The sequence below is a fragment of the Azospirillum formosense genome (genome assembly GCF_040500525.1).
GTDB lineage: Bacteria > Pseudomonadota > Alphaproteobacteria > Azospirillales > Azospirillaceae > Azospirillum > Azospirillum formosense_A.
On record NZ_CP159406.1, the window covers coordinates 57,672 to 115,342 of the forward strand.

The 57,671-nt window shown below is 67.0% G+C and carries 36 protein-coding genes and 1 pseudogene (2 of these 37 cut by a window edge); 22 read left to right on the forward strand and 15 right to left on the reverse strand.

Going from position 1 to position 57,671, the window contains the following annotated elements; all coding sequences use genetic code 11:
- On the reverse strand, nucleotides 1-2,460 hold the 5' portion of the coding sequence (locus tag ABVN73_RS27360) for a glycosyltransferase (protein ID WP_353862026.1). Its footprint begins 1,317 nt before the window's first position; only the first 2,460 of its 3,777 coding nucleotides appear in the window; its start codon is at nucleotides 2,458-2,460; its stop codon lies beyond the left edge, outside the window.
- A 15-nt stretch (nucleotides 2,461-2,475) separates the two neighbouring features.
- On the opposite strand from ABVN73_RS27360, the gene ABVN73_RS27365 reads away from it, so the two are divergent.
- Nucleotides 2,476-2,628, forward strand: a complete 153-nt coding sequence (locus tag ABVN73_RS27365) for a hypothetical protein (protein WP_353862027.1) — start codon at nucleotides 2,476-2,478, stop codon at nucleotides 2,626-2,628.
- An 85-nt stretch (nucleotides 2,629-2,713) separates the two neighbouring features.
- On the opposite strand, the gene ABVN73_RS27370 is transcribed toward ABVN73_RS27365, so the two are convergent.
- From ABVN73_RS27370 to ABVN73_RS27390, 5 genes and pseudogenes are all read right to left on the reverse strand, one after another.
- Complete coding sequence (locus ABVN73_RS27370) at nucleotides 2,714-3,706, reverse strand: kinase (RefSeq protein WP_353862028.1); 993 nt, start codon at nucleotides 3,704-3,706, stop codon at nucleotides 2,714-2,716.
- 49 nt (nucleotides 3,707-3,755) lie between these two features.
- On the reverse strand, nucleotides 3,756-4,703 hold the full coding sequence (locus ABVN73_RS27375; protein ID WP_353862029.1) for an NAD-dependent epimerase/dehydratase family protein: 948 nt from the start codon (nucleotides 4,701-4,703) through the stop codon (nucleotides 3,756-3,758).
- 4 nt (nucleotides 4,704-4,707) lie between these two features.
- On the reverse strand, nucleotides 4,708-5,661 hold the full coding sequence (locus ABVN73_RS27380; RefSeq protein WP_353862030.1) for an NAD(P)-dependent oxidoreductase: 954 nt from the start codon (nucleotides 5,659-5,661) through the stop codon (nucleotides 4,708-4,710).
- Between the two features lie 73 nt (nucleotides 5,662-5,734).
- Nucleotides 5,735-6,796: a class I SAM-dependent methyltransferase gene (locus ABVN73_RS27385; protein WP_353862048.1), complete on the reverse strand. Its 1,062-nt coding sequence runs from the start codon at nucleotides 6,794-6,796 to the stop codon at nucleotides 5,735-5,737.
- An 18-nt stretch (nucleotides 6,797-6,814) separates the two neighbouring features.
- Nucleotides 6,815-7,198, reverse strand: a pseudogene (locus tag ABVN73_RS27390) (hypothetical protein); the annotation flags it as partial.
- 813 nt (nucleotides 7,199-8,011) lie between these two features.
- On the opposite strand from ABVN73_RS27390, the gene ABVN73_RS27395 reads away from it, so the two are divergent.
- Entirely contained in the window at nucleotides 8,012-9,697 is a 1,686-nt protein-coding gene (locus ABVN73_RS27395; RefSeq protein ID WP_353862031.1) for a M10 family metallopeptidase C-terminal domain-containing protein, read from the forward strand.
- A 74-nt stretch (nucleotides 9,698-9,771) separates the two neighbouring features.
- Here the strand turns inward: ABVN73_RS27395 and ABVN73_RS27400 are convergent, their stop codons facing one another.
- The 4 genes from ABVN73_RS27400 to ABVN73_RS27415 all read right to left on the reverse strand — a co-directional run bounded on the left by ABVN73_RS27400 (nucleotide 9,772) and on the right by ABVN73_RS27415 (nucleotide 14,916).
- The gene (locus tag ABVN73_RS27400; protein ID WP_353862032.1) at nucleotides 9,772-11,451 is read right to left on the reverse strand and encodes a glycosyltransferase 61 family protein; all 1,680 of its coding nucleotides are present in this window, start codon (nucleotides 11,449-11,451) and stop codon (nucleotides 9,772-9,774) included.
- A gap of 150 nt (nucleotides 11,452-11,601) precedes the next feature.
- On the reverse strand, nucleotides 11,602-12,633 hold the full coding sequence (locus tag ABVN73_RS27405) for a discoidin domain-containing protein (RefSeq protein ID WP_353862033.1): 1,032 nt from the start codon (nucleotides 12,631-12,633) through the stop codon (nucleotides 11,602-11,604).
- 108 nt (nucleotides 12,634-12,741) lie between these two features.
- Nucleotides 12,742-14,049, reverse strand: coding sequence for a hypothetical protein (locus tag ABVN73_RS27410; RefSeq protein ID WP_353862034.1), 1,308 nt, complete (start codon nucleotides 14,047-14,049; stop codon nucleotides 12,742-12,744).
- A gap of 45 nt (nucleotides 14,050-14,094) precedes the next feature.
- A complete protein-coding gene (locus ABVN73_RS27415; protein WP_353862035.1) occupies nucleotides 14,095-14,916 on the reverse strand; it encodes a hypothetical protein in 822 nt (273 codons plus the stop codon).
- A 589-nt stretch (nucleotides 14,917-15,505) separates the two neighbouring features.
- Between ABVN73_RS27415 and ABVN73_RS27420 the strand changes: the two genes are divergently transcribed.
- The 6 genes from ABVN73_RS27420 (at nucleotide 15,506) to ABVN73_RS27445 (ending at nucleotide 25,872) form a co-directional block, all read left to right on the forward strand.
- A complete protein-coding gene (locus ABVN73_RS27420) occupies nucleotides 15,506-15,859 on the forward strand; it encodes a hypothetical protein (protein ID WP_353862036.1) in 354 nt (117 codons plus the stop codon).
- 108 nt (nucleotides 15,860-15,967) lie between these two features.
- Complete coding sequence (locus ABVN73_RS27425) at nucleotides 15,968-18,895, forward strand: FG-GAP-like repeat-containing protein (RefSeq protein ID WP_353862037.1); 2,928 nt, start codon at nucleotides 15,968-15,970, stop codon at nucleotides 18,893-18,895.
- 390 nt (nucleotides 18,896-19,285) lie between these two features.
- A complete protein-coding gene (locus ABVN73_RS27430; protein ID WP_353862038.1) occupies nucleotides 19,286-21,424 on the forward strand; it encodes a peptidase domain-containing ABC transporter in 2,139 nt (712 codons plus the stop codon).
- Nucleotides 21,425-21,439: 15 nt separating this feature from the next.
- On the forward strand, nucleotides 21,440-22,786 hold the full coding sequence (locus ABVN73_RS27435) for an HlyD family type I secretion periplasmic adaptor subunit (RefSeq protein ID WP_353862039.1): 1,347 nt from the start codon (nucleotides 21,440-21,442) through the stop codon (nucleotides 22,784-22,786).
- Between the two features lie 202 nt (nucleotides 22,787-22,988).
- Nucleotides 22,989-24,296 (forward strand): discoidin domain-containing protein, encoded by a 1,308-nt coding sequence (locus ABVN73_RS27440; RefSeq protein ID WP_353862040.1) that lies wholly within the window; start codon nucleotides 22,989-22,991, stop codon nucleotides 24,294-24,296.
- Between the two features lie 130 nt (nucleotides 24,297-24,426).
- Nucleotides 24,427-25,872: a hypothetical protein gene (locus tag ABVN73_RS27445; protein ID WP_353862041.1), complete on the forward strand. Its 1,446-nt coding sequence runs from the start codon at nucleotides 24,427-24,429 to the stop codon at nucleotides 25,870-25,872.
- Nucleotides 25,873-25,972: 100 nt separating this feature from the next.
- Here the strand turns inward: ABVN73_RS27445 and ABVN73_RS27450 are convergent, their stop codons facing one another.
- Together ABVN73_RS27450 and ABVN73_RS27455 are read right to left on the reverse strand one after the other, a co-directional pair.
- Nucleotides 25,973-26,878 (reverse strand): GDP-L-fucose synthase, encoded by a 906-nt coding sequence (locus tag ABVN73_RS27450; RefSeq protein ID WP_353862042.1) that lies wholly within the window; start codon nucleotides 26,876-26,878, stop codon nucleotides 25,973-25,975.
- A 202-nt stretch (nucleotides 26,879-27,080) separates the two neighbouring features.
- Nucleotides 27,081-29,381 carry a glycosyltransferase family 1 protein gene (locus ABVN73_RS27455; protein WP_353862043.1) on the reverse strand — a complete coding sequence of 767 codons (2,301 nt, stop codon included), beginning with the start codon at nucleotides 29,379-29,381 and terminating at the stop codon, nucleotides 27,081-27,083.
- A gap of 436 nt (nucleotides 29,382-29,817) precedes the next feature.
- Between ABVN73_RS27455 and ABVN73_RS27460 the strand changes: the two genes are divergently transcribed.
- Nucleotides 29,818-35,454: an FG-GAP-like repeat-containing protein gene (locus tag ABVN73_RS27460; RefSeq protein ID WP_353862044.1), complete on the forward strand. Its 5,637-nt coding sequence runs from the start codon at nucleotides 29,818-29,820 to the stop codon at nucleotides 35,452-35,454.
- 57 nt (nucleotides 35,455-35,511) lie between these two features.
- On the opposite strand, the gene galE is transcribed toward ABVN73_RS27460, so the two are convergent.
- Both galE and ABVN73_RS27470 read right to left on the reverse strand, forming a co-directional pair.
- Entirely contained in the window at nucleotides 35,512-36,507 is a 996-nt protein-coding gene (gene galE, locus ABVN73_RS27465; protein WP_353862045.1) for a UDP-glucose 4-epimerase GalE, read from the reverse strand.
- Between the two features lie 134 nt (nucleotides 36,508-36,641).
- Nucleotides 36,642-37,799, reverse strand: coding sequence for a glycosyltransferase family 4 protein (locus ABVN73_RS27470; RefSeq protein ID WP_353862046.1), 1,158 nt, complete (start codon nucleotides 37,797-37,799; stop codon nucleotides 36,642-36,644).
- A 466-nt stretch (nucleotides 37,800-38,265) separates the two neighbouring features.
- Here ABVN73_RS27470 and ABVN73_RS27475 point away from each other — a divergent pair, with 466 nt between their 5' ends.
- The 11 genes from ABVN73_RS27475 (at nucleotide 38,266) to ABVN73_RS27525 (ending at nucleotide 55,170) form a co-directional block, all read left to right on the forward strand.
- Complete coding sequence (locus ABVN73_RS27475) at nucleotides 38,266-39,279, forward strand: calcium-binding protein (RefSeq protein WP_353861929.1); 1,014 nt, start codon at nucleotides 38,266-38,268, stop codon at nucleotides 39,277-39,279.
- A gap of 207 nt (nucleotides 39,280-39,486) precedes the next feature.
- Nucleotides 39,487-43,557, forward strand: a complete 4,071-nt coding sequence (locus ABVN73_RS27480) for a glycosyltransferase (protein WP_353861930.1) — start codon at nucleotides 39,487-39,489, stop codon at nucleotides 43,555-43,557.
- 118 nt (nucleotides 43,558-43,675) lie between these two features.
- Nucleotides 43,676-44,317 (forward strand): class I SAM-dependent methyltransferase, encoded by a 642-nt coding sequence (locus ABVN73_RS27485; protein WP_353861931.1) that lies wholly within the window; start codon nucleotides 43,676-43,678, stop codon nucleotides 44,315-44,317.
- 102 nt (nucleotides 44,318-44,419) lie between these two features.
- Nucleotides 44,420-45,655: a glycosyltransferase family 4 protein gene (locus ABVN73_RS27490; RefSeq protein WP_353861932.1), complete on the forward strand. Its 1,236-nt coding sequence runs from the start codon at nucleotides 44,420-44,422 to the stop codon at nucleotides 45,653-45,655.
- Entirely contained in the window at nucleotides 45,652-47,208 is a 1,557-nt protein-coding gene (locus ABVN73_RS27495; RefSeq protein WP_353861933.1) for a class I SAM-dependent methyltransferase, read from the forward strand. Before ABVN73_RS27490 ends, ABVN73_RS27495 begins: the two co-directional genes overlap by 4 nt.
- 288 nt (nucleotides 47,209-47,496) lie before the next feature.
- Entirely contained in the window at nucleotides 47,497-48,060 is a 564-nt protein-coding gene (locus ABVN73_RS27500; RefSeq protein WP_353861934.1) for an SIS domain-containing protein, read from the forward strand.
- Between the two features lie 107 nt (nucleotides 48,061-48,167).
- Nucleotides 48,168-48,863 carry a sugar phosphate nucleotidyltransferase gene (locus ABVN73_RS27505; protein ID WP_353861935.1) on the forward strand — a complete coding sequence of 232 codons (696 nt, stop codon included), beginning with the start codon at nucleotides 48,168-48,170 and terminating at the stop codon, nucleotides 48,861-48,863.
- A gap of 51 nt (nucleotides 48,864-48,914) precedes the next feature.
- Nucleotides 48,915-49,847 carry an NAD(P)-dependent oxidoreductase gene (locus ABVN73_RS27510; RefSeq protein WP_353861936.1) on the forward strand — a complete coding sequence of 311 codons (933 nt, stop codon included), beginning with the start codon at nucleotides 48,915-48,917 and terminating at the stop codon, nucleotides 49,845-49,847.
- A gap of 126 nt (nucleotides 49,848-49,973) precedes the next feature.
- Entirely contained in the window at nucleotides 49,974-53,597 is a 3,624-nt protein-coding gene (locus ABVN73_RS27515; protein WP_353861937.1) for a glycosyltransferase, read from the forward strand.
- 33 nt (nucleotides 53,598-53,630) lie between these two features.
- Complete coding sequence (locus tag ABVN73_RS27520; protein ID WP_353861938.1) at nucleotides 53,631-54,509, forward strand: hypothetical protein; 879 nt, start codon at nucleotides 53,631-53,633, stop codon at nucleotides 54,507-54,509.
- A 118-nt stretch (nucleotides 54,510-54,627) separates the two neighbouring features.
- Complete coding sequence (locus ABVN73_RS27525) at nucleotides 54,628-55,170, forward strand: HAD family hydrolase (RefSeq protein WP_353861939.1); 543 nt, start codon at nucleotides 54,628-54,630, stop codon at nucleotides 55,168-55,170.
- Nucleotides 55,171-55,183: 13 nt separating this feature from the next.
- Here the strand turns inward: ABVN73_RS27525 and ABVN73_RS27530 are convergent, their stop codons facing one another.
- On the reverse strand, nucleotides 55,184-55,780 hold the full coding sequence (locus ABVN73_RS27530) for an NUDIX hydrolase (protein ID WP_353861940.1): 597 nt from the start codon (nucleotides 55,778-55,780) through the stop codon (nucleotides 55,184-55,186).
- A 473-nt stretch (nucleotides 55,781-56,253) separates the two neighbouring features.
- Here ABVN73_RS27530 and ABVN73_RS27535 point away from each other — a divergent pair, with 473 nt between their 5' ends.
- Together ABVN73_RS27535 and ABVN73_RS27540 are read left to right on the forward strand one after the other, a co-directional pair.
- Nucleotides 56,254-56,700 carry a tripartite tricarboxylate transporter TctB family protein gene (locus ABVN73_RS27535; RefSeq protein WP_353861941.1) on the forward strand — a complete coding sequence of 149 codons (447 nt, stop codon included), beginning with the start codon at nucleotides 56,254-56,256 and terminating at the stop codon, nucleotides 56,698-56,700.
- Nucleotides 56,697-57,671 carry the 5' portion of a tripartite tricarboxylate transporter permease gene (locus tag ABVN73_RS27540; protein ID WP_353861942.1) on the forward strand. 531 nt of this gene lie beyond the right edge of the window, so only the first 975 of its 1,506 coding nucleotides appear in the window; it begins with the start codon at nucleotides 56,697-56,699; its stop codon lies off the right edge, out of view. Before ABVN73_RS27535 ends, ABVN73_RS27540 begins: the two co-directional genes overlap by 4 nt.

The following is a 57,671-nucleotide window of genomic DNA, read 5'->3' on the forward strand; positions in this document are numbered from 1 at the left end:
GGACTTCCGATAGGACAGCGTCTTGTGGAACAGCTTGATGGCATCCATCACGTCCCGCTCGCCGTAGGCGTAACGGACACCGCCCAGGCTGCGGTGCAGGTACCATGCGGACAGATCCTCCAACTCCGCGATCGGGCTTTCGGTGGCCCGTTCCTCGGGGTAGTTGAGGAAGACACCCAGGTTGCGGTTGAGCGTCTTCACGCGGACCCAGGGCAGAACGCGGTTCTTGAACTCGACGTCGCCGGCGCCGCGGAAGCTGTCGTCGTAATACCCCAGACGGTCATGGATCGACCGGCGGTACATGGCCCCGACATAGCCGATGTAGCAGCAGTCGAGATAATGCATGTCCTGCGAATAGAAGACGCGCCGGTACGGCATGATGTCGCGCACGAAGGCACCGGCCTCGTCCACTTCGGTCACGACCGTGTTGCCCTGCACCCAATCGACCGCGGTGTTGCGGTCCAGATAGTCCATCATGATGTCGAAGGCGTCGGGCGTGTTCATCTCGTCGACGCCGAGGAAAGACAGATACTCGCCGCGAGCCTGGGTGATGCCGCGGTTCCAGGCCCGCTGGATGGTTTCCCGCTTGCGGGAGCGGACATACAGGGTGCTCAGCCCCCAGCCTTCCTGCTGGGAACGGCGGACTTCCTGGAGGATCACGTTGCGCGTGTCATCGACCGACGCGCTGTCCACGAAGACCAGTTCGACGCTCGCCTTGGTGGCCGCGGTCAGACGTCCAAGGCCCCGCAGGAAATTGCGGATCTTCCCGGCGCCGTTGTAGACGGACACGATGATGCTGGCCTTCGGCCGCTCGATCCGCCGGAAGTCGTGCACCTCCTCCAGATCGTTCGGCGGCGGAGTCATGAAGGACCCCTTGACCGACATCAGATGGGCCAGGATCTCGTCGCTGCTGGCGCCGCCGTACAGCAGGCGGGCGGCCTTGGCCTCCTTGACCAAGCCGTTCCGCTCGAGGATCTCGACGACATTGCCGAGTTCCACCGGATGCTGCCGCCCGGTAAGGCGCATGACGCGGATCCAATAGGTCGCGTACAGCAGATCGTTGCCGCGCTCGCGCTCGATGGCGGCGAGCAGACGATAGGCGGCCACACGGTCGCCGCTGTGGATGAAGGGACGCAGCCGCTGGATCATCTCGCTGCCCGCCTGCGCCGGCAGACGGCCATTCTGCTGGATCAGCGTCTCGTAGTCCTTCTCCAGGCCGGCCTGAACATTGGAGAGCTGGAAAATGTTCAGCAACGCCCCGGCGTGGACCTGACCGGCGAAGTCCTTCACCATGTTGTTCAGGTTGGTGTTCAGGTTCGCGCTCAGCGTATCGATGGTGGCCTGCTTGACCGTGCGGTCGAGCATCCGCACCATCTCATCGAACAGGGCCTGAACCTGCCCGGCGGCGGCGTTGTCACGGCTCGGCGCGACCGCGTAGATCTCGTCCAGCGACTGACCGTAGGAGCGCGGCTGGTGGGTGGCCAGGAAATCGCGCAAGGCGTCGCGGTGCGCGTCGTGGTTGGCGAGCAGATCCTGAAGGGCGTTGAAGACCCCGTCTATGTCGCGGAGATCGAGCTTGATGTAGGGCAGCCCGGGCAGCGCGTTGTCGAGGTAATCGATGATGCCGCAAGCCGTGCTGATCACCGTGGGGCAACCGCTCAGGATCGCCTCCAGAGCGGCAAGGTTGAAGGTGTCCAGGCGCGACGGGAACATCGCGATCATGCGCGACGTCTCGAAACGCGGCAGCAGCTTGTCGCGCGGCAGTGTCTCGTAGGTGAGGGCGAGATCACGCAGCGAGGCCATCCGGTTCAGGTAATCGGTCGACCGGTGCCCGCCGATGTTCACCTCCGGACCGATCAGGGAAATGTCGCTGTAGGACTTCCGCGACAGCCGCGAACAGATGTCGACGAAGATGTCGGGGCCTTTGCATTTCTCGTGACGGCCGATGAAGGAGATGTTCGGCCGCTCCGGCTGCGCCGTGGCACCGTCGAAGGTGGTTCCAAGGCTGAACTCCCTCAGATCGAAGATCCCCTTGACGTCGGCCATCTGCGCCGGCAGGGAGGTCCGGTCCATCCACTCCTGCGTGTAGGGGCGGCTGATGCCGTAGCGGATGTCAGCGGTCCTATAGAGGAGATTTTCGAATTCAATGAGCGTCGACAGATCGCCGACGCCGCTGCCGGACCAGTTGTCGCGCAGAACGTTCGACAGGGTGCCGTGCATCGACAGCACGACGCGTTCGTAATGGACGTTGTGGTAGCGCAGCGCGGTCGGGAGAAAGGCGGCGAAGGGCAGATAGTCGGGAATCTCGATGATGTCGAAGGACTGGCCGGCGACGGAAGCCGCCATGTCCATCATGTTCAGGAAATCATGCTCCTTGCCGGCCAGACGCTTCAGATTGGTTTGGGAGTCGGACTCTGCGAAACGGAAGGAGCCATGCTTGGACCGGTACAGGTCCGTCATGGGCACGGGATGCACATGAGGGAATGGCTGCTCGACTGGCCGGGTGGTGTAATAATAGAAGTGGTCGCTGCCCTGCTCGATCCTCTTCTTGAAGAACGTCTGCCCGCCGCCGACCGCATCGAAAATATCATTCGAAACGAAAAGGATCTTCACCGAAAATCTCCTTGATTTGATCGCTGCCCACGGAGTTCCGGCCGGCGACCCATATTCGTGATTAATGATTAAGGACAGGCGGATTTTGTTCGGTGCACGCTCAGTTGTGCATGATCTTGGCGCCCAGCGTGTCGATGCGGATCGGCATGCAGACGTGGGGCTGCATGGCCGCGATGAAGCTTGCCTGCCGCTCCGGCGGCACCAGAACCAGCAGGAAGCCGCCGGCGCCCGCCCCGTTCAGCTTGCCGCCGGTGGCGCCTTGGGCCAGGGCCTTGGCGTACAGCTCGTCGATCGGGCCGGAAGAGACCTTGTTGGACAGGCGCTTCTTGACCTGCCAGCCTTCGTGCAGCAGGGCACCGAACGTGCTGACGATCTTGTCGGAACGGCATCCCTCGAGCACGTTCACCGATTCCTCGGCGAGCGTCAGCATGGTCTCCAGCTCGCTGTCGACGATCTGCGACCTGGTCTTCTGGATCTGTTCGTCGAGCGTCGCCGAGGCGTGGCGGCGGATGCCCGTGTAAACCAGCATCATGCTGTCGCACAGCGCCTGCAGGGACGGCCCGCTGATCTGCACCGGTGAAATGCTCACGCGGTTCTTGGAGAAGTCGAAGCGGTTGATGCCGCCAAAGGCGGCGTGATGCTGGTCCTGCACGCCGACGACCTCGCCCAGCCGTTCGCGCTCCACATGGACCGCGGTGCGCGCCAGATCGCTCTTGGTCACGGTCTGGCTCAGCATCTCCGCCATCAGCTTCAGGAACCCGACGGTGAAGGCCGAGGAGGAGCCGAGCCCGGTGTTGGCCGGAACATCCGAGCTGATGCTGATATCCAGCGGCTCCCGGTAATTGTACATGTCCAGGACCGTACGGATCACCGGATGCTCGATCTCCTCCAGGGCGTCCACCTTCTCCAGCTTCGAGTAGGCGACGCGGTAGCGGTATTCCAGGATCGAGGAGAGGCGCAGGGCGCTGATGTAGATGTATTTGTTGATCGCCATGCCGACGACCGTGCTGTGCCGGCGCTCGAAGAACTCCGGATAGTCGGTTCCGCCACCGAAGAAGCTGATGCGCAGAGGCGAGCGGACCGTGGTGAGCATGACAATCTCCTTGGGATGACGGTCCCCTTGGGCGGGGCCGGCCGATGGATCAGGCGCGGGCGGGTGCGGCGAGGGTGGAGCGGATGCCCTCGATCAGACCGATGCGGGGGCGCCATCCGGTGCGCTCGAGGAAACGGGAGGAGTCGAGAACCTTGCGGGACGCCCCGCGGAAGCTGTCGGGCGGGTAGACGATCTCCGCCGGCCAGTCGAGCGCCGCCAGAATGCCCCGCGCCGCCTCGTCGATGGTGATCGGGGCGTCCGCCGCGCAGTTCAGCAGTTCGTTGGCGAACGCGGCGTCGGCTGCGAGGATCGCCTCGATCTGGTCCTCCACATACAGCAGCTCGCGCACCGTGTCCGGCGCGCCCCAGACGGTGAAGCTGGACGCCCCCGCCGCCTTCTCGCGCGCCGCGCGGTCGATCATGCCGCCCATGAAATGGCTGCGGTCGGGCGCCAGATGGTCGTGCGGCCCGTACATGGTCGCCAGAATGCAATGCAGATGGGACAGCCCGTACTGTTCCGCGTAAGCCTGCGCCCCCACCGCCAGGACCTGCTTGGCCAGGCCGTAGCCGCGCACCGACGGATGCAGGGGGCCCGCCTGATAGGCGCTCTCGCGGATCGGCTCGTCCAGTTCGGGGTAGGCGCAGGAGCTGCCCGTGGAGATCAGCTTGGCCTGCGGCTGATAGAGGCGCCACGCCTCCAGAACGTTCAGGTGAACGCGGGCGTTGATGGCCAGCAGTTCGCCCTGGATGCCGTATTGCACCTGCCCGGTGCGCTGCCGGGTGACGGCGTGGAAGATGCGCTCGACCTTCGGCGCCGCCTCGAACAGGCGGGCGACGGTCGGCCAGTCCGACAGATCGCCCGCGGCACGCCCGATGTCGGCGTGGCGCCAGCCGCGGGCGTCCATATAGAGGGCCAGGTTGCGGCCGAGAAAGCCGTCGGCCCCGATGATCAGGCTCGTCGTCCCGGACAGGTCAACCGGTGCGGGCGCGGTCGACATCGGGTCAACCGGCATGGGCGTTGCGGGCGAGGGCATGGCGGTACCAGTCGATGGTGGGTTTCAGTCCGTCGGCCAGCGGGGTGGGAACGACGCCGAAGGCCTCGCGCAGACGTTCGCCGGTCAGGCGCCGGACCGACACGCCGGCTCCGGCGTTCCCGCCGGTGGAAACGATGGGCTTGTCGACGCCGGCCACCGCCAGGACGGTTTCGGCCAGGGTCAACAGGCTGACGGTGGCGCCGGTGCACAGGTTGAAGGCGTCGCTGCGGCCCGACCAGTCGAGCGAGCGGACGAACACCTCGGCCACGTCGCCGGCGTAGATAAAGTCCCGTTCGACGGCGGCCGGGTTGCCCAGGACCTCGAAGGTCGGCGAGTCCGACAGCACCTTGATGACGAAGGCCGGCGCCACATGGGCGGCGGACAGCTCGGTCGCGTCATAGGCGCCGTAGGGATTGGACAGGCGGAAGGCCACCGTGCTGATGCCGAAACGCTCGGCGTGCAGGCGCGCCACCGTCTCGCTCCAGCGCTTGGACCAGGCGTAGAAAGCTTCGCCCGCGTGGGGCGGCGCGTTCAGGTCCACCGGCTGGCTGTCATCCATGACCGGCACGTTCGCCGGGTAGACCGCGCTGCTGCTGGCGAGCCGCACCTCGCGGATGCCGCGCTCCACGCAGAAGGCATAGACCCGGTTGGCCAAGGCGCTGTTGACCGCCAGAATGTCCGACTGGGCGGTCTGGAAGGCCTGGGCGTCGTAGCGATAGGCCGCCACATGGAAAAGCGCGGTGTCTCCGGGCAGGGACGGGAGATCGCTCAGCCGGTCGAAGGCGACGGTCCGTTCACAGCCGGGCACCGGAGCGCCCGACCGGTTGACGCCGATGGCGCGATGGCCGCGCGCCACCAGCGCGTCCACGAGATGACGCCCGACGAAGCCGCTGGCGCCGACGACGATCACCGTTCTGCTCATGGGAAGACGCTCCTAGCGACCGCGCAAAGGGTGCCGCCGCCGGACAGCGCGGGTCCGGGGCGGCGGTCACAAATCAGACGATGTGAGGCTCGGGAACCGGGATCAGCACCTTGCCGCCCTTCGCACGGAAATCGGCAAGCTTCGCCAGGATCTCGTCCTTGAAGTTCCAGGACAGCATGAAATAGAGATCCGGCGCCTCGACCGCGTTCTGGTGCAGCACCGGAATGCGCGTGCCGGGGAACCACGTCCCGCATTTCAGATCATTGATCTCGACCGCGCATTCGAACTGCGTTTCGTCGAAACCGCAATAATTCATGATGGTCGAGCCCTTGACCGGGGCGCCGAGCGCCTGGATGCGCAGCCCCTTGGCGTGCGCATCGCCGATCAGCGCGCGCACGGTGTCGCGCAGCGCCTCGGTCCGGCGGGCAAAGGCGCGGTAGGCGTCGATCGTGTCGAAACCGCCGGCCACCTCGTCCGCGATGATGGCTTCCAGGGCGTCGGTCTTGGCCCGGGCTCCGGCATGCGTGATGTAGGCGATGCAGCTGCCGCCGTGGATCGGCACCAGTTCCGCGTCGGTGATTTCCAGACCATGCCGGCGCAGCAGCCCGTTGAAGGACTGCACCGTGTAATACACCAGATGCTCATGGTAGATCTGGTCGAAGGCGCAGGAACGGACCATGCCCGGCAGATAGATGAACTCCGCGACGACCACGCCGTCCTCGGCCAGCAGCTTCTTGATGCCGGCGAAGGCGGAGTGCAGCTCCTCCAGATGGAAGAAGACGCCGGAGCCGTGGATGACCCGGGCGGGACCGCGCTCCTCCAGAACCTTGAGCGCGGTCTCCTCGTTGAAGAAATCGTTGAGGCAGGCCACGCCCGCCTTTTCCGACAGCTGCGCCTGCAGCCGACCGGAATCAACGTTCAGCACCTTCACGCCCTTGGGCAGGAAGGTGGACAGGAAGGTGCCGTCGTTGCCGCCGACATCCAGGACGTAATCGTCAGCGCCGAAATCCACCCGGGCGAGGATGCGATCGCGCACTTCCTCGAAATGGCGGGTCAAGGACTTGGTGGTGCCGGAAACGTAACGGTGATCGACGAACATCTTCTCCTTCGGCACGGTGTAGCCGATCTGAACCATGGTGCAGTCATGGCAGAAGAAGAGTTCAAGAGGATAAGCTTCCGACCGGACATCTTCAGTCTGGGGAATGAAATCGTTCCCCCAAGGCTGCCGGTGAAGATCGAGCACCAGTTCAAGACGATCGCCCCCACAACAACGGCAGTTCACTGTGCAAGCTCCTCGGTCGTATGGCCGACACAGGCCATTCAGGTTACCCATAAAGTGAGGGAGAATAAGCACAACCGAGGGGGGACACGCAAGCGGTATCCGATGAAATAGGGGAGACATTCCAGAGTCAAACATTGTCCGAGCCAGCGAGCAGCGCTGCAATTCTGTGCTCGTCGGTTGAGGTCGGCGTTTTGACGCACCGGCACACCGCTCTATACGCAACCCTGCCGAACACGCCGCGATAATCGAAACCATCAAGTAAAATCCAAGGGCGTTGTCTGCGATAAATGAATTCCCCACAAAAGACGGCGTTGATGCCGGGTGTTTGCCGAAACCACTGCCGCAGCCCCTTCTTAAAGCTGTCTTTTTAGATAATTTATAATACGAAAAGTTGCAAGCAGGGATGAGGGCTCGGGGGGAAACGGACGGATGTCAGACCATCCATTCCGAAACGAAGAAGCCGGGACGGGCCCAGAAGTGAGGCCGGCCGACCTCAAGGACGGGGGAACCTGAAAAGCAAGCCCGCTTGCAAGCAGGGATCGACCGTCTTTTCCCCACCCGCCCCCGATTGGGCTGTCGCCCCGTCCGGAGCGACCCTCCATCGGAGGCTCCCTGCCCCGACCGATGCCGACGAGGTGGTGGGCGGCACACCCCCATCCGCCCTTTTTGCAAAAGAAACGGGAATGTCCGGCTAGCTTCAAACGGATGACTGCGGGTTCGAGATAATCATCCGGGCATCCCCGACGCCAGCCGCCCTACCGAAACCCATCCGCAACAACGTCATCAAGATAGCCCTTACACCGTTCGCCATTTCTCTTAATGAACGCGGAACATTCCATTGAATGGTTCCACAAGGCACGGCAATCCAAAGAAATTAACAATCCCATTTTTTAAATTAGCCCTTTGAAATCAATCTAATTCCTAATCGTGAATTGTTGTCGGTGATGTTTTTCCCGAAATTTTAGGGAGCGATTTCAATATTATTGGTCAAAGACCATGAGCGCTCCAGGATTGGCACTTCCCACATCCAAGGTCTTCTCAAGCGGAAATCTTACGATTGATTCTTTGATGACGGGATACCGGTGGGGCGCAAACGCGAAACCCGGTGACGGCATCACGCTGACCTATTCCTTCGGGTCGCCGGAAACATCGGTGTACCGGGACGGCTACGCCACCTCGGACCCATCGCAGGCCTGGTCGCTCTCCGGCACGGCTCAGGCGGCCATCCGGCAAGCCCTCCACGCCTGGTCCGCCGTGGCGAACATCACCTTTGTCGAAGTCGCCGACAACGCGGAAAGCTGCGGCGATCTCCGCTTTTGCGGCAGCAATCTGCCGGCGTCCGCCTATACGCTCCTGCCCTCGGTCGATCTTCCCGAGGCCGGCGACATCTGGTTCGGCAATTTCTTCTCGAACCAGAGCCTGACATGGGCTCCCGGTACGTACGAATACATGACGGCGCTGCACGAGATCGGGCACGCGCTCGGCCTGAAGCATTCGCACGAGTCCTTCGGGGACTTTCCCGTCATGCCCTCCGCCACGGATTGGCAGCTCTACACCGTGATGAGCTATCGGTCAGGGCCGGGAAGCTCCTTGCAGGGATACTGGCAAAGCCTCTTTCCCGACACGCCGATGATGAACGACATCACGGCCATCCAGCATCTGTACGGCGCCAACACGACCGCGAACGCCGGGGACACGCGCTATTCCTGGGGGGTGGGGGAACCGATCCTCGGCACGATCTGGGACGCGGGCGGCCGGGACACCATCGACTGGTCGAACCAGACCAGCGCGGCCAGGATCGACCTGCGCCCCGGTTCCTACAGCGACCTGGGTCCCGCCTGGACGACGGGCTTCACCGTCCAGAGGCAGACCCTTGGCATCGCCGAGGGGAGTTGGATCGAGAACGCGCTGGGCGGCGCGGGAAACGACACGCTGATCGGCAACGATCTGGACAATCTTCTGGTGGGCGGCGCGGGCGACGATATCCTGATCGGCGGAGCCGGGAACGACACGCTCGACGGCGGCGAAGGGATCGACACCGCCGTCTTCACCGGCACGCCGGCCGACTACCAGATACGCTACACCGGTCCGGACTCGGTCACCGTCATCGGCAGCGACGGCACGAGGCTGCTGCACAGCATCGAGCATCTGGTGTTCGGCGACCTGACCCTTGGGCTGAATCTGAACGCCCGGCCGGGCACCATGGTCGACACCTTCTTCGCCGTCACGAACACCGTGTCCGGCCAGCAGATCCTGCAGGAGGCGGCTCCCTATGCCGGTCCGGCGCAGAATCTGCAATGGCAATGGATCGGCACCGACGATTCCGAAGCCGTCAACGGCGGCGCCGGCAACGATTTCTTCAGCGGACACGGCGGAAACGACGCGATCGATGGCGGAGCCGGAAACGACGTGATCGACGGCGGCACCGGCTCCAACTTCCTCACCGGCGGTGCCGGCAACGACATTTTCTTCCTGGATGGCCGCAGCGGCGAACCGGTGTGGTCCACCGTGACGGATCTGGAGGCCGGAGAGCAGGTCACCATCTGGGGCTGGAAGGCCGGCGTCTCAACGCTGAGCTGGTCGGAGATGGAAGGCGCTGCAGGCTTCCAGGGGGCGACCGCGCACATCGACCTGAACGGGGACGGCGCGGTCGACGCAAGCCTCACGCTGAGCGGCCAGTCCCAGGCCGCCCTGACCACGACGACCGGGCAGGTTGGCGGGGTCGATTACCTCAGCGTCTGGCTTCTCGGCTGACTCCATCCCCCTTGGAACGCCGGTCGGAATGGGCGGTCATGCGACCAGCCTCGTTCCGCCGGGTTCCGCCGGCCTCATTCCACCGCCGGAGGCGCAACCTGGGGCGCGGCCAGGGCATCGGCATAGACATCCATTCTTTGGAACCCAACCGACAGGATCCGGTGGTCGCCCGAGCCGGCCTCCTGGCTGGCCGGGGAACAGGCGCCCGGCGCCTCGATCCACAGCACGCGCTCCCCATCCGGGTTCTCAAAGGTCAGGTCGATCCTGTCGAGACACCCATCGGCGTCCAGGGGCAACAGCTCATTGCCCAACCGGAACCGCAGGCCCTGCGACAGCCCCGGTTTGAAGAGGGACAGCACGCAGGACAGCCGCACCCGCTCGGGCAGCGGGGCATCGAAGGTGATGGAGGCGAGGGTTCCGTCCATCCAGGTGCCCCAGTCTTCCGCGTTGCTGAAGCCTGTGAAGGACGCCGGCGTCCCGCCGATGGCGTTGGCCCGGAAATCGATGTGGAGCGGCCCCGTCCAGGCGCGATCCGGCGCGTTCCCCCCCGGCAGTCCGGCGCCGAACGCCTGCCGGTGCAGATGATGCACGCGGGCCATCGCCTGATCCACGTCGAGCGACCAGCTCACATGCGTGTTGCCTCCGCCGACCAGGCGCGAGACATGCATGTGATAGTCGATTCCCAGCGCACGGCTCAGCACGAAATAATGGGGTGCGCTCAGGAAGCCATGCGGAAACAGCTCCAGGACGACCGTCGAGCGCCGGCAGAAGCCGAGATTCGTCAGGCCGGCGCCATGGCTGCCGACGACGAACCCGGCCTTCGCGAAGGCGAGGACCTGCTGGTCGTAGGACAGGGCCGACGCTTCCAGAATGGTGAAGCCCGCCGCGGACAGGCGGTCGATGAGGGCGCCCTCCTCGATCAGCAGGCGCGCGCCGCTGTCGCGCCGGCTGAGATAGATCCGGTCGCCGCCAGCCCGGTCCTCCGGCTCCGCCCCGCCCCGGAGCGCGCCCAGGATGGCGGCGTAGGTGGAAGCGGTCCACCGCCCGGGAAACCAGGTCGGCTCGAAGGTCATGGACGTCACGATCAGGCGGCTGAAGCGGTGCGGCCGGTTGCCAAGCTCCACGAGGCGGTCGGCTCCGACCCCGAGCAGTTCCAGAGAGCGCCGTTGCCATGGCCGCAGGGTCGGAACCGCCAGACGGACGCTGTCCAGCAGATTGACCTCCTTGAGGAAGGTGACGATGCCGAGGGCGTCCTGATGCCAGTGGTAATAGTTGTTGCAGGAGTGATGGCACAGCAGCACGGTCGGCCCGCTGACCTCCACGAGGCCGCCGTCCGCGGGACCGTCGCGAAGCGCCCGGAGGCTGGGCAGCCCGCCCAGATGCAGGAACGGCGCGTCGCGCAGGGCTGGCCAGAGGCTTTCCAGAACCAGGGTGCCCGCATCATCCACCACGCAACAGGCGTCGCCCGCCACCGTCGCGTCGTTCAGAACGATCAGGCGCAACGGCGGCAGGCTGTGCACCATCGTCTTTTCATAGGGAAAGCGGTTGAAGCCGCCGAGCGCGTCGAGCGCGGCACCGTCGTAATCCGCGCAGGGAGCGACGGAGAAGCCGCGCTCCTCGTCGTGCCGGATGCGCAGAACCGTCTCGGCCCCGCCGTCCAGCGCCAGCGTCTTCCACCCATCGTCGTGCAGGTCGGCGGTGTGGGTCGGAAACGCGTCGAGAACCTTGCGGGTGTTCAAAGAGAAAAACTTCATGGCGTTCGGCGCACCGGGTGAGTGGGCGAAGCGGCGCGGCCGGAGGCCGAACCGGCGACGGAAGGACGCCGCCGGATGTTTGAAAACAGCAATCGCGGGCGGCTTGTCAACCTGCCCATCGCCGCGGCCGAACCAATCGCCGTCCGCGGTTCAGGGAACCCGGGCCCAAACCTCCACCTCGTCCACATGCAAATTCTCGCATTCCCGGAGCTGCAGACGGACGAAGCGGGCCTCCACCCCCGGACAGGACAAGCGAAGGGGTGCTCCCTCCACACCGCCGATCGGGCTGCCGTCATGGACATACAGCCTGTCCCAGACGAGGCCGTCCCGGGATGACAGGACCATCAGGCTGCGCAGCCGTCCCATCGTTTCAGGAACGTCGGTGCGGTTGTAGACGACCACCGTCTCGATCCGGGCCACCGTGAGCAGATCCACCTGCCACCAGGGCGACTCCTCGCGATCGGTGTGGAACCCGAAACCGCCGGTCCGGATGCCGTTGACCGCGCCCTGCGGATCGTTCGTCCGCGACCAGCGGGACACGGAGCTTTGCGCGGCGGGCTTGTGGAGGGCCACATTGCGCAGAGGCCTCTCGTCGGGCTCCGGCGGCGGCGCCACCCGCGCGAAGAAAGCGGAAGCCCCGCCGTCACGCTCCGCCCGCATCCATTGCAGAGCCAGTCCGAAACCGGCGAGATGACGGCGTGCCGGGGCGAACGCGTCGGCAGCCGCGGCCGCGTCGACCGCGTCGGCGCCGGTTCGCAGGAGGACGCCGCCGACCGTGCGCATCAGCCATCGGGCGCCCCCCAGGACACGCATGACGGCGCCCGGCGTGTCCACGACCAGAAGATCGAAGGTCCGATCCGCGAAACGCTCCTCCACCAGCCGGTCCACGGTGGTCGCCCGCATCTCCAGCCGGTCGACGCAGACGATGCCGGCCCCGTCCGGCTGTGCGGGCATGGGCATCACGCTCGACGAGCGGCCGTCGTCGCTGGCCACATGCAGGACCGCGTCCCGCCCCGCCTCGTCGAGGCAAAGGGCCTGGACCGGAATGTGGCCAGGCTTGCTCCAGGCCTTGGCTTCGAGATCGGCGAAGAGCTGGGAAAGCGGCTCGACATAGACGACCGTCTCGGCCCCGCCGTCGGCATAGAGGTCGACATCCCCCCCGCGATGCGCGCCGACATGCATGATGCCTTTGGGGGTGAACCCGACCGAAGCCATGAGGGAAAGGGGAGTCATGTCCGTGAGACCCTTGGCGAGCTTGGCAATACGGTTCCGGCCGGAAACCGGATCGGGTCAGGCCGAAGGACCGGTCGCCGGCAGGGGAATCGGCTCGAGCAGGCTTACCTGACGAAGGACACGGTCGTAAAGACCGCGGGGAACGAGGAACAGCGTGCCCCGCTTGGCGCCCGATTCCGCCTGGGGCGGCATCCAGGGCATCAGAGGCACCAGATCGCTCCCGGCCGGAAGCCGTGGGGCCAGATACTCCAGGGTCAGCTCCAGCCCGTTCTCATAAGCGTCGTAGGCGTAGCCGTGCAGCGGGTGCTTGAAGTCGTCGACCATGATGACGAACTCGCCGCACCGCCCGGCGATCAGCTCCACCTCGTCGGCCAGCGGCAGGTCGTCGTTCCAGTGGGCGTCCAGATAGAACAGCGGCATCCGGAACCGAGGGGAGCCGTCGGTCAGGAGGCCGGACAGGAAAGCCCGCGAATCCCCGTTGAACAGGGACACGTTCGGCAGATGGCAAAGGCGGATGACGCTGTCGTAATAGGCGGCCTCGTCCAGCTCGCACGAAAAGACCGGGCGCCCGTGATGGGCCAGGAATTCGGTCGTCGTGCCCCGGTAGGCGCCGGTTTCGATGAAGGCGTCGAAATGCAGCAGGGCATCGAGATCGCGCAATATGCGGCGGCGCAGCTTCTGTCCGTTGAGCGGACCGCCGAATCCCAGGCGCTGGGACGGCGTTTCCACATCACGCCGGACAGCGCTCAGCACGGCGTTCATGACGGCGGCGATGTCCGCCTCCTGCCGCTCCATGGTCACCAGATGGCGCAAAGTCGGGACCACCCCCCGGGCAAGCGCCATGCGCTCGTCTCCGGTCAGCCGACCGGCAAGAGCCTCGATCCGGGCCTCCTGCACCCGGCGGGCGTCGCAGGACGGCACATCCGCCTCCCCTTCGACGGGAAACAGCGCCAGCCCGACCAGGGATGGAATCCAGCCGATCCGCTGGAGCGACAGGTCCACCCGGCCGCCCGGCAGCGCAACGGCGCCTTGGTGACGCCAGACGGCGTCCGTCTCGTGCCAGCCGCCCGTCGTTTCCCACAGGAGATCGCTCATCGCGTCCACGCCACCGATGCGCAGCGTCATCGGCCGCGATTCCTCGGCCGCGTAGAGGGCCCACAGCTCATACAGGCCGGGGTTGGCGGCCTCCACGGTCCAAGACAGGCAGACCTCGGCGTTGGCGGCGCTTTCCGGAGAGACCAGAACCGACCCGCCATAGCCTCCGTCACGCAGGGCGTTTCGCAGCGACCCCACCGAGTCCGCGTCCAGGGTCAGGATGCGGCCGGGCCGGCGACTTGCGTAGGGGGCGTAGGGAGGAAGGGCCATGGGGTCCGGAAGGGAATGGATTGGAACGGGCCGCGGCGGCGCGCCTCAGCCAGGGAAACGGCGCAAATGGACAGGCAGAACCTGGAAGTCCTCCTGTGACAGGGGAATGTTGTGCCACAGCATGTGCATGTTTCCGGCAAAGCCGAACGTGCCGTCATACATCTGGAAGATCTTGGTTTCGAACGCGGGTTCGTACATCGCGTCGATGCTGTTGTCGGCGATGTTGAAGAGACCGAAGAGATCGCTGCGAACGAAGAAGGCGTTCCAGCGGGTCGCGCAGACCAGCTCGTAACCCTTTTCCTTCCCCAGTTCGATCAGCGCCCGCAACGAGCACCCCTGCTGGACCGACGGATTGAGGTCCTGGATGTAGACGACATCGTTGGGGATGGTCGGGTTGAACTCGATGACCAGCACGGCGGGCCGATGCTCGGTCAGGCTTCGCCACATGTGCCAATCGTTGCCATCGATGTCGATGACAATCAGGTCGGGGTCCGCCGGGATCGGCGTTTGCTTCAACAGATCGTCCAGCGTGTTCCCGGGCGTGAACCCGGCGAAGCTGTTGATGCCGAAGACGCGCCCGTCGTGAGGAGCGTGGTTGCGCTGGAGATCCTCGAAGCGCGCCCGCTCCCCTTCGATCAGCACCGTGCTCCACCCTTCCTCGGCAACCAGCCGCCAGGTGTTGCTGTGGTTGCGGCCATCCCAGGCGCCGATTTCCACACACCACCGGTTGCGGGGACCGACGACGGAAAAGATCGCCTTAATGATCCCGTCCTCGCCGTCTTGGGACGTGGTGTTGCTCTGATGAGCGAGAAGCCACGTGCTTTCCGGCTTTACGCGACGCGCGGGACGAAGCTCGATGATCGGCATGGATTGGGACTGGCTGGCAGTGAAAGGCTGAGTGTGCCCAGCGGATGTGTCCGACTTCGCACGGCATAGGACCATAGGTGAGCATCCCTGGGGTGGCAAGTTATAACTGGCGGCCGACCCAATGGTGTTTTGCCCCCCGACAGGGCGTACGACATGGGCGTGAAAGCGGAAATGGTTCGCGCATCTCCGCAGATGCCAACCGGGTGCCCTCCATCCCAGGCAGCGCACGGGAAACTCCACAATCAATACGACAAATAGCAATAATATTGAAAATTCATCATGACGATTATATCAATTGTGAGGAAAATTGACAAAATTAATTTTGTCAATACTTCTCTTTGAGAATCATTTTTTGAGTCTATTGTTCGTTTCAATGATTCTTTTTAACAAAAATACCCTGGCAATAAGGGGGTCATCAGGCGGCAACTTCCATGGAAGCTTAACATTGCCTACTTTTTTGAGAGCTTCTTTGAGATAAGCCACCTTAAAATAGATACGTCTAAAATCATATAAAATTTGTGGACTAACTTCATGGTATATGCTTCTTTTCGGTGCATATCGCCATGCTTATGATTCAAATGTGTGTTTCATGCATGAAATATTCTCTGAATTCGCAGGGGAGATCGCCGTCCGGGACGGGATAGCGCGCATCACCTTTGTCGGAGACAACCCGAACACGTTCGACCGTGACGGCATGACGCCGAAGGTACGCGTCATTCTGCCGGTCAAGGGCCTGCTCCAGCTCCACAGCGCCCTTGGCGATCTGGTGGGCAAGCTGACGCTCCCCCCGCCTGCCTCCGGGCCGGTCCCGGGGCCGGTGGAACCGGCTGTCCCCACGGCGGTCTCCGGCCGGCCGGAAGCGCCATGGACCGCGCCGGAACCGGCGGCGGGTCCGGCGCAATCGCCCAACTTCACCGCCCACGGAAACCGGACCGGAGACTGACGCCCGGCCTGAAGGAACAACGATCCGGCACCCGGAGCGGGCAGGCGCCCTGCATCGGCAAGCTCCCGGCGGTTCCGGCACACACGACATCTCTGCGGGAGTCCGAACATGACAGCGGTAACGAAGACCAATTCCACGACCATCGCCTCGACCCAGCAGACCTTTGGCTTGGCCGTGGATTTCCCGGACACGACCCAGTCCAGCAAGGTGACGCTGAACGGCACGGTGTCGCTGGGGCAGGTGCCGTCGGGCACCTACAACATCGCCTTCGTCATGGATGTTTCCGGCAGCACGAGCGGCAGCGCCGGCGCCATCGTGGGCGACCAGAACAACGACGGCCAGGCCAACACGATCCTGGACGCCGAGATCGCGGCCTTCAAATCGCTCTACAACGCGCTCGCCGCCTCCGGCCTGTCGTCCAGTTCCCGCGTGTCGCTGATCACGTTCGACACCGCGGCCGCCACCGTGTTCACCGGCGGGTTCGGTTCCGCCGACGTCAACGGCAACGGCCGTGACGACAGCGTGGAGTTCTTCGAACGGCTGACCGGTCAGACCACCGGCAACATGACCAACTTTACCGCCGGTCTGGAGCAGGTCCAGACCTTCTTCGCCAACGAGAGCGCGGCCGGGGAGTCGAATCTGGTCGTCTTCGCGTCCGACGGCGATTGGAACACGGGCAGCAATCCGCAATCGACGGCGGACGCCCTGCGCAGCACCTACTCGGCCAGCATCCGTGCCTATGCCGTCGGGGCGGCCCCCACCCTTTCCACGCTCGACGCGCTCGACGGCTCCCCGGCCAATTCGGCGATCCGCGTGACCGACCTCAGCCAGCTCGGCACCCAGCTCGTCAAGCCGCGGATCACGACGGCCGACATTTCCCGGGTCGAAATCCTGAACGACAACACCGTCGTCGCCACGATCCAGGGCAGCCAGCTCGTCAGCACGCCGCTCGGCCTGCAGTTCACCGCCGATGTCAGCGGCCTGAACATCACCCGGGGCCAGTCCAACAACCTGACGGTCCGCGCCATCGCCAGCACCAATGAAGAGGTGTCGGTGCAGGAGAACGTCGAGGGCATGGTTTCGGCCCCCCCGACCACCACGACCCCGACCACCACCGTGCGCGGCGTGCGCTTCGACTTCGACGGCGACGGCGTGGCCGACGTGCTGTGGCGCAACCGCGGCGACGGCAACATCGCCATCTCCGACAGCTCCAACAACCGCGCCTTCAAGCTGGTCTCCGGCTCGGGCGGCGTGGACAACAATCCAGGCGCCGATTACCGGATCGTCGCCATCGGCGACTTCAACGGCGACACCCGCGCCGACATCCTGTTCCGCAACGCCGACGACAGCTTGGTCGCCTGGCTGATGAACGGCACCACCGTGGCGGGAGGCCTGACCCTGGACGCCCCGGCGTCGCGCGCCTACACCGTGGTGGGCGTCGGCGACTTCGACGGCAACGGCACCGACGACATCCTCTTCGAGAACCGCGGCAGCAACCTGCTGACCGTCTATGCCAACGGCACCAGCGCCAGCGGCAACATCGCCTTCTCGCGCCCGGACGCCGCCTGGTCGATCCAGGGCGTGGACGACTTCAACAAGGATGGGAAGTCCGAAATCCTGTGGCGCCACCGCGACGGCCGGCTGGCCACCCAGGCGGCGGGCGGCACGCTGCAAATGCTGGTCGACGGCAACAGCGCCAACGCCGGCACCACCCTGACCGCCAACGCCCGCGTCGTCGGCACCGGCGACGTGAACGGCGACGGGATCGCCGACATCGTGATGCGCGAGGACTTCGGTTCCGTCTACAGCGTCCTGGTCACCGGCCTCAACGCGGTGAGCGGCATCCAGACCGGCAACGCCCCGTCGGCCAACGTCAACTGGTCGATCTCCGGTGTCGGCAACTTCAACGGCGGCACGGCCAATGCCCCCGACAACACGGTGGAGGTGCTGTGGCGGCAGAACCCGCTGCGCACCTCGGGCAACCTGTCGATCAACGACTACGACTCGGCCAGCGGCAGCGTCCTCAGCAATCCGGGCTCGTCCTGGCAGATCGTCAACGGGTCCAGCATCACCCGTCCGCCGCGCGCCGTGCAGAACAGCGACCTGGATGGCGACGGCAACGCCGACATCATCTTCCGTGACAGCCAGACCGGCGCCATCGGTTTGTGGCGCAGCGACTACAGCTTCTCGGTTTCCAGCCGCAGCGCGATCATCGCCACGCCCTCGCCCGAATGGAGCATGATCGGCCAGGGCGACTTCGACGGCGACGGCAAGGCCGACCTGCTGTTCCGCAACAGCACCACCCAGCAGGTGGGCGTGTGGCTGATGAACGGCTCGACCGTCCGGCGGGCCGAACTGATCAACAGCATCCCGAACAACTGGAACGTCGCGGCCATCGGCGACTTCAACGGCGACGGCAAGTCCGACGTGGCATGGCGCGACACCGACGGCCAGGTCGGCATCTGGCGTATGGACGGCACGACGGCGACCGCCGCCCTGGCCGGCAGCGCCGGGCTGGAGTGGGAGATCAAGGCGGCTGCCGACTTCGACAACGACGGCCGCTCCGACATGCTGATCCGCAACAAGAACACCGGCGCCCTCGGCATCTGGCGTCTGGACGAACAGACCCAGACGATTTCCGGGCAGTCGCTGTCCGCCAGTGCCGGACTCGACTGGTCGCTGGCCGGCGTCGCCGACTTCACCAACGATGGCCGGGCCGACCTGCTGTGGCGCAACAACACCACCGGCCAGGTCGGTCTGTGGCGCATGAACGGCGCCGCCGTCGGCAGCGGCGAGTTCATCCAGGGAATTGGCAGCAACTGGCAGATCCAGGGCACCGGCGACTACAACAACGACGGCAGCGAGGATGTGCTGTGGCGCAACACCACCGATAACATGGTGGCGGTCTGGGACATGCAGCCCTTCCTCAACGGCGGCAGCGTGAACCCCGTGGTCATCGCCAACACGCTCGACTCCAACTGGGTCATCCAGCGCCAGGCCGGCGCTCTGGCCCAGGGCGGGGTCCTGGCCGCATAACGCGGATCCCTTCCGCACGTTTCGAAACGGGGGGCGCCGCCGGAGCGATCCGGCGGCGCCCCCCGCCATCTTTAAGACGGACGACGATCCGGAAAACGCGCCCAGGCTGCACCTCCCGGTCCGCTTTATCGCATGCGCACCCGTGCAACGATGTGGTATGGCCTAATACGTTCGGTGGAGAGCGCTCTGCCTCCGCCTGCAAAGGCGGCCTTCCCCGGCCGACCCAATCCTTCACTTGTCCGCTTCCGCAAGATGACCACAACGAACGCCAGCCTTTCCCGTCCGAAACCTGAAGGCGAAGCCGGCTCCGACGGAGCGGCCGCGCGGGCGGGAGATGCGTCCGGTGCCGAAGCACCGGACGGAGCAGCGCCGCAGGACGGCGGCCCGACGATGTCCGCGGCGGAGACCGGCGCCTATTGCCTGGTCCGCATCGCCCGTCATCACGGCGTTCGCCTGTCGGTCGATCGCATCCGCCACGATTATGCGTTGAGCCAGCGGGCTCCGGAGCCGCGGCTGATGGTGCGCATCGCGCGGGAGAACGGCTTCACCGCGCGCTCCACGTCCCTGTCCTGGGCCGATCTTTTGAACGCGGCCGAGGCCTTCCCGGCCATGACGCGGCTGAGCAACGGCAATTACGTCGTGTTGTCCGGCGTCCGTCCGACGGAGGACGGGCCGCAGATCGTCATCCTCGATCCACTGGCCAGCCGGCCCGACTTCCTGTTCCTGTCCGAAGCGGAATTCACCTCCCGCTGGAAGGGCGAGGTCGTGCTGCTGAAGCGCCGGTTCGCCCTGTCCGATGAGCAGCAGCCCTTCGGTCTGCGCTGGTTCGTTCCGGAGGTCCTGCGCCAGAAGTCCGTGCTGCGCGACGTCGCCGCCGCCGCGATCGTCATGCACATCCTGGGCCTGGTCTTCCCGCTCTTCTTCCAGATCGTCATCGACAAGGTGCTGGTGCATGCCAGCTTCTCCACCCTCGAGGTGCTGGGCGCGGGCATCGTGGTGGCGATCCTTTTCGACGGTTTGCTGACCTTCCTGCGCGGCTACATGCTGCTGCACGGCACCTCGAAGATCGACATTCGCACCGCCACCCGCACCTTCGACCACATGACCCGGCTGCCCGTCTCCTTCTTTGAAAGGACGACGGCCGGCGTGTTGTCCAAGCACATGCAGCAGGGCAACGCGATCCGCGAATTCCTGACGGGGGGGCTGTTCCAGACCCTTCTGGACTCGTCGGTGCTCCTCGTCTTTCTGCCGATCCTTCTTTTCTACAGCGTCCCGCTGACCGGCGTCGTCGTCGGCTTCTCGGCGCTGCTCGCCCTGCTCATCGCCGGCATGGCGACCATCTTCCGCCGCCGTCTGCACGCGCTCTACGAAGCGGAGGCCGACCGGCAGGCCCTGCTGGTGGAAACCATCCACGGCATGGCGACCATCAAATCCCTGGCGCTGGAACCGTCGCAGCGCAAGGCGTGGGATCAGCGCTCGGCCGGCTCCATCGAACGCCATGTCGAGGTCGGCAAGATCTCCTCGGTCGCCCGCGCCGCGTCGGACATCATCAGCAAGATGATGTCGGTGACGGTGATCTGGGTCGGGGCCATCCTGGTTTTCCGCGGTCAGATGACGGTCGGCGAACTGGTCGCCTTCAACATGCTGTGCGGGCGCGTCTCCGGTCCGCTGGTCGCCATCGTCGGCCTGATCCAGCAGTACCAGCAGACGGCCCTGTCGGTGCGCATGCTGGGGTCGGTGATGAACGAGCCGCCCGAGCGCAATCTGGGCGCCGGTCTGCAACTGCCCATCAAGGGGCATGTCGCCTTCGACCGGGTCACCTTCCAGTATCCGTCGGCCAGCACCCCCGCCCTGAACGAGGTCAGCTTCGCCATACCGCCCGGCGCGACGGTCGGGGTGGTGGGGCGCAGCGGTTCCGGCAAGACCACCCTGACCAAGCTGATCCAGGGGCTGCACCAGCCCAGGAGCGGCCTGGTTCGGGTCGACGGGGTCGACCTGCGCGAATGGGACGCGGTGCATCTGCGCAGCCACATCGGCGTGGTGCTGCAGGAAAGCTTCCTGTTCCGCGGCACGGTTCGCGACAACATCGCGATCGCCCGCCCGTCGGCGACGCTGGAGGAGGTGGTGGTCGCGGCGCGCACCGCCGGCGCCCATGAGTTCATCGAGCGGTTGCCCAAAGGCTACGACACCCACCTTGAGGAAGGGGCGACCAACCTGTCCGGCGGGCAGAAGCAGCGTCTGGCCATCGCGCGGGCGTTGGTGCGCAACCCGCCGATCCTGGTGTTCGACGAGGCGACCTCGGCGCTCGACCCCGACAGCGAGTCGATCATCCAGGAGAATCTGCGCCACATCACGCGGGGCCGGACCACCATCATCGTGTCGCACCGCCTGTCGTCCATCCGGAGCGCCGACGCAATCGTCGTGATGGAGAGGGGAAAGGTCGCCGACATCGGCACGCACGACCAACTTCTGGCGCGCTGCGCCATCTACCGGCATCTGTGGGACAAGCAGATGCAGGGAAACCGTTAACCGGGAAGCCCCGTCATGTCCGCCCCTCCCCGTCCCGGCTCAGCCCCGCCGCCGCGCCGCAAGCGTGAACTGATCGATTTCCAGAGCGACGCCCTGGCCCTGGAGGAACGCCCCCTGCCGCGGCTGGCGCGCTCGACCTTGTGGGTCATCCTGGCGCTGGTGACGCTGGCCGTCGTCTGGGCGTCGGTCAGCGAAATCGACCGCTTCGTGATCGCTCCCGGCTCCCTGGTCACCACCGAACCGCCGATCATCGTCCGCCCGCCGGCCAGCACCACCATGCGCGCCATCGAGGTTCATCCGGGGCAGCGCGTGACCGCCGGCACCCGGTTGATCTCGCTCGACACCACCTCCGCCCAATCCCAGCTCGCCGTCATCCAGACCCAGCTCGGGGCCGCCCAGGCCCTGGTGGCGCGGCTGGAAGCGGAAATGTCCGGCCGCTCCTTCGAGCCGGCCGACGACAGCGCCGACCAGCGTCTTCAGAAGCGCGTCTACGAATCCCGGCGCGAGGAGTATCAGGCGAAGACCCGCCTGCTGGACGAGGAGATCCAACGCGTCGCCGCCTCCCTGGAGCGCAACCGTGTCCAGCAGCAGGGCACCGAGAACCAGCGCGAGATCATCAGCCGGGTCGAACGGATGCGCACCGACCTTCAGAAACGCGAGGTCGGATCGCTTCTCAACGTGCTGGAGGTGCAGATCCGCCGCGTCGCCGCCGAGGACGACCTCGCCCGGCTCAAGGCGGAAGCGATCGAACTGGGCGTGCAGGGCGCGAAGGCCGCCGCCGAGCGCCGGGCCTATGTCGAAGGCCGGGCCCGCGAGATCGCCGAGGAGCTGGCCCGCACGACCACCGAACGCAACCGACTGTCCGAACAGTTCGAAAGCGTCCAGCGTCTGGCCGCGTTGAGCGAGTTGGAAGCACCGGCCGATGGCATCGTGCTGGAGGTCCGCGAGGTCTCGCCCGGCTCCGAGGCCCGCGAAGCGCTGGTCACGCTCGTGCGGATCGGCAGCCCGCTGGAGGCGGAGGTGCGCATCGCTCCCGGCGACATCGGGCGGCTGCGCCACGGCGACGACGTGCGCATCAAGATCGACGCCTTCCCCTTCCAGCGGCACGGCACCATCGACGGGCGGCTGCGCCTCATCTCGGAATCGACCATCTCGATGGAGGGCGAGCAGGGGCGCAAGCAGGACGTCTATCGCGGGCGCGTTGCGCTGGAAAAGGTGGAGCTGCGTGATGTGCCCGACAATTTCCGCCTGATCCCCGGAATGACTCTGACGTCCGAGATCCGGATCGGAAAGCGCACGGTGATGTCCTACTTCCTCTATCCCATCTGGCGGAGCCTGGACGAGGGCATGCGCGAACCATGATCCGGCCGGGGCAAGAGGCGCGATGGGACGCCGGGTTCGGGAGGCTCGTCTCGTCTTTGCCGCCGTCAGTCTTCCGGAAGTCGCTCCCGACACCGGATCTTGACGGTGAAACAGGCATTCCGCATTGTCGCCAGTCACTGAAAGTTCTTAGAGTTGCGCCGCGGGTCGATCACCCAGGCCAAGACTGTGTTTCGGAGCGCACATGGCCGACGTTTACGTCAACATCAGCCGCGGCAAGACGGCAACGCAGAGCAGTTCTTATCAGAATTATGGCAATGCAAGCTTGGCCCTGACGGCCGGGCCGACCGGCGCGTTGAGTTTCTGCACCGATCTCCAGGACGCCCCCTGGTGGACCGTTGACCTTGGCGGTGTGTTCAGCGTTCACCGGATCACCGTTTGGAACCGGGAGGATTGCGGGCCGGATGTGGCCCGCCGCGCCATTCCCCTGCAGATCGAGCATTCGCACGACAACCAGACCTGGAAGGCGGTGCTTCGCTGCGATTATCTGTTCGGCGGCGCCCTGTCGGACAGCCCGCTGACCGCCACTCTGGCCGAACCCGTCCTGACGCGCTATGTGCGACTGCGTGTCATCGGAACCTCCTATCTGCATCTCGATCATGTCGAAGTGCTGACCCGGGTTCCGGAAAACGCCATTGTCCTCCCTCACGCCACGGCGACGAACATCCGCCCGAGCCGCAACGCCATGCTTGCGGACCTGAGGTTGCTGCACTCCGCCGGCTTCTTCTCGAACTGCACGATCCTTCTCGAAACCATCATGCAACTGGCGGCCCGCGGCATCGCCGTGGACCGCATCGACGCGACGTCGAGTTTCCTGTTCTTCAAGGACGATCCTCTCGACAGCGAGTATTTCCACGAATTCTTCGATGTCCGGCCGGATGAGATCGACGCGAACGTCCGCCACGATTCCTTCGCCTGGCCGGAGGTCCATGGCTGCTACAAGACCATGGACTATGGAAAGTTCAGACGCTTCGTCCGCTCCTACTTCTCTCCGTCGGCCGACATCCTGGGGCACGCGGGCGTCCTGGCCGAGAAATACGGCATCGACCCGGACAACACGCTGTGCATCTGGTACCGCGGCACCGACAAGAAGGTCGAGTTGGCGCCGGTCGAGGTCGACCATTATGTGAAAGCCGCCGACAGCATCCTGCGGGACAATCCCAATCTGAGGGTCGTGGTCCAAACGGACCAGCAGCAGGTTCTGGAGTATCTGACAGGCTATTACAAGGACCGCTGCGTCTATTTCCCGGAACTGCCGGCGACACAGAACGATGTCGGCTTCCACCACGAGGACATTCCGGGGAAATACGCGATCACCCGGAAGCAGTTTTCCAAATGGCTGCTGGCCGCGGTCATCCTGCTGTCGAAATCGAAGCATCTGGTCAGCCACACGGGCAATGTCGGATTCTGGCTGGCCCTGTACCGAGACAACCCGGTCGGCCTGCGCCAGTTCAATGGGGACAACCCGGCATCGGTCGAATCCGGCGGTTGAAGCCGCCCCGCCGGGACCAAACCCGACGCCGTCCTCAACCAAAGAGGCTTGCCTCGGCCGAGTGGCTTATCCAATATCGCCAAGCCCGGCGCCCCCCTGCAACGCGCCCCCCCGGCCAGGAATCCCATTCATGAGTCTTCTCGCCCGCATCGTCACCCGGTTGCCGGAGCCTGCGCAGTCCCTCGCCCGCCGCCTGAGGGAGTCGGTTCCGGGATTGCTGGTGGCTGAGCGGTTCGTGGCGGACACCGCGGGCCTCGGCGGCATACGGCTCGATCTTCATCCGATCCCGCTGTCCGCCGGACAGCCCGTGACGGTCAGCGTCGTGCAGCCTTCGACAGGCGATGCCCGCCAACTGACGGTGGGGGATTGGGCGCTGTTCCGCGCGCACTTCCATGTGCCGTTTCCGCCCTTCACCAACGAGGCCGGCGAAAGCTTCCACCTGTTCGTCACCCAGGGGAAAACGCCCCCGTCCCTGACCGCGCTCGCGGAGCACGCCCGCCGCACCGGGCTGGACGGCCGCCCGCCGATCACCTTGCCGGAGGCGGGCGGGCACGGGATGATCCGCGTCCTGCCCGGCAGCAACGCGGCCCTTCCGGTGGCCTATGGGATCGACGTGTTCTGGTGCGACCGCCACGGGATGTATTTTGAAGGGTGGGTGCACTGCCACCAGCACCGGGTGACCGGGCTGCGCATCCGGGTCGGGGAGGATGCCTACGAGGTGCCGTCGTTCCGGCGGCGGGACGACCTGCTGGCCTTTCATCCGGAGCACCCGCATGTGGCGGAGGGCGGCTTCGTCGGCTACGTCCAGTGCCGGCCCGGCCAGCCGGTCAGCCTGGAGGTGACCAGCGAGGGGGGCAGCCGCTCCGTCCCGGTCGATCTGCCCAAGGGCAGCCTGCTCAAGGAGCCCTGGACGGAGTTCCAGCACGACACCGTCAACGACTTCGTCCACACGCTCAAGCGCTTCGTCACCGAGGTCAACGAGCGCCGGCTCACCGTGGCCGAGATCGGATCCCGCCACGTCGGCGAGGCCAGCGAGAACATGCGCAGCTACTTCCAGGGGGCCGGGCGCTACATCGGCATCGACATCCACGCCGCCCCGGGGGTCGACGTGGTCGGCGACGCCCATGCCCTGGACCGGCTGGTCGGCCGCGGCGGCATCGACGCGGTCTTCTCGCTGTCGGTGATCGAGCATCTGGCCTACCCCTGGGTGCTCGCCGCGGCGACCAACCGCGCCCTGGCGATGGGCGGCCTGGTCTTCCACAGCGCGCCGCAGACCTACCCGCTGCACGAACAGCCCAACGACTTCTGGCGCTACTCCGACGAGGCGCTCAAGGTCCTCTTCGGCCCGCAGACCGGCTTCGAGGTGATCGCCGCCGGCATGGTCAACGCCATGCACATGCATCCCGAGGAGCGCCGCGGCGTCTTCGCCACCATCCCCCTCAATCCCGGCTACGGGAACGCCTTCATCCTCGCCCGCAAGGTCCGCGACCTCCCCGACGGCGCCGTCGCCTGGCCCATCGACGACAACCAAAGCCACGACCGCGCGAAGCTCTATCCTCAGAGGCCGTCCTCATGACGGACGAAGGGCGGCCCGGACATCCGGACCGCCCTTCGCTTCCGGACCACCGTCCGGGGGCGCTCAAAGCCTGACGCATCCGGCTTTGAGCGGGATGGGATCAGAGACCGCGCAGCACGCCCCGGTCGAGATTGTCCAGATACCAGCGGTAGGTGCGCTCGAACCCCTCGCGCAAGGAGGTCGGAGCCTCCCAGCCCATGGCAGACAGGCGGCTGGTGTCCATCACCTTGCGCGGCGTGCCGTCGGGCTTGCTGCTGTCGAAGCGGAAACCACCCTGATAGCCGATCACCTCGGCCAGCATTTCGGCCAGACCGCGGATGGTGATCTCCTTGCCGGTGCCGAGATTGACGTGCGGCTCGTCGGAATAATTCTTGGCCAGGAAGACGAGCCCGTCGGCCAGATCGTCGACGAACAGGAACTCGCGCATCGGCGTGCCCGTGCCCCACAGCTCGACCGTCTCGGCGCCTGCCACCTTGGCCCGATGGATCTTGACCAGAAGCGCGGCGGCGACGTGCCCCTGCTGCAAGTCGAAATTGTCCCCGGAGCCGAACAGGTTGGTCGGCATCGCCGAAATGAAGTCGCACCCGTACTGGCGCCGGTACGCTTGGCAAAGCTTGATGCCGGCGATCTTGGCGACCGCATACCACTGGTTGGTCGGCTCCAGCGGACCGGTGAGCAGCGCATCCTCGCGCATCGGCTGTTCGGCCATGCGGGGGTAGATGCAGGACGAGCCGAGGAACACCAGCTTGCCGACCCCGGTGCGCCAGGCGCCATGGATGATGTTCGTCTCGATGGCCAGATTATCGTACAGGAACTCGGCCGGCCGGGTGTCGTTGGCATGGATGCCGCCGACCGTGGCCGCGGCCAGGAAAACGGCGTCGGGCTTGGCCGCCGCCATCCAGTCCTCCACCTCGCCCTGGCGGCGCAGGTCGACGGTTTCGCGACCGGCGGTCAGGATCTCGCAGCCCTCCCGCTCCAGCCGACGCACGATGGCCGACCCGGCCATACCACGATGACCGGCAACCCAAACGCGCTTGCCTTCGAGAGAGAATTGAGGGGAGGTCTGCATCAAGAGACTCCGAAAAGCAGAATGGTTCGAACAGAGCACAGCGATGGCCGCAGGCGGTATCCCCTGCGGCCATCGCTGTCAAGACGGATGTTCATCGTTTCCGGAAGGGCGGTGGCGCCGCCCGGCCGCTTTCCCGGATTCAGGTGGAGTGCCGATAATCCAGAGGACGCAGGGCCTGACGTTCCAGCACCTCCAGGCGGCCGAGCACATCGTCGGACCGGTTGATCAGCAGGCGCTTGAAGCCGATCCCGAGCGCCCGGCCGTCCAACGCCTTCAATTCCGCCATCTTCCCGGATTCGAAGCGGGCCTTCACCGTCAGGCGAGTGGGCAGGATGCGCCCTTCGCCGTCCAGGCGCGGCTGCAGGCGGAAGCCGATGAAAACCTCGTCGGCGTTCAGATAGCCGGCCACCAGTGTCTCGCCCTCCTCTTCGACCTGGAAGGCCGTCCCCCGCAGCGGGCCGGGAACCTGGAGCAGAAGATAGGCGTGCGCGCCATCCTTGGCGTCCGGTGGAAGCTGAAAGGCGAGCGACGCTTCCGGATACCGGGTCCAAGCCCCCCACTCCTCCGGCTCGTACCAGGAGTCGCCGGCGCGAAGCTCCTCCGCGGCGAGAAAGGCGATGTCCGGCAGATAGCCGTTGCGCAGCTGCCCGCGCCGGGTCTGCAGGATCTGCGCCAACATCTCCTCGCCCAACCGGTCGGCCAGCCCGTCCGGCAGGGTGGCGAAGCAGTATTCCTGGCCGCAGGCGATCTCCGGATAGGCGCTCGTCCGCGGTGTCTGGCATGCCTGCAAACAACCGGCGATGACCCGCTCCGCGATCGTCCGCCACGCGTTCGGCCGATAGCTGGAAGCGATTTTCCGCTCCAGATCCTCGCGATAGCCGGTGTCGGTGATCAGGCGGCGGATGACGGGAACGGCGGAGGCGGTGTCCTGCGGGTCGACGTAGAGCGCGAATTCGCCGCCGACCTCCGGCAGGGAGGATGTGGTGCTGGTGACGCAGACCTTGCCCTTCGCCAGGGACTCGCCAACGGGCAGCCCCCATCCCTCGTACAGGCTCGGATAGACGGTGAACTGGCAGTTCTTGTAAAGCCAGTTCAGCTCCTCGTCCGAAACGTCCTTCAGGATGTGGATCTTGCGCTGCAGATTGTTGGTTTCGGTCAGCTTGGACAGGAACTGCTCGGCCCGCCAGCCGAGCCGGCCCACGCAGACGAGATCGGGCACGTCGACACCCGACCTCAGCAACTCCTGCCAGACGCGGTAGATGAAAATGTGGTTCTTGCGGCCCTCGATCGTCGAGACGAACAGGGCGAAAGGCTTCCGGATGCGCTCGACGAACACCGGGGACGGCGGGGTGTCGGTGCCCATGAACTCGTCGAAGGTCGATCCGTTCTGGGTGACGGTGACCGGAGGCGCCGGATAGCCGATTTCCTCCGCATAGCGCTGGAGGTCCCGCGCGGTGTTTTGCGACACGGCGAAGAACAGGTCGGTGTTGCGCAGGGCGCGCTTCAGGAAGGTCGTGAAGACGCGCGCGGTTCCCTGGTCGCAGGTTTCACGGGCGTAGATCGGGATCAGATCGTGCACGACCATCGCGAAGCGCAGGTTCAGCTCCCGCTTCAGCTCGACGATGCGGCGGAAATAATCGCGGTTGACCCAGGCCGCCCCGAGCAGGCACAGCACGGTCTCCTGGCCGGCGAGAGCGCCGTAGCTCGTCTGCAGCGGCGCCGACTGCGGCAGCATGCCAAGCTTGGCATCCTCCTTGGAAAAGGCGACCCGCCGGTCACGGGCCGGCCGCATCAGATCCTCCAGAAGAGCGCTCATGAAGTCGACCGAAATCTGGATGAATTGCGCCCGCCGGTTGTTGTAGCTGAGGAACATGAGCCGGCGCCGGTCATAGATGCCGTTGCGCAGCATGGCCAGCAGAATGCAGGACTGGACCCGCTGGATGCCGGTCAGGTTGTCATGATGGCCGATGTAGTAGACCAGGTCGGAAATGTCGAACAGGATCGCGCAAGACCCCGGGATCGACACATTCTCTCCGGAAAAGAGCACCGGCGCTTCCGCCATGCCGGAGGAGCCGCCGACCGGCTCCTCACGGCCGCCCTGCATGACCATGCCGTCCTCGTAGACGATCATCGACAACAGCTCCGCTCCGGTGGAGCGGGAGCGGATCGCAACCGGCGTGGATGGGGGCAACGGCGGCTGGAAGACGAGATCGAAGCCGCACTCGGCCTCCCCATAACCGGCGGCCGCGACATCGTGACGCGGGAGGTCGGCGTTCACCTCCACCTCATGCGCGCCGCCGATGACAACGGCGATCTTGCCCGAATCCCCGTCCAGCCGCTTGTACCAGCCAGCAAGCCGTTCGCTGTCGACGCAATCGATGGATAGAATCTCTTGTCCGCTGTTTACGAAACAGCTGCGGTCACGATGAATGGACAGCATGATTTTTGCGAATCGCCGGTAAGAGGAAGTCGGGGATAGCTAACATTTTAGTCAAGAACAGTCAATCTTGTGGGCGACTGCGCCCCGAACAATAACGTTCCAGAGGTCATGGCGGAAGCCGACGTCCGTCATTCACGATCAACGATCGGGAATCCCCGGGTACCGCCTCACGATTGGCAGTCACCGCTCTGAACAGCCCGGGTTGCCAAAGTCCAGACACCCCTCCACGGCGTGCCGCAGCGGGTGAACCTCCCCGAGGGCGCAGCCGCAATGCCGGCGCCCAAGCATATCCCAAAAGGCGACTGCATTGTTGCCAATTATCATTTTACGTGAGAATTTTCCGCTCACTTCCGCTCCGGTGGCGCAAACAGCCTTTGATCTGTGTGCGAATTTTCCGGACGCACGGCGGGTCGCTTTCACACGCGGGTGCATGACCATGGCAACGTTCACCGGAACCTCCGAACCCGACAGCCTCACCGGCGCCGGTGGAAACGATTCACTGGAAGGTCTCGGGGGCAACGACACGCTGTCAGGGATGGGCGGCGACGACACGCTGTACGGCGGCGACGGCAACGACCTGCTGGACGGCGGCGGCGACGCCGACCGGCTGGAGGGCAACGACGGCAACGACACGCTGATCGGCGGCACCGGCGACGATGGAAGCGGTTATTACCGCGGCCTGTTCGGCGGGCGCGGCCAGGACAGCCTGGACGGCGGGTCGGGCAACGACTGGCTGGAGGGCAACACCGGGGCCGACACGCTGATCGGCGGCGCCGGCAACGACTGGATGCACGGCGACAACTACTACGTCTCGGTGACCCGCGGCGGTGACGACAACGACCCGAACGACTGGCTGGACGGCGGGGCCGGCGACGACACGCTGTACGGCGGCGAGGGCGACGACACGCTGATCGGCGGCACCGGCAACGACCAGCTGTCCGGCGAGAACGGCAGCGACAGCCTGGACGGCGGCGACGGCACCGACAGCCTCTATGGCGGCAACGGCGACGACTGGGTCGCCGGCGGCGCCGGAAACGATCTCCTGTACGGCGAGGCCGGGGCGGACACGCTGGCGGGTGGCGCCGGCAACGACACGCTGGACGGCCGGGACGGCGACGACAGCCTGGACGGCGGCGACGGCAACGACCTGGTCCAGCCGGGCTCGGGCAGCGACACCATCACCACCGGGGCCGGGGCCGACACCATCCAGGGCACGGTGGCGGAGCTGAACGGCGACACCATCACCGACTTCTCAGCCGAGGATCTGATCCCGATCAACGGGGCGTACTTCGAGAACGACGCCGTGCATCTGACCCGCTCGGGCAACGGTGGCACCCTGTCGGTGGACATCCAGCCGGAGCTGGGGCTGGTGCTGAGCAGCCTTCCCGCCGGGGAGGTGCTGGCGCTGTGGAACGGCGACGGCATGCAGCTGCGCTTCTCCCCCGCGGGCGGCAACGGGGCGACGGTGACCGGCGGCGCGGACGTGCTGTTCGGCACGGCCGGCGGGGAGCTGATCAACGACCCCGGCGGCAACGACGTGATCCACAGCCGCGACGGCAACGACACGGTGCTCAGCGGTGCCGGCAACGACACGGTGTCGGGCGGACGGGGCAACGACAGCATCGACGGCGGCACCGGCGACGACATCCTGGCGGGCCAGGAGGGCAACGACACGCTGCTCGGCGGTTCCGGCAACGACAGCCTGCACGGCGGCACCGGCAACGACGGCCTGTACGGCGGCACCGGCAACGACGTCCTGCACGGCTTCGACGGCAACGACGGCCTGTACGGCGACAGCGGCGACGACACGCTGTACGGCGGCGACGGCAACGACCTGCTGGACGGCGGCGGCGACGCCGACCGGCTGGAGGGCAACGACGGCAACGACACGCTGATCGGCGGCACCGGCGACGATGGAAGCGGCTATTACCGCGGCCTGTTCGGCGGGCGCGGCCAGGACAGCCTGGACGGCGGGTCGGGCAACGACTGGCTGGAGGGCAACACCGGGGCCGACACGCTGATCGGCGGCGCCGGCAACGACTGGATGCACGGCGACAACTACTACGTCTCGGTGACCCGCGGCGGTGACGACAACGACCCGAACGACTGGCTGGACGGCGGGGCCGGCGACGACACGCTGTACGGCGGCGAGGGCGACGACACGCTGATCGGCGGCACCGGCAACGACCAGCTGTCCGGCGAGAGCGGCAGCGACAGCCTGGACGGCGGCGACGGCACCGACAGCCTCTATGGCGGCAACGGCGACGACTGGGTCGCCGGCGGCGCCGGAAACGATCTCCTGTACGGCGAGGCCGGGGCGGACACGCTGGCGGGTGGCGCCGGCAACGACACGCTGGACGGCCGGGACGGCGACGACAGCCTGGACGGCGGCGACGGCAACGACCTGGTCCAGCCGGGCTCGGGCAGCGACACCATCACCACCGGGGCCGGGGCCGACACCATCCAGGGCACGGTGGCGGAGCTGAACGGCGACACCATCACCGACTTCTCAGCCGAGGATCTGATCCCGATCAACGGGGCGTACTTCGAGAACGATGCCGTGCATCTGACCCGCTCGGGCAACGGTGGCACCCTGTCGGTGGACCTCCCGTCGGAGCTGGGGCTGGTGCTGAGCAGCCTTCCCGCCGGGGAGGTGCTGGCGCTGTGGAACGGCGACGGCATGCAGCTGCGCTTCTCCCCCGCGGGCGGCAACGGGGCGACGGTGACCGGCGGCGCGGACGTGCTGTTCGGCACGGCCGGCGGTGAGCTGATCAACGACCCCGGCGGCAACGACGTGATCCACAGCCGCGACGGCAACGACACGGTGCTCAGCGGTGCCGGCAACGACACGGTGTCGGGCGGACGGGGCAACGACAGCATCGACGGCGGCACCGGCGACGACATCCTGGCGGGCCAGGAGGGCAACGACACGCTGCTCGGCGGTTCCGGCAACGACAGCCTGCACGGCGGCACCGGCAACGACGGCCTGTACGGCGGCACCGGCAACGACGTCCTGCACGGCTTCGACGGCAAAGACGGCCTGTACGGCGACAGCGGCGACGACACGCTGTACGGCGGCGACGGCAACGACCTGCTGGACGGCGGCGGCGACGCCGACCGGCTGGAGGGCAACGACGGCAACGACACGCTGATCGGCGGCACCGGCGATGATGGAAGCGGTTATTACCGCGGCCTGTTCGGCGGGCGCGGCCAGGACAGCCTGGACGGCGGGTCGGGCAACGACTGGCTGGAGGGCAACACCGGGGCCGACACGCTGATCGGCGGCGCCGGCAACGACTGGATGCACGGCGACAACTACTACGTCTCGGTGACCCGCGGCGGTGACGACAACGACCCGAACGACTGGCTGGACGGCGGGGCCGGCGACGACACGCTGTACGGCGGCGAGGGCGACGACACGCTGATCGGCGGCACCGGCAACGACCAGCTGTCCGGCGAGAGCGGCAGCGACAGCCTGGACGGCGGCGACGGCACCGACAGCCTCTACGGCGGCAACGGCGACGACTGGATCATCGGCGGCGCCGGAAACGATCTCCTGTACGGCGAGTACGGCGACGACACGCTGACCGGTGGGATCGGCAACGACACCATCGACGGCGGCAACGGCACCGACACGGTCGTGTTCAGCGGCTCCCGGTCCGGCTACACGATCACCAGAGTCAACGCGAACACGCTGACGGTAACCGGAACGGACGGCACCGACACGGTGTCGAACATCGAATATCTGTCCTTCGACGACCTCCTTCTCGATGCGGCGGAACAGTCGGTGACGGTGGTGTCGATCACCGCGGCGGCGGCGACCAACGCCGAGGGCAACGAAGGCTCCACCCGCTTTACCTTCACCGTGAGCCGGAACGGCGATACGACAGGAACGGGAACCGTCAAATGGGCGGTGACCGGCAACGGCTCGTCCTCCACCTCGGACTTCACGGGCAACGCCTATCCATCCGGCACCGTGACCTTCGCGGCGGGACAGAAGACGGCGACCATCGTCGTCAACGTGAAGGGGGACGACGCGGTGGAACCGGACGAGACCTTCCTCGTCACCCTGAGCAGCCCGAGCGCCGGCCTGTCCCTGGGGACCAGCACGGCCATCGGCACCATCCGCGACGACGACACGCCACGCACCATCACGCGCGGCGTGGGCTTCGACGTGGACGGCGACCGGTCGGCGAATCTCCTGTGGCGGAACCGGGACGGCCGCGTGGCGGTGACGCTTCCGACGGGCCTGACGGTGCTCGGCGGGTCGGGCGGCGTGTCGAACAACCCGGGGGTCGATTACCGGCTGATCGGGGCGGCGGACTTCAACGGCGACGGCAAGGCCGACCTGCTCTACCGCAACGCCGACGACAGCCTGGTGGTGTGGGAGCTGGACGGCGCCACGGTGACGGGCGCCCGCACGCTGGCTTCGCCGGGCGTCCGCTGGCAGGTGGCGGCGATCGGCGACTTCGACGGCAACGGCACGGCCGACATCGTCTTCCAGGACCGCGCGGCGCTGACCGGCGGGCAGATCACCGGCCAGATCCTGGTCTATGCCGACGGCCAGGCCCCCGGCGGGACGCCCGCCCCCGTTGCCGGGCCGGGCGTGGGATGGAGCATCGTCGGCGTCGACGACTTCGACAACAACGGCAAGGCCGACCTGCTGTGGCGCCATGTCGACGGCCGCCTCGCCGTCAGCGCGCCGACGGACTCCACGCTGACGGAGGTTCTGACGCGGGCCAACCAGAATCCGGGCTCGACGGCGCTGCGGATGGCGCGGGTGATCGGCACCGGAGACGTCAACGGTGACGGCACCGCCGACATCCTCAGCCGCGACCGCGACGGCACGCTCTACGCCACGATCATGAAACCGAGCGCGCTGGGCACGGTTCTGGACACCCAGTCGGCCGGCCTCGGCGGCACCTTCGGCGGCTCCTGGTCGGTCGCCGCCGTCGGCTCGTTCGGCAGCGACGGCCAGGCGCGCCTGGTCTGGCAGCAGGATCGTCTCGCCAACGCCGGCAATCTCAGCGTGACCGGGTGGGAGAAGACGACGGGCACGGTGCAGACGAATCCGGGTGCGGAGTGGGCCCTGGTGAACCGCCAGGGTCTTTCGGTGGCGCCGCGGGCGGTGAAGGGAACGGACTTCGACGGCGACGGGGTGGCGGACATCCTGCTGCGCAACCCGGCGACCAACCAGGTCGGCGTGTGGCGGCTGGACGGCTTCTCGGTGGCCCAGGGGTCGGGCCTGGTGTCGGCGGTGCCGGGGCCGGAGTGGTCGCTGCAGGCGACCGGCGACTTCGACGGCGACGGCAAGGCCGACCTGTTCTGGCGCGACACCCGCACCGGCGACATCGGCATCTGGATGATGAACGGCACCCAGCTGCGCCGCGGCGAGCTGGTCTCCTCGCTGCCCAGCGAATGGATGCCCGCGGTCACCGGCGACTTCAACGGCGACGGCCAGACCGACATCCTGTGGCGCAACACCCGCACCGCCGAGGTCGGGCTGTGGGACATGGACGCCGGACGGGTGCGCTCCGCCGCCGCCTTCGGCCAGATCGGCGCGGAGTGGAAGCCGCTGGGCGCCGCCGACCTCAACGGCGACGGGCGCGCCGACGTCCTGTGGCGCAACGAGCGCAACGGCGAGCTGGGGCTGTGGACGATGAACGGCGCCACGATCCTGCAATCCGGCCTGACCGCCGTGCAGGCCCCGGGCGACTGGTCGCCGGCGGCGCTGGGCGACTTCGACGGCGACGGCAAGGCCGACATGCTGTGGCGCAACAAGGCGAGCGGCCAGGTCGGCATCTGGCGCATGGACGGCTTCGGGCTGGCCGGCGTCGCCGCCCCCGCCCAGGTCCTCGACAGCATCCCCAGCGACTGGTCCGTCGAGGGCACCGGCGATTACGACGGCGACGGCATGGACGACATCCTGTGGCGCCAGGAAAGCTCCGGGCAGATCGCCGCCTGGTTCACCCGCAACCGCGGCGGCGAGGTCGGCGTCACCCCCTACCTCTTCGCCAACGCCGGAGGTTGGACACCCGTCCGCCCCGCCGGCGACCTCGTCGGGGCCGGCTGACGACAGGTTCAGGGCCTCGACCGGCGGCGCCCGATGGCAGGCATCGGGCGCCGCCGTTCAGCCGCCATCGGCCAGACGCCGTTCCCAGGCGAGCGCGGTGCGCACGATGGTGTCGAGATCGTCATGCTGCGGCTGCCAGTTCAGCGTGTCGGTGATGCGTTCCCTGGAGGCGACCAGCTCCGGCGGATCGCCGGCGCGGCGCGGCGCGATCCGCACCGGCAGCGGGTGACCGGCCACCCGTTCCACCGCATCCAGAACCTCCCTCACCGAATAGCCGTGCCCATAGCCGCAGTTGAGGATTCCGCTCTCCCCGCCGTTTTCAAGGTGACGAACCGCGGCGACATGGGCGTCGGCCAGATCGCAGACATGGACGTAGTCGCGAACGCAGGTTCCATCGTGTGTCGGGTAGTCGTCGCCGAACAGCAGCACCTCGGACCTCTTGCCCACCGCCGCCTCACCGGCGATCTTGATGAGGTGGGTGGCGACGGGAGAGCATTGCCCGGCGCGCCCCTGCGGATCGGCGCCGGCCACGTTGAAGTAACGCAGGGCCATGAACCGCAAGCCGTGGGCCGCCGCCGTGTCGCGCAGCATCCATTCGGTCATCAGCTTGGATCGGCCATAGGGATTGATGGGCAGCGTCGGCGAGTCCTCGCTGACCGGCAGCCGCTCGGGAACGCCATACACCGCCGCGGTGGAAGAAAAGACGAACCGGCTCACGCCGGCCCGCACGCAGGCTTCGATCAGGGCGTGGCTGTTCAGCGTGTTGTTCCGGTAATAGGCCAGGGGCTTGTCCACGGATTCGGGGACGACGATCGATCCCGCGAAATGCATGACCGTGCCGATGGCATGCCGCTCCAGGACATCGGCGAGCAGGTCCGGATCGCCGGCGTTGCCCTGGATGAACGGAATCCCGTCCGGAACCGCCGCGCGCCGTCCGGTGGACAGATCGTCGAGCACCACCGTCCGGTATCCCGCCCCGGCAAGCGCCAGCACCGCATGCGCACCGATGTATCCGGCACCGCCCGTCACCAGAACCGTTGCCCGTCCGCTCATATCTCCGGCCCCTCTTCATCCGCTCCGCGCAATCGCCGGACTGTATAATGAGGGCGGGACGGGCACCTTTCCTCTTTGGTGGGCTCTCCTTGGTGGGGACTGTCCAGGAAGGGATAGCCCGGTCCGTCGGGGACTCAGGGCGACCGCGGCCCGGCTTCCGCACCGTCGCGGCCGGCCGCGGTGCGCAGGACGTCGATCAGATGGGGAATGGCACGGTCGAGGGAATAGAGACGCTCCACCTTGTCCCGGCCGGCGGCTCCCATACGGTGGCGCAGACCCGCGTCCAAGGCCAGACGACGCAGGGCATCGGCCCACTCGGCCGGCGTCTCCGCCAGGAAACCATTGACGCCGTGCTCGACGATCTCGCGGTTGGCGCCGATCGGGGACGCGACCACGGGCTTGGCGCAGGCCATGTACTGGATCAGCTTGTACCCGCATTTGCCCCATTCCCAGGGCGTGTCCGTCAAGGGCATGATTCCGATGTCGAACTCGGCGATCCGCTGCCCCTCGGTGTCCTCCCGCCAGGCATGGCGCTCGGGAGACAGGGCGCTCAGCGCCGAGGGCGAAGCACCGACCAGGCTCAGCCGCGCGCCCGACTGGGCAATGACCCGGCGCAGAGGATCGTCCACCAGATCCAGGTAGCGGTCGGTGATCGGGGAACCGATCCAGCCGATCACCGGGGGCTGCAGGGCGGGACGCGGAGGCGAATCCGGGTAGCGGGCCAAATCGACCACGGTGGGCAGGATTTCGATTCGCGCGGCCCCGGCCTGGCAGGCGCGCTCGGCAAGATAACCGTTGCCGACCGTCACCATCGCCGCATGCCGCATCAGGCGGTCGAGCTTGCTTCCCAATATCCTCCGCACCAAGGCCCAGCGGCTGCGGTCATAGATATGGAACCAGGCGTCGTCGTAATCGATCACGTAAGGAACCCGGCTTCCCAGGAAAAGGCGCTCGATTCCATAGGGAAGCCACGGCAGAGCCTCCTTCTCGATCCACAGGAGATCGTAGCGCCCACCCTTCAGGAGGGCGCGCAGACGCCGGACATAGCACGCGACGATCTGAACAGCGCTGCGCGGTTCATTGGCATAGAGCGCAAGAAGATAAGAATCGGGAAGCAAAGGAGCCACATCCACCATCATGGCGGAGGATCTCAGCGCCGGCACGAACTGGTAATGCCGAAGGCGACTGCTCGGCCCCATCTGACCGTAGCGCGACAGCAAGAGAATGCGCATGGCGGCGGGCGGAGCTTTCTCGTTTTTGACCGGCATCGGCCGTTTGGAGCGGATGATCAAATGTTCGGAAACGCCCGGGAGCCGCGGTCCCGTTTCATGACCATAACATTGCCAAGGTCGGTCCGCGCCTGATCCGTGCGGAAAAGAAGCCTGCGCCTTGCGCTACAGCCAAGCATTCCCTCTTCCTATCAAACATTTCGCGCACATCCAAGCAATTGGCCCGGCCCAGGCCGCCAAATTCCTTGAACGGATTCCCCTCCACGCAGAAGCTGCGGATAACGAACCGCCCAAGGATGGTAGTTCCGCCCGGTTTCAAAAATGCAACATACCCATGCCGGAGCCCCACACCCGCAACCTGCCGCCTCTTCTCACACATGCTCTTTTCACGCGACTCCGCCGAAAACACGCATGCTTATCATAGACGTGATAACCTTTTTGGACACTCACTTCGCTCTTGCGACGCGAAAAAGGTTACTGTATGTACTGCCCTAGACCTTAGGGGTAATTCATTAGCGGGGGTTTAACGATGGCGACTGCGGTTACGCTTTCCGGGGGTGTCTCCAATCCGACCAGCATCGGGGTTACCTCGACGGTCGTTGGCTCGGTTCTCTCCAACCCGACCCTGGTGCAGACCTCCGGGCTCGATCTGACCAAGGTCGTGTCCGTGAACGACGCTTCCACGGGTCCGATCACCCTGGGCGGCGGTTCCGGTTCGGGCATCGTCTTGACGGCCCCGACCGCGGCCACGGTCATCGGCGGCACCGGCAACAACGAGCTGATCGCCTCCAACGACGTCAAGGGCACCACGATCACCACCGGCACGGGCTCGGGCACCGTCATCGGCGGCGCCGGCGGCCAGCTGCTGGGCACCGCCGCTTCGGGCAACGGCCGCTTCAACATCTACGGCGGCTCGGGCGACGACACCGTGATCGCGGCGGCCGGCAACAACACCATCACCTCCGGCTCGGGCAACAACATCGTTGCGGCGTTCGGCGGCACCAACGCCATCGTTTCGTCGGGCACCAGCGACACGATCATCGCGGCGGGCGGCAACAACACCATCGCCCTGACGGGTTCGGGCACCGTGTCCGCCGCCGCCGGCAACAACGTGATCTTCGGCGGCTCCACCAGCAGCATGTTCGTGGGTGGTTCGGGCAACACCACCCTGCTGGGCGGCGCCGGCAACGACACGATCTTCGCGGGCTCGTCCTCGACCGGCACCTTGCTGGCCTCCGGCGGCGCCGGCAACGACGTCATCTTCGCGGGCAAGGGCACGAACGCCCTGGTCGGCGGCGACGGCCGTGACCTCTTCGTGTTCAGCTCCGTCTTCGGCGGCGGCAAGTCCGTCATCGCCGACTTCAAGGCCGGCACGGACACCCTGGCGATCACCGGCTACTCGGGCATCACCGCGTCGAGCGTGCTGAACAGCGCCACCGCCTCCTCGGCCGGCGTCGTGATCACCCTGTCCGACAAGACCACGATCCTGCTCTCCGGCGTGACCGACAAGTCGACGCTGAACGGTTCGATCCTCGTTGGATAATAAACCCCGCTATTGACGACTTGGGCCTGCCGAGCGCTCGGCAGGCCCAAATTTTTTCAGCGCAGGGTCTATTCAGAACGGTGCTCATCCAAAGCCGGATTCATTCAGGCTCGATTTTTGCCCAAGCCAGGGATCGCATTTTCCGGCATGGTCGGAGAGCGCCCCCGTCATCGCAGGCCATCTCGCCGCCCCTACCTGCCGGTCCCCATGACACGGACACCCTGGCTGACCACCGCCGGTCAACGTCTGAGCGCATTGCTGGCCGAGTCCCGATTTGCTGAAGCGCAGGCCCTCGCCCTTCAGCTTCTGGGGGACGAGGACAGGCACAGCCAGGCCGCGGTGGCCCTGGCGCAATGCGCCGTGGCCCGCAACGATCTCGGCGGCGCCCTGCGTTGGGCGGAACGGGCGTTCCGCCTCACCCCGAAGGATCATTCCCTGGCCGCCCTGTACGGAGCCCTGCTGATCGCGGCCGGGCGCCCGGACGAGGCGGAGCTCCGGCTTGCCGCAGCCGTCGAGGCGACACCGCTCGCCATGCCGCGCGCCGCCCTTGCCCAATCCCGGATGCTGCGTGGCGACACGGCCGGCGCAAGGCCTCTGATCGAACGGCTTCTTGCCCAAACCCCCGTATCGGCGGTCCCGCTCCTGCCGTCGTTGGCCGACCATCTGGTCCAGGCCGCCGAAGCGCCGGGTTGGATGGCGGCGGATCGGGACTCCCGCATCGAAGGCGCCCTGCGCCGGCGCGACGCGGAGGGCCCGCCGGCGGCCGATGTGCGGATCGTCACCCCGACCGGCCCCCTCCTTGCCCTGCCGCTCGACGCCTTCCTCCGGCGCTTTGGCCACCCCGCCCCCGACGCGGCATCGCCCCGCGCGCGGTTCAGCGTCGTCCTGGGACCGGACGTCCTGGACGGCGCCGGAAGGGCCGACGTCACCATCACCGTCGACGGGACGCCTCTCATCGGCAGCCCGGTGCGCCTTCCCCGCCGCCTTGAGGCGGAAGGCGCGGTGTTTCTGGACGGCGACCGTCTGCAAGGCTGGGCGTGGCTGCCCTCCGACCCGCAGAGCCCGGCGGAACTGCGCATCAGCGATGCGGCGGGACACAGCATCGTCCTGTTTCCCGACCAGCCCGTGAGCGACGCCCCCTTTCTCGGCCTGGAGGATGGGCGGCAAGGATTTTCGGTTGAGCTTGGGGAATCCGGCTTGGCGTCCGGCTGGCTGACCGTCTCCGCCGGTCCGGCCGCTACTCCCTTGGCCGGCTCCCCCGTGTTCTGGCCCGATCAGGCCGCGGCGGAGCATGCCCTGGTCACCCGGGCCGGCGCATCGGACGAGGCGACGCGGCTCGCGCTCGCCCAGCGCCCCGTTCCAATCGGCCCCCGCCCCCGCCGCACCGCGCCTCCGGAAGCGTCGGCGGGCATGATCGACATCATCGTGCCGGTCCATGCGGGACACCGGGAAACCATGGCGTGCCTGTCCAGCGTCCTGGAGACGGTCGCCGGCCTGCCCTGCACCGTCGTCGTCGTCGAAGACGCCAGCCCCGAACCGGAACTCGTGCGGGATCTCGCCGCCCTCGCCGACCAGGGCCGGATCACGCTGCTGTCGAACGACCGCAATCTCGGCTTTCCCGCCACCGTCAACCGGGGTTTCCGGCTTCATCCGGACCGTGATGTGGTGGTCCTGAACGCCGACACGCTGGTTACCGGGGACTGGCTGCCGCGGCTGCGGGCGGCGGCCTACGCCGCGCCCGACATCGGAACGGCGACGCCCTTTTCCAACGATGCGACGATCCTCAGCTATCCCGGCACCGACGAGGAGGAGACCGGCGGGCCGTCCCTGCCCTCCGCCGCCGAGACCGCAGCCCTGCACCGCGCCGCGTCCCGCGCCAATCCCGGCACGGTGATCGACCTTCCGACGGCGGTTGCCTTCTGCACCTACATCCGGCGCGATTGCCTGGCGGAAACCGGCCCGTTCGAGGAGATCCTGTTCGGGCGCGGCTACGGCGAGGAGAATGACTTCTGCCTCCGCGCCCGGCGCCTGGGATGGCGCCACGTCGCGGCGGCGGATGTTTTCGTGGCCCACATCGGAGGCCGCTCCTTCGGCCGCAGCAAGCGGGTTCTGATGTGGCGCAACATCCGGGTGCTGAACCAGCTGCATCCGGGCTATGACCGGTTGATCGGGGATTTCCTGAAGGCGGACCCGCTGGCCGAAGCGCGTCGCCGCATGGATCTGGCGCGCTGGTTCGACGGGCCGGCGGTCCCCTCGGTGCTTCTCATCAACCTCGACCTCGGGGGCGGCGTGTCCCGCCACATCGGGGAGCGCTGCCGCCGCCACGCGCGGGACGGCCTCCGTCCCCTTCTCCTGTCCCCCTGCAAACTCGAGGAGGACTTGCCCCCGGAATGGTGCCGCCTGGAGGATCCGGAACGGCGGGACCTGCGGCACCTCCTGTTCCGGACGGCGGCGGAGATCGACGAACTGACCGGCGTGCTCCGCCGCGCCGGGGTCGGACGGGTGGAAATCCACCACACTCTGAACCATGATCCGGTGGTGCTCGATCTGCCGGCCAGGCTCGGCGTTCCCTATGACATGGTGATCCACGACTACAGCTGGATCTGCCCGCGCATCACCATGATCGGACCGGAAGGGCGCCATTGCGGCGAGCCCGCCCTGGCCTTGTGCGAACATTGCGCCGTACAGCCGGGACCGCGGATCGAAGAGGCGATCACGGTCGCCGATCTCCGCCGCCGCTCCGGCCGCCTGACCGCCGGCGCCCACCGGGTGGTGGTGCCGAGCGAAGACGTGGCCCGGCGCCTTGCGCGCCATGTGCCGCCCTCGCCGATCGTCGTCGAGCCTTGGGACGACGTGGCCCCGGCTCCCGAGCCGCGCCCGCGCCGCGCCCCCGACGGGCGTTGGACGGTGTGCCTGATCGGTGCCGTCGGCGACCACAAGGGGCGCCGCGTCCTTCTGGAATGCGCGCGTGACGCCGCAAGGCGCGGTCTGCCCCTGGACTTCACCATCGTCGGCTACACCGACGACGACGGCCCCCTGTTCGCCACCGGCCATGTGTTCGTGACCGGCCGCTACGATGAGGAGGAGGCCCTGGCTCTGGTTCGCGCCCAGGGCGCCCACATCGCCTTTCTTCCGTCCATCTGCCCGGAAACCTGGTGCTATGCCCTGTCCACCGCCTGGCAGGCCGGATTGGAGGTGGTGGCGTTCGATCTGGGCGCAATCGGCGAACGCATCCGCAAGCGGGGCGGCGGCCATCTTCTGGACCCGGATCTTCCCGCTCCGGCGATCAATGACGCGCTCCTTGGCATCCTTGACCTGTCCGCGCGGTCTGGCGTAGCACTCCAGGCCACCGGGGCCTCGGGGTTCGCGATTCGGCCGTCCCGTGCCTTACCCCACGTGGAGCCTGCGCACAGCTCCGCTCGTTCGCAACACTTTGATGGAATGCCGCCCATGCTTGGCCCCACCTCCTCTCCCGCGACCGGCGCCCAACCCACGCAGATCGTCGCCACCGCGCAGAAAATCACCTTCTCTCCGGGCCTGTTCTCGGTCGTCGTGGTGAGCGGCAGGAGCGTCGCCGAGCCGGGCGGCATGCCGCTGCCGAGCCTGCATCTGGCCCCGGTGCCGACCGGCCAGGGTGGGCGCGCCACCCTCCTGGGGTCGCTGAACGACGGATGGCTGGTCAACCAAGGCGACGCCCTGGTCGTCAAGGTCGAGGGCGAGCCGGTCCAGATGATCCTGACCTCCTACAAGGACAGCGGCCAGCCGGACAACAGCCTCAGCATCCAGATGGCCCGCCTGGATACGGCCGCCGCCGCTCCGGCCGCCTCCCAACCCGCGGCGATCCAGACGCCGCGCACCGTGCCGTTCGAGGTCATGGCCCACATCCGGCAATGCGGGGATCTGCGCTATCCCGGAACCGACTGGGCCGGCCGGCTGGGCGAACAGCTTTGGATCGAGGGCTTTTCCATCACCCTGCAAGACCTTCTGGCGCCGGAGGACATCGAGTACAAGGGCCTGACGGCCAACGGCTGGGAAACGCCCTGGATCGCCGGCGGCAAGCTGTGCGGCAGCCGCGGCCTAGGAACGCCGCTGATCGGCTTCGCCATCCGCCTGCGCGGCAGCGCCGCCGAGCGCTACGACTGCGTCTATCAAGGCGCCTTCGTCAGCGGGCAGCGTCCGGCCGCCAGCCGCAACGGGTCGCCCTGCCGGTCCGACGCGGTCGGCGACGCGCTGGAAGGTTTCCTGCTGCGCATCGTCGAGAAGACCGGGGCGGCCTGACGCTCCGCGGAACCAGCAACCGGCTCCGCCGCCGGCACGGCGGAGCCGCAAGGCCGGACGCCAAGCGCACCCCACGATCCCCCATGGCCCGCGGAGCGACAGCAGAGTGAGCAGAAGCATGTCCATTGGTTCGCAGGGCTCCGCCCATCCGCCAGGCACACGCAAAACCGTCCTCCACGTCGGGTGCGGAAACGAACCGCTGGATCGCGTCGCGGACCTCTTCCCGGCCGGTGAATGGAACGAGTTCCGGCTGGACATCGACCCGAACGTCAAGGCGGACATCGTGGCGTCGATCACCGACATGGCCCCCGTCCCCGACCGTTCCGTCGATGCCATCTGGTCCTCGCACAATCTCGAGCATCTGGACCATCACCAGGTCCCCGCCGCGCTCCGGGAATGCCTGCGGGTGCTGAAGCCGGGCGGGCCTTTTCTGGCCGCCGTCCCCGATCTTGCGGTGGTGGCGGAGGCGATCCTGGCCGACCGGATCGATCAACCGCTTTACCTGTCGTCGCTCGGCCCCATCATGCCGCTGGACATGCTCTACGGTCATGGCCCCTCGATTGCCGAGGGCAACGCCCACATGGCCCACCGGACCGGTTTCACGGCCCGCAGCCTCGGACAGGTCCTGTATGAGGCCGGCTTCGACCCCGTGAAGGTCCTGCGGCGGCCGAACCACGAACTGCTGGCTGTCGCCTTCCGGCCGCCGGCCGCCATGGAATGGCTGTCCGTTTTCGGCCCCTGGCCGGAACCGGCCTCATGAGCGTTGACGCCATGAGTGTCGGGTCATGAATGCCGGCGTCACGACGCCTCGCGTCCCATTCCTTTCGTGCTTCGCAGACTCTTCGAATTCGATGGTCGGGCCATGAATTATCTTTTCATCCATCAGAACTTTCCGGGCCAGTACCAGCACATCGCGGCCTATCTCGCGGCGCAGCCGGGCAACCGCGTGGTCTTCCTGTCGCACGACAGCCAGAACAGCATCGAAGGGGTCGAGCGGATAAGCTATCTGCCGTACCGCCAACCGCACCCGTCCACCCACCATTACATCCGCGAAGTCGAACAGGCGGTGATCTTCGGACAAAGCCTGTACGAACGGTGCCTGGGCCTGAAGAAGGACGGTTTCCGGCCGGACATCATGATCGGCCACAACGGCTGGGGCGAGACCCTTTACCTCAAGGACGTCTGGCCGGATGTTCCCCTGCTGGGCTATTTCGAATTCTTCTACCGCTTCGAAGGGGCCGACATCGCCTTCGATCCGATAAGCCCGGTCACGCTGGACGATGCGCCGCGGGTGCGCACCAAGAACATCGTCAACCTGCTCGGCCTCGACGCCGCCGATTGGGGGCAGACGCCGACCCGCTGGCAATGGTCGCTCTATCCGGAACACGCGCGCCGCCGCATCAGCGTCATCCATGAGGGGATCGACACCGACAGGGTCCGGCCCGATCCGCAGGCGTGGGTTCGGCTGGACGGCCCGAACCTGACCCTCACCCCCAATGACGAGGTCATCACCTACGTCGCACGCAATCTGGAGCCCTACCGCGGGTTCCACATCTTCATGCGGGCTTTGCCGGACATCCTGCGGCGGCGGCCCAAGGCCCATGTGCTGATCGTCGGCGGTGACGAGGTGAGCTACGGCTCCCCGGCGCCGGACGGGCAGACCTACCGCCAGATCATGCTGAATCAGGTGGGGCACGGCCTGGATCTGAGCCGGGTCCATTTCCTGGGCCGTGTGCCCTACCACTCCTTCCTCAGCATCCTCCAGATCTCCTCGGCCCACGTCTACCTGACCTACCCCTTCGTCCTGTCCTGGTCGTTCCTGGAAGCGATGGCCGCCGGCTGCCTGCTGATCGGGTCGGCGACCGCACCGGTGCAGGAGGTGCTGCGCGACCGGGAGAACGGGCTGCTGGTCGATTTCTTCGACACCGCCGCCCTGGCCGAGCGCATCGACGAAGCGCTCGACCATCCCGACCGCATGCGGGAACTGCGCGAACAGGCCCGCCGCACCGTGGTCGAAGGCTACGACCTGCGGACCGTCACCATGCCCCGCCACCTTGCCCTGATCGACGACCTGATCGCCGGAAGGACGCCGCAATGACTCTCTGGTCCGACGGCTACAACGCCGACATCGCCTACACGAACAGCTTCTACCGCGATCTGGCGCCGGGCTATCTCTCCTACGTCTGCCAGCTCGCCGGGTTCCGTGTGCCGGATGTCGACACCCCCTTCCGCTATTGCGATCTCGGCTGCGGGCAGGGGCTCACGCTCAACCTTCTCGCCGCGACCCACCCGCAGGCCGACTTCACCGGAATCGACTTCAACCCCGCCCACATCGCCGCCGCCCGCCGGCAGGCCGACGGGGCGGGGCTTGCCAATGTGACGTTCCGGGAGGAGAGCTTCCAGGAGCTGGCCGCCCGGACCACCGCGGCGACGGAGCCGTTCGACTTCGTCGTGCTGCATGGCGTCTACAGTTGGATCAGCGACGAAAACCGCCAGGCCATCGTCGACTTCCTCGCCCGCGCGGTCAAACCCGGCGGCGTCGTGTACGTCAGCTACAACGCGCTGTCGGGCTGGGCGCCGCTGCTCCCCATGCAGTCCCTGATGCAGGAGCACGCCCGGGCTTTTCCCGGCCGCAGCGACCGGCAGATCGATGGCGCGCTGACCTTCCTCAACCGGCTCAAGGACGCCGGCGCCGGCTATTTCCAGGCCAACCCGGCCGCCGCGCAGCATCTGGCGGTCATGGCGGGCCAGGACCGCCGCTATCTGGCCCACGAGTACCTGAACGCCCATTGGGAACCGCTCAACCACACCCGCGTGGCCCGCGACATGGCGCGGGCGAAGCTGGGCTTCGTCGGATCGGCGACCATTCCCTTCAACGACGACGAACTGGCGCTGCGGCCGGAGCTGCGTGCCCTGATCGCCGAGATCGCGGACCCCCTGCTTGCCGAGGCGATGCGCGAGCTGGCCATGAACCAGCCGTTCCGGCGCGACATCTTCGTGCGCGGCCCGGAACCGATGGATGAGCGCACGGCTCGGGCCACGCTGGGGCGGCGGCGCTTCACCCTGAGCGTGCCGCGCGACGAGGCCCGGCTCGCCTTTCCGGTTCCACTCGGGGAGCTGCGCGGCGATCCGATCATCGGCGGCGCGCTTCTGGACGCCCTGTCCGCCGGCACCCCCAGCTTCGCCGAACTGTCGGCCATGCCCGCCCTGGCGGAGCAGAGCCACGCGACGGTGTCGCAGCTCCTGTCCCTGATGGTGGCCACCCACCACGCCCACCCCGTCGCCGGCGGATCGGCCACGGACGGGCATGCCGCGCGGGCACTCAACCGCAGCCTGGCGCAAACCGCGCTGTCCCAGGAGGAGATGCAGGTTCTGGCGGCTCCGGCGATCGGAACGGCGGTCATCGCCGACAATCTGGACCGTCTCGTCCATGCGGCCCTGGTGTCCGGGGTGGCTCCGGACGACATCGCCGGTCTGGCCGCCTGTTGCGCCGGCATGCTGCGCGCCAACGAACGCCAGCTGTTCGCCGAGGACGGCACCCCGCTCACCTCCCCGGAAGACATGCAGAAGCGGCTGTCGGGCATCCTGGCGAACACCCTGCCGCGCCGTCTGGCCCTCTGGCGGAAGCTGGGCGTGATCGCCGCGGAGTGATCCGGAGCGCCAGCCTTGTGACAACGGCGGGCCCCCCCGGACCAGGGAAACGGCCCCGCCGTCCAGCCATGCCGGCCCGGGTTCCGCAGCGGTCCGGAAGGCCTGGAAAGTAATGGAAAAATCAGCGCGGACAGGAGAAGCGTCCGCACGGTCCGGCTTCACGGCGTACGGTTTCAACCGCTCTTGACACTCTCCGGTGTCCTACCTATCGTCGCGCCAGACGCAAGTCGGACTTGAAATTCGCTTGTCCCATTCCCCACCGTGCATACGGCAGCCGTTGACCCGTCGATGAGCCTTTCCTCCTATCTGGCCGAAGCGGCCGCCCTCATTCAGCGGACGGGCACCCCGGCCCTTGACGAGGCCATGAACGACGCCATCGCCACCATCGCCGACGCGCTGAAGGCCGGCCGGCCGCTGCTCGTCTGCGGCAACGGCGGTTCGGCGTCCGACGCCATGCACATCACGGGCGAGCTGGTCGGACGATTCCTGAAGGAGCGCCGCGCGCTCAACGCGATCTGCCTCTCCTCCAATCCGGCCGTCCTGACGGCCTGGAGCAACGACTACGACTACGCCACCGTCTTCTCCCGCCAAGTGGAGGCCTACGGTGTCGAGGGGGGCGTCCTGCTCGGCATCAGCACGTCTGGAAATTCGGCCAACGTGATCGAAGCGCTGACGACGGCGCGGGCGCTCGGCATGAAGACCGTGGGCCTGACCGGTGAGGGCGGCGGCAAGATGGCCGCGCTGTGCGACCATCTGCTGGCGGTTCCGTCGCGCCGGACCCCGGAGATCCAGCAGGTTCATCTCTGCCTGTACCATTACCTGTGCGAGATGGTCGAGGCGCGCTGCGCATGATGCCGGGCGAACCGGTCGCAGACAGCAACGTTGCAGACATCGGACCGGTCGACGCCATCGTCTTCGCGGGCGGACGCGGAACACGGCTCGCCTCGGTGGTTTCCGACGTGCCGAAGCCTCTGGCACCGGTGGCCGGCCGGCCCTTCCTCGACCATCTGCTCGGCGCCTACGCCGCCAGCGGAGCCGTCCGCCACGTCGTCCTGGCGCTTGGCCATCTGGCCGATGCGGTGATCCGCCACTACCGGGACGTCCCACCCCCGCTGCCGGTGGACTGGGTGGTCGAGACCGAGCCCCTCGGCACCGGCGGCGCCCTGCTGAACGCCCTGCCCGCCACCAGGACCGAAACGGTTCTGGTCGCCAACGGCGACAGCCTGATCGACATGGACATCCACGCGCTTCTCGCCCACCACCGGGCCAGCGGAGCCGGATTGACCCTGGCCCTGACCGAGGTGGACGATGTCGGCCGCTTCGGGCGGGTCCTGCTCGACGGGTCGCGGGTCGCCGGGTTCGCCGAGAAGGCCGCCGGCGGCGGCCGCGGCGCCATCAACGCCGGCGTCTACGTCCTGGACCGCGCCCTTCTCGCCGGACGCCCGCCCGGCCCGCTTTCGATGGAGCAGGACATCATCCCGCGCTTGGTGGCCGAAGGCCGCGTGCAGGCGGTGACCTTCCACGGAGCCTTCATCGACATCGGTCTTCCCGAGACCTACGCGGAGGCCCCCGCCTTCGTGGAGCGGTTGCGGCGTCGGACGGCGAAGGCCGCAGGCGCGACGCCGGATGAGACACAGCCCGGCGGGGAGCGGTAAGGCAGGCGCAGCACCCCGCCCGTTCACGACACTCGATCACAGGAAATTCGCATGCGCATTCTGGTCACCGGCGGCGCCGGCTACATCGGGTCGATCCTGGTCCCCACCCTCCTGGCCGCCGGTCACGAGGTCACCGTCCTCGACGTCTTCACCGAAGGCGGCACCCAGCTTGCCGAAGCCTGCCGTTATCCGGGCTTCACCGCGGTGCGCGGCGACGCCCGCGACGAACGCCAGCTCGACGCCCTGGTGCCCAAGGCCGACTGCGTCATCCCGCTGGCCGCCCTGGTCGGCGCCCCGCTGTGCAGCCGCGACCAGATCGGCGCCACGTCGCTGAACCGCGACGCGGTCCTGGCGCTGGTCAAGCGGCTGGGCCGTGAGCAGAAGATCATCTACCCGACCACCAACTCCGGTTACGGGGTCGGCGAAAAGGACAGCTTCTGCACCGAAGACTCGCCGCTGCGCCCGATCTCGCTCTACGGCACGACCAAGGTCGAGGCCGAGCAGGCGATCCTCGATTCCGGCAACGGCGTCACGCTGCGCCTGGCCACCGTCTTCGGCATCTCGCCGCGCATGCGCATCGACCTGCTGGTCAACGACTTCACCTATCGTGCGGTGACCGACCGCGCCGTGGTCATCTTCGAAGGCCATTTCCGCCGCAACTACATCCATGTGCGCGACGTGACGAAGGCCTTCATGCACGCGCTGGACAATTACGGCGCCATGAACGGCCAGCCCTACAACGTCGGCCTTTCCACCGCCAACCTGACGAAGCTGGAGCTGTGCGAGCGGATCAAGCAGCAGGTCCCCGCCTTCACCTTCCTCGAATCCGCCATCGGCGAAGACCCGGACAAGCGCGACTACATCGTCTCGAACGCCAAGATCGAGGCGACGGGCTACGCCCCGGACTGGTCGCTGGACGATGGCATCCGCGAGCTGATCAAGGGCTACACCATGATCCGCAACGGCCGCTTCTCCAACGTCTGATTCCGGTGGCGCGGGCGGCGGCCCTCCGCCGCCCGGGGCCGGCGACCCGTTGGTGAAAGACCGCTCCGATACCGGTCCCCAAGGCCTTCCGGTCCCTTGTTCCTCCACGCCGCGGAAGAATGCTCCATGCACAGGCTCGTTCTGGTCGATCAGTCCTTCATCGGCTACGAAGGGCATCACTACGAATACAACATGTCCATCGCCGAGGCGGCGGCGGACCGCGGCCTGTCGGTGACGGTGGCGGCGAACCGGCGGGTCGCGGTGGCGGCGAACCGGGACGATGTCCGCATCCTTCCCTGGTTCCGCCACAGCTGGGGCGAAGCCAGCAACTGGGAACGCGCGGAAGGCTTCGTTGAGGAGCTGGTCCGGCTGATCGAGGAGGAGGGGCTCGGGCCGGAGGACCATGTCCTGGTCCACACCGTCTCCACCGTCGAATTCATCCAGCTTCTCCGCTTCTTCGACGGGCTTCTGGCCTGCGAGGCCCGTCCCCTGCCGACCGTCCATCTGCTGTCGCGCCGCGACCCCCAGGAATACGGGCCGGACGGCCTGCGCAGCGTCTCGGAAATCTGGGGCCGGATCGGCCGGTCGGCGGCGGTGAGCGCGAAGTGCCGCCTGCACAGCGACACCGTCGAGCTGGCGCGCATGCACCGGGATCTGACCGGGGTGGACTTCGGAGTCCTGCCGATCCCCTTCCGCTACCGGCTGGTGGAGAACCGCGGCCGGCCCCCTGGCGGTTCCTCTGGCGGCCCCGTAACCATCTTCTATCTGGGCGATGCCCGGTTGGAGAAGGGCTACCATCTTCTCCCCGATCTGGTCGGGCATCTGTGGGAGGATTGGATCAAGCCCGGGCTCGTCCGGTTCGTCGTGCAGTCCAATCTCAACATGCCCGGCGGCGAACCCGGAATCATCCAGGCGCGCAACAAGCTGCGCCAGTACCCCTTCGGCGTCGAGATCATCGACGAACCGATGTCGGCGGAGCGCTATTACGACATTCTCGCCGCCGGCGACCTGCTGGTTCTGCCCTATGATCCCAAGGCCTATGCGGGGCGAAGCTCGGGGGTGCTGAACGAGGCCCTGGCCTGCGGCAAGGTGACGGTGGTGTCCAAGGGCTCCTGGCTCGCCAACCAGGTCACGGCGGAACGGGGGGGCGTCTTCGAGCATCCCGGCGGGCTCGCCGTCGCCGTGGAACAGGCGCTGCAGCGCTTCGACGCCCTGTCGGCGGCGGCACAGGCCCACGCGCCCGTCCACCGGCGCTTCCATTCGCCGGAAAACTTCCTCGATACGCTGCTCGCCGCCGCTCCACCGGTTGCCTCCGCCTCCGGCCCGTCGGTGCTGTTCGTCATGGACGGCACGGCCATGGTCCTGCGCAACGGGGCGTCCATGGTCGCCCACAACCAGCTGCGTCATCTGCTCCGCCACGGTTATCGGGTGCACGCGCTGTTCCTCGGCATGACGGCGGACATGGTGCCGGCGGACACGCGCCGCTGGCTGCGCGAGTTGCGGGAAGAGGTTCGCGGGTTCGATCTGGACAGCGTGTGGACAGCCACCTACAGCCCGTCGGCCGGACGCGTCCGGTTCCGTCCGGAGGAGGCCGTGGCGGCCCATCGCGGACGCTCCTTCGTGGAGGATGTCCGCTACCGGAGCGCCTTCTCCGTTCCCGCCGGCTTCCACGAACTGGTCCACCGCGAGCGGATCGACGCGGTCGTCCTGAACTATGTGCAGAACCTGCCGCTGGTCCGGAGCCTTCTGCCCGAAGGCGTGCCGATCCTGTGCGAAAGCCACGACATACAGTCCTTCCAGTACGCCATCTACAACGACCGCGAGGTGGATGACCGCGATTTGCAGATGGAAGTCGCCCTGCTGGAGGACTGCCGGCACGTCATCGCCATCAATCCCATCGAGGCCGATTGGCTGTCCCAGCGGCTGAAGGCGCCCGCCATCACCTACATTCCGCAGCCGCCGGCCCACCCCGCGGTCGACCTGTCGGACATGGCCGGGGCGGTCGATCTGGCGGAGGTGGCCGTTTCCTGCGGCCTGCAGCGGGACGGAAGGGATTTGGGGTGGCTGGAGCGGCTGCGCGGCGCGGGCTCCCTCGACCTGCTCTACGTCAGCTCCGCCCACCGCCCGAACCTCGACGCCCTGCGCTGGTTTCTGGACACCATCCACCGCGATATGCTGGCCCCGCACGGCGTCACCCTGGCCCTGGCCGGCAGCGTCTGCGACGCCTTCCCCAATCTGGATATTCCAGGGGTCTTCCCGATCGGTCGGGTCGAGACCCTGGCGCCGCTCTATGCCGCGGCGCGCGTGGTCCTGTTGCCGATGCGATCCGGCGCCGGCAGCCCGATCAAGACTCTGGAGTCGCTCTCCCACGGCAAGCCGGTGGTGGCCACCAGCGCCGCCATGCGCGGGTTGCGCTTCAACCGCGCGGAATTTCCCCTCTTCGACGACACGGCGGGCTATGCCGCCCGCATCCTCGAACTTCTGCGGTCTCCCGAAGCCCGCCGCACCGCCGGCGAGGCCGCGTGGCGCATCAGCCGGGACAATGGAAACGACGGTCTCTACGAAAGCCGCCTTGCCGCGGTGATGCGTTCGGCGCTCGGCGACCGCACGCCGGGGCTTCTGCCCGTCGAGCCGCCCTCCGCTCCACGGGCGCCGGTCGAATGGACGGCCGGCCTGCGCGCCCTGAACCGGCTGCTGCGCGCCTGGTGCGCCGGGGAGCCCGCCACGCCCGAGGATTGGACGTTGGGCAGAGACCTCTTCCGAGCCGATCCGGGCACCGGCTCGGCGGTCGTCCGGCGTTTCCTGGAGGAACGGAACGCACCGGTCCTGGCGGCGCACACCGACCTTGGGGCACGGCTGCAGCGCGTGCTCGGCAATGGGATCGCCGAAGCCGAGGCCGCAGCGGTTCTGGGCCTTTCCGACTCCGCCATCGGCTCGTGCGTGATCACGGGGGCGTTCGAGAACACCGGGGGCGCCCTCAGGCTCGATTCCGGCGCCTCGGTGACCGTGCCCATCCGCAGCGTCTGCGGCCCGCATGTGCGTGTGGTTCCGGTCTTCGCGGATGCCGAGACCCCGGCCGGCGCCGTCGCGATGGAGGCGGTTCTGCGGGACGCCGCCGGCGCCGTGACCGACCGTGCCGTGACGGACGGCGCAAAGGACGGCGGCGTTGCCCTGGCGGCCTCCGGCGGCGGTCCCGCCACCCGCGTCTGGACCATCGCCGGGCGGGTGGCCGGCGACCGGCCCGTGACGCTGCGCGGACTGGAACTGCGGCACGTCTTCGACGTCCGCGCGACGGGAGCCGGTCAGGCCGATTTCACCACCGGCTGGAACGCGGTGGAGGTGGTCCGGCACATCGAGCACGGGTCCTGGGGATTCATCTGGAGCGGTCCCGAACCCGAGAGCGAGGTGCGGCTGCCCTTCTTCCTCGACCATGGCACGGATATCCGCATCCGGCTGACCTCGGTGATCGACCCGGCGATCCTGGACGGCATCCGCGCCACGCTCGACGGCGTCGAGTATCCCGTGACCCTGAGCACGGACGGGTACGACCGGGTGCTGGGCCTGCGGGCGAATCCGGACGCCCGGCCGGACATGGAGGGGCGCCACAGCCTGCGCATCATCCTGCCGCGCACGATGAGCCCGCGGATGATCAACCAGAGCGTCGGCGACGACCGCATGCTCGGCATCGCCGTCACCGCCATCGAGGTGCGGACCTTTCATCCGCTGCATCCCCCGTCACCCCGGATCTGACCAGCCTCCGGACCCTGGAAGGAGACGGCCACGATGAAGGCGCTGATCGCGATTCCCCATTACGCCCAAGCCGGATCGGGCGCCTACGGATCGACCGCGGCGGGCGCCGCCGGCCGCGGGGCGGTCCTGGCGGAGGTACTGACCACGCTGCACCGGAGCTTCGGGCCCAGGCAGTCGCAGCTTATGAACCGCCGGCACAACATCCGGCGGCGGGCCAACCGGTCGGCCTCGGCGCGGCTCGACCTCGTCGTCTGCACCACCGGGGACAGCCACGCGCTGAACGGCCTGAACGCCGGCACCGGCCTCTTCGAGCACCGCCCGACCGGGGCCGAGCCGCTGATGCTGGGGTTCGAATGCCACCGCGTGCTGGCCGAACGGATCGGCGACTACGACTGGTACGGCTATATGGAGGACGATCTGATCCTTCAGGACCCGCTGTTCTTCGCGAAGCTCGCCTGGTTCCTGTCGCTTGCCGGGCCGGACGCGCTGCTTCTGCCGCACCGCTACGAGATCCGCGCGGGGTCCGCGGAGAAGCTCTACATCGACGGGCACATGTCCGCCGACTTCGCCGCCCCCTGGCAGACGGTGACCGACCGGCCCGGCTTCTCCGGCGATGCGCTCGGGCTTCCTGTGTCCTTCGAGCGGCCGAACAACCCGCACGCCGGGTGCTTTTTCCTGGACGCCGCGCAGATGCGGCATTGGGCGGCACAACCCCATTTCGGAGACCGCGACACGGGGTTCGCCGGCCCGCTGGAAAGCGCGGCGAGCCTGGGCATCATGAAGACCTTCCGGATCTACAAAACGGCCCCGGACTCGGCGGGATTCCTGGAAATCCGCCACGCCGGAAACCGCTATCTGGGCAACTGGCTCGACAAGCCCGGCGTGCCTCGGCAACCCGCCTGGACCGGCTGAGCGGCCGGGTGACGCCGGAACCGGCTTGACGCGTGAATCCCCCCTCGAACACAGGCTTGGAGTTCCCCGCGTTTCATGAGAAACGGAGGACACCATTGGAAACGGAATCCGCTGCACCATGCCTTACCGGGCCCTTCTGCTCGACCGGGACGGGGTCGTGAACGTCGATCACGGTTATGTCGGTGATCGCGAACGCTTCGTCTTCATGGACGGCGTCTTTGATCTGGCCCGCCACGCCGTGGACCGGGGCTTCCGCATCGCGGTCATCACCAACCAGGCGGGCATTGCGCGGGGCTACTACACGGAGCCGGCCTTCCTGGCGCTGTCAGGCTGGATGCGCGGGGAGTTCCAGGCGCGCGGGGTCGAACTGGCCGGGGTGTTCCACTGCCCCTACCACAAAGCCGGAACGGTGGCTCCCTACGCGCGCGACAGTTTCTGGCGCAAGCCCAACCCGGGAATGATCCTGGAAGCGGCGCGCCGCCTTAACCTCGATCTGGCCCGGTCGGTGTTCCTGGGAGACCAGCCGACCGACATGGAAGCGGCGCAAGCGGGCGGCGTCGGCCTGCGGGCCCTGCTGTCGCCGGGCGGCGGCGTGACGCGAACCGATGCCGGCGCGCTCACCATCGGCCGCCATGCCGACCTGCTTGCCCATCTGACCTGAGGCCGTCGCACCGTCACGGGTCCGGAACGGCGGCGGCCTGGCCGGCGGCCGCCGCTTCTCGGATCTCGTCCTGCCAGACCATGCTGACCAGGGCGATCTGGGTCAGCAACGCGATGTCGCCGCGCGCGATGGCGCCCACCAGTTCCTGCCGCGTCATGAACAGGATCTCGGTCTCCTCCAGGTCGTCGGAGCTGGGTTCGGCCACCCGGCGGCAGCCGGCGGCGTGGAACATGTGGGACAAAGCGCCGCCCTGGTTGGCGTTGACCGTATAGCCCCCCAACGCCGTCCAGCGATCCGAGACGAAGCCGGTTTCCTCCAGAAGTTCCCGCCGGGCCGCTTCCAGCGGATCCTCGCCCGGCGACAGATGGCCGCCGGGAAAGGTCAGATTCACCCGCCGCGGGCCGTGGCGGTATTGCCGGTAGACGATGATCCGCCCGTCCTCCGTCTCGGCGAAGATGCAGGCGAAGGACGGCATGTCGAACTGGTAATAGTCCCGGATGACCCGTCCGTCGGGCAGTTCCACCGTCTCGACATGGACCTTCAGGAACGGCTCCGCATCGAGCAGTTCGCGGCTTTCAAGAACGGTCCACGGGCGCAGGCGGCGGGTCATTCCTCGGTCTCCCTGGTGGCAGCGCAGCATGGGTAGCGACCGGCACACGGCGGGGCAACAGGGCAATCGGAGAACTCGCCCGGTCCGGCCCGTCGTCGCCCGGCTCCACTCTCCAAAATCAATTCAATCTTAGAAAGAATAATTTAATGCTATATCTCCTTAAAGGAGATAAATTGAATCAGTAAGCCATCATAAATATGCGTATGTCGTTGACGAAAGCCGATTCGGCGTTATTGATAGGAGGCCGAGCCAACCGAAGATAAGGATTCTCTGTTAAATTTTATCCTTATTCTTGCAGTGCCTGCCGCCCACCACACCCGGGAAATCCGCCCACCGAAAGCCGGAAGCCCATGCCGAGCCTGCCCCTCTCAAACCTCCCTCCCCCTTCGTCCGTCGCCTCCCGTCCCCGTGACCCGTCCACAGCACCGCAAAGCGCGCCGTCCAACACGACCGCTCCGGCCGGATCGTTTGCAGTGCGGTCGCCGGGTCGAGCTCCTCAGGATCTGGCCGCCGGTCTGCTGATCACGACCTTCGGCCTGGTCGCGCTGTGGCTGGGGCGCGACTGGCCGACCGGGACGCTCGCCTCTGTGCAATCCGGCTTCTTCCCACGGATGATCGGGCTGCTGATGGTCGCAGCCGGCGGCACCGTCACCGGACGGGGCCTGCTGGCTCACGGGGCCGCCCTGCCGTCCTGGGGCTGGCGCCCTCTGATGGGCGTGACGATGGCGGTTCTCGCTTTCGCCGGAACGGTGGAAACGCTCGGGCTGGTGCCGGCGGTGCTCATCCTGGTGGGGCTGGGCAATCTCGCCGGCCAGCCGCTGCGCCCGGTTCCGCTGGCGCTGCTGGGCGCCGTCCTGGCGGCGGGCTGCGTCGCGCTGTTCGTCTGGGGCCTGGGCCTTCCGCTACGTGTGTGGCCATGACGGAACTTCTCGGAAACCTACTGCTCGGCCTGTCGGTCTCGCTGTCCCCGGACAATCTTCTGCTCTGTTTCGGCGGGGCGCTGATCGGCACCCTGATCGGCGTGCTGCCTGGCCTGGGGCCGACCGCGACGGTGGCGATGCTGCTGCCGCTGACCTTCCACCTGCCGCCGGTCGGCGCGCTCATCATGCTGGCGGGCATTTTCTACGGTTCGCAGTACGGCGGATCGGCGACGGCCATCCTGGTGAATCTGCCGGGTGAGTCCTCCTCGGTCGTGACCTGTCTGGACGGCCACGCCATGGCGCGGCAGGGTCGGGCCGGGGTGGCGCTCGCCACGGCGGCGCTCGCCTCGCTGTTCGCCGGCATCGCCACCACCGTCCTGATCGCCGTGGCCGGACCGCCGCTGGCCGGGGTGGCGCTCGCCTTCGGGCCGGCGGAGTATGTGTCGCTGATGCTGCTGGGTTTGATCGGGGCGGTGACGCTGGCCCACGGGTCGGTGGTGAAGGCCATCGCGATGATTCTGCTGGGCCTTCTGCTGAGCATGGTCGGCACCGACGTCAATTCCGGCGACACCCGCTTCACCTTCGGCCTGCCGCAGCTTTACGACGGCATCGACTTCGTGCCGCTCGCCATGGGCCTGTTCGGGCTGGCCGAAATCATCACCAGCCTGGAGCAGACCGGCGGCGCCGGGCGGACCACCGCCCCCATCGCCAGCCTGTGGCCGAAGCGCGAGGACATCCGCCAGGCTTGGCCGGCGACGGTGCGCGGCACGGTGATGGGGGCGCTTCTGGGCATCCTGCCCGGAGGCGGCGCCACGCTGGGCTCCTTCGCCGCCTATTCCCTGGAGAAGAAGCTGGCCCGCCGGCCGGAACGCTTCGGCCAGGGCGCCATCGAGGGGGTAGCGGCACCGGAGGCCGCGAACAACGCCGCCTCGCAGGCCTGCTTCATCCCGATGCTCAGCCTGGGCATCCCG

Coding starts and splice junctions, on each gene's coding strand:
- ABVN73_RS27430 (WP_353862038.1), top strand. CDS start 19,286: ATGTCCGCGGCGGAGACCGGCGCCTATTGCCTGGTCCGCATCGCCCGT.
- ABVN73_RS27445 (WP_353862041.1), top strand. CDS start 24,427: ATGAGTCTTCTCGCCCGCATCGTCACCCGGTTGCCGGAGCCTGCGCAG.
- ABVN73_RS27490 (WP_353861932.1), top strand. CDS start 44,420: ATGAATTATCTTTTCATCCATCAGAACTTTCCGGGCCAGTACCAGCAC.
- ABVN73_RS27455 (WP_353862043.1), bottom strand. CDS start 29,381: ATGCTGTCCATTCATCGTGACCGCAGCTGTTTCGTAAACAGCGGACAA.
- ABVN73_RS27425 (WP_353862037.1), top strand. CDS start 15,968: ATGACAGCGGTAACGAAGACCAATTCCACGACCATCGCCTCGACCCAG.
- galE (WP_353862045.1), bottom strand. CDS start 36,507: ATGAGCGGACGGGCAACGGTTCTGGTGACGGGCGGTGCCGGATACATC.
- ABVN73_RS27510 (WP_353861936.1), top strand. CDS start 48,915: ATGCGCATTCTGGTCACCGGCGGCGCCGGCTACATCGGGTCGATCCTG.
- ABVN73_RS27365 (WP_353862027.1), top strand. CDS start 2,476: ATGAGGGAATGGCTGCTCGACTGGCCGGGTGGTGTAATAATAGAAGTG.
- ABVN73_RS27435 (WP_353862039.1), top strand. CDS start 21,440: ATGTCCGCCCCTCCCCGTCCCGGCTCAGCCCCGCCGCCGCGCCGCAAG.
- ABVN73_RS27480 (WP_353861930.1), top strand. CDS start 39,487: ATGACACGGACACCCTGGCTGACCACCGCCGGTCAACGTCTGAGCGCA.
- ABVN73_RS27440 (WP_353862040.1), top strand. CDS start 22,989: ATGGCCGACGTTTACGTCAACATCAGCCGCGGCAAGACGGCAACGCAG.
- ABVN73_RS27495 (WP_353861933.1), top strand. CDS start 45,652: ATGACTCTCTGGTCCGACGGCTACAACGCCGACATCGCCTACACGAAC.
- ABVN73_RS27520 (WP_353861938.1), top strand. CDS start 53,631: ATGAAGGCGCTGATCGCGATTCCCCATTACGCCCAAGCCGGATCGGGC.
- ABVN73_RS27525 (WP_353861939.1), top strand. CDS start 54,628: ATGCCTTACCGGGCCCTTCTGCTCGACCGGGACGGGGTCGTGAACGTC.
- ABVN73_RS27410 (WP_353862034.1), bottom strand. CDS start 14,049: ATGGCCCTTCCTCCCTACGCCCCCTACGCAAGTCGCCGGCCCGGCCGC.
- ABVN73_RS27460 (WP_353862044.1), top strand. CDS start 29,818: ATGGCAACGTTCACCGGAACCTCCGAACCCGACAGCCTCACCGGCGCC.
- ABVN73_RS27420 (WP_353862036.1), top strand. CDS start 15,506: ATGCATGAAATATTCTCTGAATTCGCAGGGGAGATCGCCGTCCGGGAC.
- ABVN73_RS27385 (WP_353862048.1), bottom strand. CDS start 6,796: ATGGTTCAGATCGGCTACACCGTGCCGAAGGAGAAGATGTTCGTCGAT.
- ABVN73_RS27400 (WP_353862032.1), bottom strand. CDS start 11,451: ATGAAGTTTTTCTCTTTGAACACCCGCAAGGTTCTCGACGCGTTTCCG.
- ABVN73_RS27370 (WP_353862028.1), bottom strand. CDS start 3,706: ATGCTCACCACGGTCCGCTCGCCTCTGCGCATCAGCTTCTTCGGTGGC.
- ABVN73_RS27375 (WP_353862029.1), bottom strand. CDS start 4,703: ATGTCGACCGCGCCCGCACCGGTTGACCTGTCCGGGACGACGAGCCTG.
- ABVN73_RS27450 (WP_353862042.1), bottom strand. CDS start 26,878: ATGGCCGGGTCGGCCATCGTGCGTCGGCTGGAGCGGGAGGGCTGCGAG.
- ABVN73_RS27515 (WP_353861937.1), top strand. CDS start 49,974: ATGCACAGGCTCGTTCTGGTCGATCAGTCCTTCATCGGCTACGAAGGG.
- ABVN73_RS27395 (WP_353862031.1), top strand. CDS start 8,012: ATGACGGGATACCGGTGGGGCGCAAACGCGAAACCCGGTGACGGCATC.
- ABVN73_RS27475 (WP_353861929.1), top strand. CDS start 38,266: ATGGCGACTGCGGTTACGCTTTCCGGGGGTGTCTCCAATCCGACCAGC.
- ABVN73_RS27380 (WP_353862030.1), bottom strand. CDS start 5,661: ATGAGCAGAACGGTGATCGTCGTCGGCGCCAGCGGCTTCGTCGGGCGT.
- ABVN73_RS27415 (WP_353862035.1), bottom strand. CDS start 14,916: ATGCCGATCATCGAGCTTCGTCCCGCGCGTCGCGTAAAGCCGGAAAGC.
- ABVN73_RS27500 (WP_353861934.1), top strand. CDS start 47,497: ATGAGCCTTTCCTCCTATCTGGCCGAAGCGGCCGCCCTCATTCAGCGG.
- ABVN73_RS27530 (WP_353861940.1), bottom strand. CDS start 55,780: ATGACCCGCCGCCTGCGCCCGTGGACCGTTCTTGAAAGCCGCGAACTG.
- ABVN73_RS27485 (WP_353861931.1), top strand. CDS start 43,676: ATGTCCATTGGTTCGCAGGGCTCCGCCCATCCGCCAGGCACACGCAAA.
- ABVN73_RS27405 (WP_353862033.1), bottom strand. CDS start 12,633: ATGCATGTCGGCGCGCATCGCGGGGGGGATGTCGACCTCTATGCCGAC.